The 42,543-nt window shown below is 73.8% G+C and carries 37 protein-coding genes and 1 pseudogene; 19 read left to right on the top strand and 19 right to left on the bottom strand.

The features are described 5' to 3' along the window. The first annotated feature begins 197 nt into the window (after positions 1-197). From ACFY15_RS13040 to ACFY15_RS13025, 4 genes are all read left to right on the top strand, one after another. Positions 198-1,076 carry a carbohydrate ABC transporter permease gene (locus ACFY15_RS13040; protein WP_390825491.1) on the top strand — a complete coding sequence of 293 codons (879 nt, stop codon included), beginning with the start codon at positions 198-200 and terminating at the stop codon, positions 1,074-1,076. Between the two features lie 26 nt (positions 1,077-1,102). Then, positions 1,103-1,999: a sugar ABC transporter permease gene (locus ACFY15_RS13035; RefSeq protein ID WP_390825529.1), complete on the top strand. Its 897-nt coding sequence runs from the start codon at positions 1,103-1,105 to the stop codon at positions 1,997-1,999. Positions 2,000-2,072: 73 nt separating this feature from the next. Further along, positions 2,073-3,677, top strand: a complete 1,605-nt coding sequence (locus tag ACFY15_RS13030; RefSeq protein ID WP_390825490.1) for a glycoside hydrolase family 13 protein — start codon at positions 2,073-2,075, stop codon at positions 3,675-3,677. Further along, the gene (locus tag ACFY15_RS13025; RefSeq protein ID WP_390685601.1) at positions 3,665-4,678 is read left to right on the top strand and encodes a LacI family DNA-binding transcriptional regulator; all 1,014 of its coding nucleotides are present in this window, start codon (positions 3,665-3,667) and stop codon (positions 4,676-4,678) included. The genes ACFY15_RS13030 and ACFY15_RS13025 overlap by 13 nt, the downstream gene beginning before the upstream one ends. Before the next feature lie 162 nt (positions 4,679-4,840). Here the strand turns inward: ACFY15_RS13025 and ACFY15_RS13020 are convergent, their stop codons facing one another. The 3 genes from ACFY15_RS13020 to ACFY15_RS13010 all read right to left on the bottom strand — a co-directional run bounded on the left by ACFY15_RS13020 (position 4,841) and on the right by ACFY15_RS13010 (position 6,575). Next, a complete protein-coding gene (locus tag ACFY15_RS13020) occupies positions 4,841-5,098 on the bottom strand; it encodes a hypothetical protein (protein ID WP_390825489.1) in 258 nt (85 codons plus the stop codon). Then, on the bottom strand, positions 5,091-5,240 hold the full coding sequence (locus ACFY15_RS13015; protein ID WP_390825488.1) for a hypothetical protein: 150 nt from the start codon (positions 5,238-5,240) through the stop codon (positions 5,091-5,093). Before ACFY15_RS13015 ends, ACFY15_RS13020 begins: the two co-directional genes overlap by 8 nt. Before the next feature lie 90 nt (positions 5,241-5,330). Continuing rightward, complete coding sequence (locus ACFY15_RS13010; RefSeq protein WP_390825487.1) at positions 5,331-6,575, bottom strand: helix-turn-helix domain-containing protein; 1,245 nt, start codon at positions 6,573-6,575, stop codon at positions 5,331-5,333. Between the two features lie 236 nt (positions 6,576-6,811). Here ACFY15_RS13010 and ACFY15_RS13005 point away from each other — a divergent pair, with 236 nt between their 5' ends. The 3 genes from ACFY15_RS13005 to pulA all read left to right on the top strand — a co-directional run bounded on the left by ACFY15_RS13005 (position 6,812) and on the right by pulA (position 15,978). After that, a complete protein-coding gene (locus ACFY15_RS13005; RefSeq protein ID WP_390825486.1) occupies positions 6,812-8,380 on the top strand; it encodes a M4 family metallopeptidase in 1,569 nt (522 codons plus the stop codon). Between the two features lie 401 nt (positions 8,381-8,781). Next, a complete protein-coding gene (locus ACFY15_RS13000) occupies positions 8,782-10,485 on the top strand; it encodes a carbohydrate-binding module family 20 domain-containing protein (RefSeq protein WP_390825485.1) in 1,704 nt (567 codons plus the stop codon). 81 nt (positions 10,486-10,566) lie between these two features. Then, on the top strand, positions 10,567-15,978 hold the full coding sequence (gene pulA, locus ACFY15_RS12995) for a pullulanase-type alpha-1,6-glucosidase (RefSeq protein WP_390825484.1): 5,412 nt from the start codon (positions 10,567-10,569) through the stop codon (positions 15,976-15,978). Positions 15,979-16,130: 152 nt separating this feature from the next. On the opposite strand, the gene ACFY15_RS12990 is transcribed toward pulA, so the two are convergent. From ACFY15_RS12990 to ACFY15_RS12960, 7 genes are all read right to left on the bottom strand, one after another. Continuing rightward, positions 16,131-16,655 carry a GNAT family N-acetyltransferase gene (locus tag ACFY15_RS12990; protein WP_042817530.1) on the bottom strand — a complete coding sequence of 175 codons (525 nt, stop codon included), beginning with the start codon at positions 16,653-16,655 and terminating at the stop codon, positions 16,131-16,133. A gap of 63 nt (positions 16,656-16,718) precedes the next feature. After that, positions 16,719-17,426 carry a TetR/AcrR family transcriptional regulator gene (locus ACFY15_RS12985; RefSeq protein ID WP_390685608.1) on the bottom strand — a complete coding sequence of 236 codons (708 nt, stop codon included), beginning with the start codon at positions 17,424-17,426 and terminating at the stop codon, positions 16,719-16,721. 64 nt (positions 17,427-17,490) lie between these two features. Further along, on the bottom strand, positions 17,491-18,534 hold the full coding sequence (locus tag ACFY15_RS12980; RefSeq protein ID WP_390825483.1) for a PDR/VanB family oxidoreductase: 1,044 nt from the start codon (positions 18,532-18,534) through the stop codon (positions 17,491-17,493). Beyond that, complete coding sequence (locus ACFY15_RS12975; RefSeq protein ID WP_390685610.1) at positions 18,531-19,427, bottom strand: metal-dependent hydrolase; 897 nt, start codon at positions 19,425-19,427, stop codon at positions 18,531-18,533. Before ACFY15_RS12975 ends, ACFY15_RS12980 begins: the two co-directional genes overlap by 4 nt. A 162-nt stretch (positions 19,428-19,589) precedes the next feature. Further along, a complete protein-coding gene (locus ACFY15_RS12970) occupies positions 19,590-21,512 on the bottom strand; it encodes a hypothetical protein (protein ID WP_390825481.1) in 1,923 nt (640 codons plus the stop codon). 157 nt (positions 21,513-21,669) lie between these two features. Further along, a complete protein-coding gene (locus ACFY15_RS12965; protein ID WP_390685612.1) occupies positions 21,670-22,464 on the bottom strand; it encodes a tyrosine-protein phosphatase in 795 nt (264 codons plus the stop codon). Positions 22,465-22,592: 128 nt separating this feature from the next. After that, positions 22,593-23,216 carry a rhomboid-like protein gene (locus ACFY15_RS12960; protein WP_390685613.1) on the bottom strand — a complete coding sequence of 208 codons (624 nt, stop codon included), beginning with the start codon at positions 23,214-23,216 and terminating at the stop codon, positions 22,593-22,595. Between the two features lie 65 nt (positions 23,217-23,281). Between ACFY15_RS12960 and ACFY15_RS12955 the strand changes: the two genes are divergently transcribed. Further along, entirely contained in the window at positions 23,282-24,316 is a 1,035-nt protein-coding gene (locus ACFY15_RS12955; protein WP_390825480.1) for a hypothetical protein, read from the top strand. 76 nt (positions 24,317-24,392) lie between these two features. Next, the gene (locus tag ACFY15_RS12950; RefSeq protein ID WP_390685615.1) at positions 24,393-25,853 is read left to right on the top strand and encodes a PepSY-associated TM helix domain-containing protein; all 1,461 of its coding nucleotides are present in this window, start codon (positions 24,393-24,395) and stop codon (positions 25,851-25,853) included. 55 nt (positions 25,854-25,908) lie between these two features. Here the strand turns inward: ACFY15_RS12950 and ACFY15_RS12945 are convergent, their stop codons facing one another. The 3 genes and pseudogenes from ACFY15_RS12945 to ACFY15_RS12935 form a co-directional block, all read right to left on the bottom strand. Beyond that, on the bottom strand, positions 25,909-26,535 hold the full coding sequence (locus tag ACFY15_RS12945) for a winged helix-turn-helix domain-containing protein (RefSeq protein WP_390825479.1): 627 nt from the start codon (positions 26,533-26,535) through the stop codon (positions 25,909-25,911). Positions 26,536-26,908: 373 nt separating this feature from the next. After that, positions 26,909-27,859, bottom strand: coding sequence for a DUF6891 domain-containing protein (locus tag ACFY15_RS12940; RefSeq protein ID WP_390825478.1), 951 nt, complete (start codon positions 27,857-27,859; stop codon positions 26,909-26,911). A gap of 49 nt (positions 27,860-27,908) precedes the next feature. Beyond that, positions 27,909-28,303: pseudogene (locus ACFY15_RS12935) on the bottom strand (glutamine synthetase); the annotation flags it as partial. Between the two features lie 80 nt (positions 28,304-28,383). On the opposite strand from ACFY15_RS12935, the gene ACFY15_RS12930 reads away from it, so the two are divergent. Next, on the top strand, positions 28,384-29,355 hold the full coding sequence (locus ACFY15_RS12930; RefSeq protein WP_390825528.1) for a Gfo/Idh/MocA family protein: 972 nt from the start codon (positions 28,384-28,386) through the stop codon (positions 29,353-29,355). A gap of 36 nt (positions 29,356-29,391) precedes the next feature. On the opposite strand, the gene ACFY15_RS12925 is transcribed toward ACFY15_RS12930, so the two are convergent. Together ACFY15_RS12925 and ACFY15_RS12920 are read right to left on the bottom strand one after the other, a co-directional pair. Then, positions 29,392-29,937, bottom strand: coding sequence for a hypothetical protein (locus tag ACFY15_RS12925; RefSeq protein WP_390825477.1), 546 nt, complete (start codon positions 29,935-29,937; stop codon positions 29,392-29,394). A 142-nt stretch (positions 29,938-30,079) separates the two neighbouring features. Then, complete coding sequence (locus tag ACFY15_RS12920; protein WP_390825476.1) at positions 30,080-30,520, bottom strand: MarR family winged helix-turn-helix transcriptional regulator; 441 nt, start codon at positions 30,518-30,520, stop codon at positions 30,080-30,082. Positions 30,521-30,623: 103 nt separating this feature from the next. Between ACFY15_RS12920 and ACFY15_RS12915 the strand changes: the two genes are divergently transcribed. Next, a complete protein-coding gene (locus ACFY15_RS12915; RefSeq protein ID WP_390825475.1) occupies positions 30,624-31,460 on the top strand; it encodes an alpha/beta fold hydrolase in 837 nt (278 codons plus the stop codon). A gap of 13 nt (positions 31,461-31,473) precedes the next feature. Here the strand turns inward: ACFY15_RS12915 and ACFY15_RS12910 are convergent, their stop codons facing one another. Continuing rightward, a complete protein-coding gene (locus ACFY15_RS12910; RefSeq protein WP_390825474.1) occupies positions 31,474-31,845 on the bottom strand; it encodes an ArsC/Spx/MgsR family protein in 372 nt (123 codons plus the stop codon). Between the two features lie 107 nt (positions 31,846-31,952). On the opposite strand from ACFY15_RS12910, the gene ACFY15_RS12905 reads away from it, so the two are divergent. Beyond that, complete coding sequence (locus tag ACFY15_RS12905) at positions 31,953-32,210, top strand: hypothetical protein (protein ID WP_390685622.1); 258 nt, start codon at positions 31,953-31,955, stop codon at positions 32,208-32,210. 59 nt (positions 32,211-32,269) lie between these two features. Here ACFY15_RS12905 and ACFY15_RS12900 read toward each other — a convergent pair whose 3' ends face one another. Then, entirely contained in the window at positions 32,270-33,175 is a 906-nt protein-coding gene (locus ACFY15_RS12900; protein ID WP_390825473.1) for a nuclease, read from the bottom strand. 50 nt (positions 33,176-33,225) lie between these two features. Then, positions 33,226-34,341: a PP2C family protein-serine/threonine phosphatase gene (locus tag ACFY15_RS12895; RefSeq protein WP_390685623.1), complete on the bottom strand. Its 1,116-nt coding sequence runs from the start codon at positions 34,339-34,341 to the stop codon at positions 33,226-33,228. 90 nt (positions 34,342-34,431) lie between these two features. On the opposite strand from ACFY15_RS12895, the gene ACFY15_RS12890 reads away from it, so the two are divergent. From ACFY15_RS12890 to ACFY15_RS12880, 3 genes are all read left to right on the top strand, one after another. After that, a complete protein-coding gene (locus tag ACFY15_RS12890; RefSeq protein ID WP_390685624.1) occupies positions 34,432-35,121 on the top strand; it encodes a VIT family protein in 690 nt (229 codons plus the stop codon). Positions 35,122-35,210: 89 nt separating this feature from the next. Further along, positions 35,211-36,101 carry a TIGR01777 family oxidoreductase gene (locus tag ACFY15_RS12885; protein ID WP_390685625.1) on the top strand — a complete coding sequence of 297 codons (891 nt, stop codon included), beginning with the start codon at positions 35,211-35,213 and terminating at the stop codon, positions 36,099-36,101. 224 nt (positions 36,102-36,325) lie between these two features. Beyond that, the gene (locus tag ACFY15_RS12880; RefSeq protein WP_390825472.1) at positions 36,326-37,576 is read left to right on the top strand and encodes an FAD-dependent oxidoreductase; all 1,251 of its coding nucleotides are present in this window, start codon (positions 36,326-36,328) and stop codon (positions 37,574-37,576) included. A gap of 40 nt (positions 37,577-37,616) precedes the next feature. On the opposite strand, the gene ACFY15_RS12875 is transcribed toward ACFY15_RS12880, so the two are convergent. Continuing rightward, positions 37,617-39,056, bottom strand: coding sequence for a regulator (locus ACFY15_RS12875; protein WP_390685627.1), 1,440 nt, complete (start codon positions 39,054-39,056; stop codon positions 37,617-37,619). Between the two features lie 292 nt (positions 39,057-39,348). Between ACFY15_RS12875 and lipB the strand changes: the two genes are divergently transcribed. The 4 genes from lipB to ACFY15_RS12855 all read left to right on the top strand — a co-directional run bounded on the left by lipB (position 39,349) and on the right by ACFY15_RS12855 (position 42,368). Next, positions 39,349-40,158, top strand: a complete 810-nt coding sequence (gene lipB / locus ACFY15_RS12870; RefSeq protein WP_390685628.1) for a lipoyl(octanoyl) transferase LipB — start codon at positions 39,349-39,351, stop codon at positions 40,156-40,158. Between the two features lie 110 nt (positions 40,159-40,268). Further along, the gene (gene lipA / locus ACFY15_RS12865; protein ID WP_042815806.1) at positions 40,269-41,216 is read left to right on the top strand and encodes a lipoyl synthase; all 948 of its coding nucleotides are present in this window, start codon (positions 40,269-40,271) and stop codon (positions 41,214-41,216) included. Between the two features lie 251 nt (positions 41,217-41,467). Further along, positions 41,468-41,665, top strand: coding sequence for a hypothetical protein (locus ACFY15_RS12860; protein WP_390685629.1), 198 nt, complete (start codon positions 41,468-41,470; stop codon positions 41,663-41,665). 10 nt (positions 41,666-41,675) lie between these two features. Continuing rightward, a complete protein-coding gene (locus tag ACFY15_RS12855; RefSeq protein WP_390825471.1) occupies positions 41,676-42,368 on the top strand; it encodes a DUF4191 domain-containing protein in 693 nt (230 codons plus the stop codon). The last annotated feature ends 175 nt before the right edge of the window (positions 42,369-42,543 follow it).

Raw genomic sequence — 42,543 nt, 5'->3', positions numbered from 1 at the left:
TTTTTTACCCACACCACCACCCGGGGGTTATGTTCTCCCCCGTGTGGCCGGGCCCCCCCGGGGGGGGGGGGCAGGGGGGGGGGGGGGTAACCCCCCCCCCCCCCGCCCGCGGCCCCGGCCGCACGACTGCCAAGACCGCCGGAAGCCCGCGCGGCGGCATCGGCCGCGCCTTCGCCACGCACTGGTACGCCTGGGCCATGGTCGCCCCGGTCGTCCTCGTCCTCGGCGTCATCGTCGGCTGGCCGCTCGTCCGCGGCGTCTACCTGTCGCTGACCAACGCCAGCGAGCGCAACGTCGCCCGGACGATCGGCGTGCGCCACATCGAGGCCACGTACGAGTTCGTCGGCCTCGACAACTACACGGCGGTCCTCGGCGACCCCGTCTTCTGGCAGCGGCTGGTGTGGACGGTGACGTGGACCGTCGCCTGCGTCTCGATCACCTTCGCCCTCGGGCTCGCCCTGGCCACCGTCCTCAACCGGCAGTTCCGGGGCCGCGCCGCCTACCGGATGGCGCTCATCCTGCCCTGGGCCGTGCCCGGCTTCGTCTCCGTTTTCGCCTGGCGGTTCCTCTTCAACCGCGACAACGGCATCCTCAACAAGATCCTCGACGGCGGCGGCATCTCCGCGATCCCGTGGCTGGACGACCCGACCTGGGCCAAGCTCTCCGTCGTCGCCGTCAACGTCTGGCTCGGCGTGCCGTTCATGATGGTCGCCCTGCTCGGCGGGCTCCAGTCCATCCCCGCGGAGCTCTACGAGGCCGCCGAGATGGACGGCGCCGGACCCTGGCAGCGGTTCCGGCACATCACCCTGCCCGGGCTGCGCGCCGTCAGCATGACGGTGATCCTGCTCTCCACCATCTGGACCTTCAACATGTTCCCGGTGATCTTCCTGCTCACGCGGGGCGGTCCCGGCGACTCCACCGAGATCCTCGTGACCCAGGCCTTCCGCGAGGCCTTCGTCGCCAGCCCGCGCGACTTCGCCGGCTCCGCGACCTGGGGCGTGCTGATCCTCGGCCTGCTCATGATCTTCGCGCTGGTCTACCGGCGCTCGCTGCGCAAGCAGGGAGAGGTGTGGTGACCGTGTCCGAGACCGCTTCCGAGACCGTGTCCGGGGCCGCTTCCGCGACCGCTTCCGGGGCCGCTCCCGCGACCGCTTCCGGGCGGGCCGCCCGCCCCCGGGGCAGCCGCTCGCCGCTGGCGTCCTTCGGCCTGCACGCCACCCTCCTCGTCGCGTCCGTCATCGCCGTCTTCCCGGTGCTGTGGATCCTGCTGACCTCCCTCAAGCCCGCGAAGTACGCCATCAGCACGGACTTCGTGAAGGAACCGACCCTCGCGAACTACTCCTACCTGCTGGAGTCCAGCCACTTCCTCAGCTGGTTCTGGAACTCGGTCCTGGTGGCGGGGGTCACCACGGTGCTCGGCGTGTTCATCGCCGCCACCACCGGGTACGCCGTCAGCCGCTTCAGGTTCCCGGGCATGAAGCCGCTGATGTGGACCCTGCTCATCACCCAGATGTTCCCGATGGCCATCCTCATCGTCCCGCTCTACAACCTGATGGGGGAGCTCGGGCTGCTGAACCAGCCGCTCGGCCTGATCATCACGTACCTCACCATCGCCGTCCCGTTCTGCGCGTGGATGATGAAGGGCTTCTTCGACACGATCCCGATCGAGATCGACGAATCCGGCCGGGTCGACGGGCTCAACCCCTTCGGCACCTTCTGGCGCCTGATCCTCCCGCTCGCCAAGCCCGGCCTGGCCGTGACCGGCTTCTACGCCTTCATCACCGCCTGGGGCGAGGTCGCCTACGCCTCCGCCTTCATGGTCGGCGAGGAGAACCTCACCCTGGCCGGCGGGCTCCAGACCTTCGTCACGCAGTACACCTCCAACTGGGGTGCCATGAGCGCGGCCTCCGTCCTCATCGCCATCCCCGCGGCCGTCTTCTTCCTGTTCGCCCAGCGTCACCTCGTCGCCGGCATGACGGCGGGCGCCACCAAGGGCTGACCACCCGGCCCGCCCGGCCACTGGCGTTCGACTCCCGCTTTCTGTACGACCGGCCCGACTCTCCAAGGACACCATGACCCAGCACCTCGCCGACGCCCTCCCCACCCCGACCGGGACCCGGTCCGGCTGGTGGAGAGACGCGGTGATCTACCAGGTCTATCCGCGCAGCTTCGCCGACTCCAACGGGGACGGCATGGGGGACCTCGAGGGCATCCGCGGCAGACTGCCCTACCTCAAGGAGCTGGGCGTCGACGCCGTCTGGCTGAGCCCCTTCTACGCCTCCCCGCAGGCCGACGCCGGCTACGACGTCGCGGACTACCGGGCCATCGACCCCATGTTCGGCACCCTGCACGACGCCGACGCCGTCATCCGCGAAGCCCACGGGCTGGGCATGCGGATCATCGTGGACCTCGTCCCCAACCACTGCTCCGACCAGCACGAATGGTTCAAGCAGGCGCTCCGCGAGGGACCGGGCACCCCGCTGCGCGAGCGCTTCCACTTCCGGCCGGGGAAGGGGGAGTCGGGCGAGGAGCCGCCGAACGACTGGGAGTCCATCTTCGGCGGGCCCGCCTGGACCCGGGTGGCCGACGGCGAGTGGTACCTGCACCTGTTCGCGCCCGAGCAGCCCGACTTCAACTGGGAACACCCGGCCGTGCAGGACGAGTTCCGGTCCGTGCTCCGGTTCTGGCTGGACCTCGGCGTCGACGGCTTCCGCATCGACGTCGCGCACGGTCTCGTCAAGGCGCCCGGACTGCCCGACCTGGGCCGCGACGAGCAGCTCAAGCTCCTCGGCAACCAGGTGCTGCCCTTCTTCGACCAGGACGGGGTCCACGAGATCTACCGCTCGTGGCGCAAGGTCCTGGACGAGTACGCGGGTGACCGCATCGGCGTCGCCGAGGCCTGGACCCCGAGTGCCGACCGCACCGCGCTCTACCTGCGCCACGACGAGCTGCACCAGGCCTTCAACTTCCACTACCTGAGCACCGGCTGGGACGCGGCCGCGCTGCGCGCCACCATCGACGAGTCCCTCGACGCCATGCGGCCCGTGGGCGCGCCGACGACCTGGGTGCTGTCCAACCACGACGTGGTCCGGCACCGGACCCGCTTCGGCAGCCTGGAGCGGGCCCGGGCGGCCGCGCTGCTGATGCTCGCGCTGCCCGGATCGGCGTACGTCTACCAGGGCGAGGAGCTCGGGCTGCCGGAGGTGACCGACCTGCCGGACGAGGTGCGCCAGGACCCCTCGTTCTTCAAGGAGAACGGGCAGGAGGGCCTGCGCGACGGGTGCCGGGTCCCGATCCCGTGGTCGGGCGAGGAGGCCCCCTACGGCTTCGGTCCGGGCGGCAGCTGGCTGCCGCAGCCCGCGGAATGGGCGGGGCTGAGCGTGGCCGCGCAGACCGGCGACGCGGACTCCACGCTGGAGCTCTACCGTTCCGCGCTGCGGATCCGGCGCGCCCACGAGGACCTGGGGGCCGGGGACGCGGTGGAGTGGCTGGAGGCGCCCGAGGGCGTGCTGGCCTTCCGGCGCGGGTCGTTCGTCTGCACCGTCAACACGACGGGCGAGGACGTGCGGATACCGGCGGCGGGCCGTGTCCGGGGCGCGGTGCTGCTGGCGAGCGGTGAGCTGGGCGCCGACCTGGACGTCCTGCCGGCCGACACCGCGGTGTGGTGGCAGGGGTGAGTTCCCCGTTGCGGCTGACGGACATCGCCTCGCAGGCCCAGGTCAGCGAGGCGACCGTCAGCCGCGTGCTCAACGGCAAGGCGGGCGTGGCGGCCGGCACCCGGCACCGGGTGCTGGCCGCCATGGACCTGCTGGGCTACGAGAGGCCGGTGCGGCTGAAGCGGCGGAGCAACGGGCTGGTGGGGCTGCTGATCCCCGAGCTGACCAACCCGATCTTCCCGGCGTTCGCGCAGGTCATCGAGCAGGCACTGGCCGGGCACGGGTACACGCCGGTGCTGTGCACCCAGACGCCGGGCGGCGCGACCGAGGACGAGCTGGTCGAGCAGCTGGAGGAGCGGGGGGTCACCGGGATCGTGTTCCTGTCCGGCCTGCACGCCGATGCCACCGCCGACCCGGCGCGCTACCAGCGGCTGGCCTCGCGCGGGCTGCCGTTCGTCATGGTCAACGGCTTCAACGAGCACGTGCACGCGCCCTTCGTCTCCCCCGACGACCGGGCGGCGGCGGACATGGCCGTACGGCACCTGGAGGAGCTGGGCCACCGGCGCATCGGCCTGGCCATAGGGCCCACGCGCTACGTGCCCTCGGCGCGCAAGGAGCAGGGCTTCCTGGCCGCTCGGCCGGGCGCCGACGCCGAAGGCCTGGTCCAGCGCACCCTGTTCACCGTCGAGGGGGGCCACGCGGCGGGCATCGCCCTGCTGGAGCGGGGGTGCACGGGTGTGGTGTGCGCGAGCGACATGATGGCCCTCGGGGTCATCCGCGCGGCCCGGGAGCGGGGGCTGCGGGTCCCGGAGGACGTCTCGGTCGTCGGCTTCGACGACTCCCCGCTGATCGCCTTCACCGACCCGCCGCTGACGACGATCCGCCAGCCGGTCCGGGCCATGGCCACGGCGGCGGTGGGGGCACTGCTCGAAGCGGTGGCGGGGACCCCGGTCCAGCGGACGGAGTACGTCTTCCAGCCGGAGCTGGTGGTACGGGGGTCCACCGGGCCGGGGCCGGAGTAGGGCCCGCGCGGCGCGGGCCCGCCATCTGCCCCTCGAGGGGCGGGGACGGGCCGGTGCCCGCCCACCCGCTTCCCCGGGTGCGGGGCGGTGGGTGGGGGCCGCCTCGCCGCGCATCCGGGCTCGATGGCTGTGCGACCGGGGCTGCTCTCACGCGTCAGATCGCTACGCGCTGCCCGGGTTTCGGCGGCTGCGGCCCTTCCGGGGCTGGTCATAGGCGGGCTGGACGTTTGCGACGGCCGTGGTGAATTCGCGGCCGGAGGCGTTGCGGATGTACGCCAGCTCCGTCCAGTGCTCGTAGGTGTCCGAGTCCGAGACGTTCTCGTTGATGACGGCCATCAGCTCCCCTTCGACGCCGGAGGCGATGTCGCGGACGCGGCGGCGGAGGAGCCGGTGGGGGACGTACTCGTACCGTTCACTCATCCGAGTCTCCCTCGAAGGTGTCGAGGAAGCGCTGCCACCCTGTGCGGGCTCGGTCGAGCAGGTCGGTGCCGGTGGTGTCTATGACCGTCACACGGGTCACAGGTGCGTCCGAGGTCGCGGGGGCGTGGGTGTGTGCGGCCATGGCGGTGCTCCCTACCGTCGTCAGTGGGTCGTGTGGTGACGGTAGGGGCGGCCCGGGGTGGGCAGGGGCACAGTCTGTGCCCCTTTCCGTTCAGGAGGTCAGGAGGCCCAGGCGGGTTGCCAGGTCGGAGGCTCGGCGGCGGCGGGAGGGGGATCTGGCCTCGGTTTCCTCCAGGACGATCCTTCGGGCGTAGCCGTTGTACCTGACGGTGTCGGGGGCGGTTTCGTGGGCTTGGGCGAGCGTGGCCAGGGCTACGTCGGGCTGGGCGTCCAGGTGGTAGGCGCGGGCCTGTTCGATGCGGTGGCGGGCCCGGCGGGGGCGGGAGGGGATCGTCTCGGCCTCGGCGCGGGCGGACTGGCGCACGGATTCGCCGCCCGTGTGGAGCTCCACCGCCACGGTGACCGCGTGGGCGCCGATGACCGCCCGGGAGAAGCTCGTGACCGGGTGGAAGTAGGCCGGGGGGAGGGTTTCCGCCAGGAGGCGGGCCTGGTCCCAGTGGTGCCATGCGGTGCCGGTTTCGCCGCGCCGGGCCGCCGTGAGGCCGGCCTCGGCGGTGAGGGCGCCCGCCACGGCCCGTACGTCCGCTGTGGCGGCGGGGAGGAGCGGGGTCAGGTAGCGGAGGGTTTCGAGGGTGACGGCGTCGGCCGCCTCGTAGTGGGCGCTGTCGCGGTGGGCCTGGGTGGTGAGCCAGGCCGCCAGGCCGATGGCGTGGGGGTCCTCCGAGTCCTGGGCGGCCGTCATGCCGCGTTCGGCCACCCGCCAGACCAAGGGGGCGTCGGGCTGGTAGGCGCAGAAGAACTGGGCGAGGAAGTAGGCCTCCGCCAGGCGGGCTTGGGCTGCTTTGCGGTCGGCGACCGTTTCCGCCTGGCGGACGGAGGCCTGTGCGTCCCGGATCAGGCCGGGCAGCAACGCGCCCACGACCTCGCGGTGGTCGGGGGACGAGTGGCGGGCGGACCAGGCGCGGGACAGGCGGGCGGTGAGGTGGGCGACCGGGGGCGCCTCGTGGCTGCTGCCGAGGTTCAGGGAGTTGAGGGCCTCGCGGACTTCGGCGAACCGGGGGTGTCCCGGGCCGGCGAAGAGGTCGGCGCGGAGGGAGGTGTCGCCCGTGAGCTCGGACAGGTTCCGGACGCGGAGCACCTCCGCGACCCGGAGGACGAGCGGGAGGTGCGGGGTGCGCAGGCGGCCGGTCTCGACCGCTTTGACCCATGAGCCGGATCTCCCCAGGAGGCCGCCGAGTTGGCCGCGGGTGAGCCCGCGCCGGGTGCGGAGGATCTGCATTCTCTGGCCGAACACCAGTGGATCGGAGTACGGGTCCGGGGTTGCGTCGTACGACATGCGGCCTTGCCCCTTCCTTGCAGCTCGACACCGACAGGGTAGGTGGTGCGCGCCGACGGTCCGGCAACTCGCCCGCGGGGCAAGCGGAATGAGGCGTTTTCGTTCGTTGAGCGGTGCTTGTGCGCCGCTCAACGGACAACGGCAGGTCAAATCCTTGTTGCGTACCTGTCACTTCGGCCAATCTCCTGGCACTCTCTCAGCCAGTCCCCCACGGCTACCAAGGAGTGACCTTCCCCATGTCCTCTTCCCCCACCCCCCGCACCCGGACCCTGCGCGCCGCCGCGATCGTCGCCTCCGCGGCCATGGTCGCCATCTCCGTCCAGGCCGGTTCCGCCAGCGCGGCCGCCGAGCGGGAGGCCGGTGCCACCGCCCTCACGCTGTCGGCCGGGGCGCGCGCCCAGGCGATCGGCGAGGCCCAGAACGCGGCCGCCGACACCGCGCGGGCCATCGGCCTGGCGGACGACGAGCGTCTCGTGGCCCGTGACGTGGTCAAGGACGCGGACGGTACCGTCCACACCCGCTACGAGCGCACCTACGCGGGTCTGCCCGTCCTCGGCGGCGACCTGGTCGTCCACCAGAAGAAGGACGGCAGCCGCAAGACCGACAAGGCGGTCGAGGCGAAGATAGCCCCGGCCGGTGCCCGTTCCGCCCTGCGGGCCGCCCCCGCCGGGAGCCGCCAGGTCGTGTGGGCCGCGACCGGCAAGCCGGTCTTCGCCTACGAGGCCGTCGTCACCGGTACCCAGCACGACGGCACCCCCAGCGAGCGGCACGTCATCACCGACGCCGCCACCGGCGCCGAGCTCTACTCCTACGAGGCCATCGACACCGGCGTCGGCACCAGCGAGTACTCCGGCTCCGTCACCCTCGGCACCGCGCCGAGCGGATCGGCCTTCAGCCTGACCGATACGGCGCGCGGCGGCCACAAGACCTACGACCTGAACGGCGGCACCTCCGGCACGGGCACCCTGTTCACCGACGCGGACGACCAGTGGGGCGACGGCACCCCGTCGAACCGCCAGACCGCCGCCGTCGACGCCCACTACGGCGCGGCCGTGACCTGGGACTTCTACAAGTCGGAGCTCGGCCGCAACGGCATCGCCGGCGACGGCAGGGCCGCCTACTCCCGCGTCCACTACGGCAACGCGTACGTCAACGCCTTCTGGGACGACAGCTGCTTCTGCATGACCTACGGCGACGGCCAGAACAACCAGAAGCCGCTGACCGCGCTGGACGTGGCGGGCCACGAGATGAGCCACGGCCTGACCGCCGCCACGGCCAAGCTGAACTACAGCCGCGAGTCCGGCGGCCTCAACGAGGCCACCAGCGACATCTTCGGCACCTCGGTGGAGTTCTTCGCCAACAACGCCTCCGACCCGGGCGACTACCTCATCGGTGAGAAGATCGACATCCGGGGCGACGGCAGCCCGCTGCGCTACATGGACAAGCCCAGCAAGGACGGCGCCTCCGCGGACTACTGGTCCAAGTCGGTGGGCCGGCTCGACGTCCACAACTCGTCGGGCGTCGCCAACCACTTCTTCTACCTGCTCTCCGAGGGGAGCGGCGCGAAGACGGTGAACGGCGTGGCGTACAACTCGCCCACGTACGACGGTTCCGCCGTCGCGGGCATCGGCCGGACCAAGGCGTACAAGATCTGGTACAAGGCCCTCTCGACCTACATGACCTCGACCACCGACTACGCGGGCGCCCGTACGGCGACCCTGAAGGCGACGGCCGACCTGTACGGCTCGACGGGTGTGGAGTACCAGCAGGTGGCGGCCGCGTGGACGGCCGTCAACGTCAAGTAGCGGGCCCTGAGTACGGGCGGGGGGTGCGGATCGTCGCACCCCCCGCCCTTTTGCGCGTCAGGGGTCCGGGTCGGTCGCGGGCGCCCGTGGAGCGGTTGGAGGCGGCGGAGACCGCGATCAGGGCCCGGCTGTAGCCGGCCGTCGCGTGCGGGGGCTCGGCGGTGAGCCGGTCCGGTTCGGCGCGGGCGGGCCGCCGACCAGGCCGGCCGGACCGTGGAGTTCACCTGCAAGAACGGCACTGCGCGACGGAGGATGCCGCGTCTTGTCCGGCTACGCCGGAAACCTGCGCGCTTGTGCCGGAAACAATTCTGCAATCTCTTGCGCAAGCTCTTGCAACACTCCTGGGTGCCCCCTACGGTCGCGTGCAACCCCCCACACCTTCCCGCCAGGAGGACCCCCACATGGCTCGATCCGTATCCGCGCGCGCCGGAAGAGCCGCGCTGGCGGCCGGTGTCGCGTTCGCCGCCACCCTCACCGCCCAGGCCGCGCCCGCCTCCGCGGCCCCGCCCGGTGAAAAGGACGTCACCGCCGTGCTCTTCGAGTGGCGGTTCGACTCCGTCGCCAAGGCCTGCACCGACTCCCTCGGTCCCGCCGGGTACGGGTACGTCCAGGTCTCGCCGCCGCAGGAGCACATCCAGGGGCCCCAGTGGTGGACCTCGTACCAGCCCGTCAGCTACAAGATCGCCGGACGGCTCGGGGACCGGGCCGCCTTCAAGCGGATGGTCGACACCTGCCACACCGCCGGGGTCAAGGTCGTCGCCGACTCCGTCATCAACCACATGGCGGCGGGCGACGGCGTCGGCACCGGCGGGTCCCCGTACACGAAGTACGACTACCCGGGCGTCTATTCGGGCGCCGACATGGACGACTGCCGGGCGACCGTCTCCAACTACCAGGACCGCGCCAACGTCCAGAACTGCGAGCTCGTCCAGCTCGCCGACCTCGACACCGGCGAGGAGTACGTGCGCGGCCGGATCGCCGGCTACCTCAACGACCTCCTCTCCCTCGGCGTCGACGGGTTCCGGATCGACGCCGCCAAGCACATGCCCGCCGCGGACCTCGCCGCCATCAAGTCCCGGCTGAGCAACCCCTCCGCCTACTGGAAGCAGGAGGCGATCTACGGGGCCGGCGAAGCCGTCTCGCCCTCCGAGTACCTCGGCAACGGCGACGTGCAGGAGTTCCGCTACGCCCGCGACCTGAAGCGGGTGTTCCAGGGGGAGAAGCTCGCCTACCTCAAGAACTTCGGCGAGGCCTGGGGGTACATGCCCGCCGCCACGTCCGGCGTCTTCGTCGACAACCACGACACCGAGCGCGTCGGCGACACCCTGAACTACAAGGACGGCGCCGACTACACCCTCGCCAGTGTCTTCATGCTGGCCTGGCCCTACGGCTCCCCGGACGTCCACTCCGGCTACGAGTGGACCGACAAGGACGCCGGGCCGCCCAACGGGGGTACGGTCAACGCCTGTTACACCGACGGGTGGAAGTGCCAGCACGCCTGGCCGGAGATCTCCTCCATGGTCGCCTTCCGCAACACCGCCCGCGGCCAGGGCGTCACCGACTGGTGGGACAACGGAGGCAACCAGATCGCCTTCGGACGCGGGGCCAGGGCGTACGTGGCACTCAACCACGAAGGCTCGCCGCTGACCCGCACCTTCCAGACCTCCCTGCCCGCCGGGACCTACTGCGACGTCCAGAGCGGCCGCGCCGTGAGCGTCGACTCCGGCGGCCGGTTCACCGCCACGCTCGCACCCCAGACCGCCCTGGCCCTGCACACCGGCGCCCCCACCTGCACCGGTACTCCGGCCGCCGCCACCGGCGCCTCCTTCGCCGTCAACGCCACCACGGTCCCCGGCCAGGACATCTACGTCACCGGCGACCGCCCCGAGCTCGGCAACTGGAACACCGGCGCCGCCCTCAAGCTCGACCCGGCCTCCTACCCGGTCTGGAAGCTCGACGTCACCCTCCCCGCCGGGACGGCCTTCTCCTACAAGTACGTCCGCAAGGACGGCTCCGGGAACGTCACCTGGGAGAGCGGCGCCAACCGCTCCGCCACCGTCCCGGCCAACGGCAGCATCACCCTGACCGACACCTGGCGCAACTGACCCTCGCCCCCCGACCAGGGCCGCCCGGCACCCCTGACCCTGCCGCGCCGGGCGGCCCTCACCTCCCCGAGGAGAGACCCCTTGACACGCCCCGCAGCGGGACTCGCCGCCGCCGCCCTGGCCGCGGCGCTCCTGCCGGCCCTGCCCGCGGCCGCGGCCACGCCACCGGCCCCGCCCTCCGACGCGAAGCTCGCCGCCGTCCCCGCCCGGCACGACCTGACCCGCGAGCAGTTCTACTTCGTGCTCCCGGACCGCTTCGCGAACGGCGACCCGCGCAACGACACCGGCGGACTCACCGGAACCCGGCTGCAGACCGGCCTGGACCCGACGGACAAGGGCTTCTACCAGGGCGGTGACCTCAAGGGCATCACCGACCGGCTCGACTACATCAAGGGGCTCGGCACCACCGCCATCTGGCTGGCGCCGATCTTCAAGAACCAGCCCGTGCAGGGGGAGGGGGCGAACACCTCCGCCGGCTACCACGGCTACTGGATCACCGACTTCACCCAGGTCGACCCGCACTTCGGCACCAACGCCGACCTGGCCCGCCTCATCGACAAGGCGCACGGCAAGGGGATGAAGGTCTTCTTCGACGTCATCACCAACCACACCGCCGACGTCGTCGACTACAAGGAGGGGTCCCACGACTACCTCTCCAAGGGAGCCTTCCCCTACCTCACCAAGGACGGCGTCCCCTTCGACGACACGGACTACGCCGACGGGAAGAAGAAGTTCCCCGCCGTCGACGCCGTCCGCACCTTCCCCCGCACCCCCTTCGTCCCCGCCGCGAAGAAGGACCTCAAGTCCCCGGCCTGGCTCAACGACCCCTCGATGTACCACAACCGGGGCGACTCCACCTTCGCCGGGGAGTCGGCGGAGCAGGGCGACTTCTCCGGGCTCGACGACCTCTGGACCGAGCGCCCCGAGGTCGTCAGCGGCATGGAGAAGATCTACGAGAAGTGGGTCCGGGACTTCGGCGTCGACGGCTTCCGCATCGACACCGTCAAGCACGTGAACATGGACTTCTGGACCCAGTGGGCCACCGCCCTCGACCAGTACGCGGCCCGCCACGGCCGCAAGGACTTCTTCATGTTCGGCGAGGTCTACTCCGCGGACACCGCCGTCACCTCCCCGTACGTGACCCGCGGCCGGCTCGACGCCACCCTCGACTTCCCGCTCCAGGACGCGATCCGCGCGTACGCCTCCCAGGGCGCGCCCGCCGGGCGCCTCTCCGCCGTCCTCGGCGACGACTACCGCTACACCACCGACAAGGCCAATGCCTACGAGCAGGTGACCTTCCTCGGCAACCACGACATGGGCCGCTTCGGTTCCTTCCTGAAGCAGGACCGGCCCGGCGCCGGCGAGCCCGAGCTGCTGGACCGCTACCGGCTCGCCAACGAGCTGATGTTCCTCTCCCGCGGCAACCCGGTCGTGTACTCCGGCGACGAGCAGGGCTTCACCGGCTCCGGCGGCGACAAGGACGCCCGCCAGCCCCTCTTCGCGACCCGGATCGCCGACTACCTCGACGACGACGAGCTGGGCACCACCCGCACCGCGGCGAGCGACGCCTACGACACGCAGCACCCGCTCTACCGGCAGATCAGCGCCCTCTCGAAGCTGGTGAAGGACCACCCGGCCCTGCGCGACGGCATCCAGAGCGAGCGCCTCTCCGACGGCGGCGTCTACGCCTTCGCCCGCACCGACCCCAAGGCCCGCACCGAATACCTGATCGCCGCCAACAACGGCACCGAGCCGAAGACCGTGCGGATCGACGCCCCCGCCGGCGCCCGGTACCGCACCCTCCACGGCGGCCCCGCCACCACCGGCGCCACCGCAGACCCGGGCGCCGTGTACGCCACCGGCCTGACCACCGCCTCCCCGGACGGCAAGCTCACCGTCACCGTCCCCGCCCTCGCCACCCTCGTCCTCCAGGGCACCGCCCCCCTCCCCGCCCCCGCCACCGGGCCCGCCCTCACCCTGGGGCCCCCGGCCCCCGGCGCCACCGGCACCGTCGAGCTCTCCGCCGACGTCCCCGCGGGCGGCCCCGGCGCACTGACCCGGGTCGTCTTCGCCGCACAGACCGGCACCGGTCCCTGGAAGGTCCTCGGCTCCGCCGACCACGCCCCCTACAAGGTCACCCAGACCATCGACCCCACCACCCCGGCCGGCACCGCCCTGCGCTACAAGGCCGTGGCCGTCGACTCCACCGGCCGCACCGCCTCCGCCCTCGCCGGGAGCACCGCCGGGCAGACCCCGCCGCCCGCACCCCCCACCGCCACCCAGCGGGACTACGCCGTCGTCCACTACAACCGCCCCGACGGCGACTACGCCGACTGGCGCCTCTACGCCTGGGGCGACCTCGCCGACGGAGAGGCCACCCCCTGGCCGCAGGGGCACCCCTTCACCGGCCGCGACGCCTACGGCGCCTTCGCGTACGTCCGTCTGAAGCCCGGCGCCACCACCCTCGGCTACCTCGTCATCGACAAGGACGGCACCAAGGACGTCGCCGCCGACCGCACCCTCGACCTCACCCGCACCGGCGAGGTCTGGCTGGAGCAGGGCAAGGAGCCCGCCCGCACCGACCGCCCCGCCTACCCGCCGCAGGACCAGGCCAAGGCCGTCCTCCACTACCAGCGCCCCGACGGCGCCTACGACGGCTGGGGCCTGCACGTGTGGACCGGGGCCGCCACCCCCACCGACTGGTCCAAGCCCCTGCTGCCCGTCCGCACCGACTCCTACGGCGCCGTCTACGAGGTCCCCCTCGCCCCCGGCGCGAGCACCCTGAGCTACATCCTCCACAAGGGCGACGAGAAGGACCTCCCCGCCGACCAGTCCCTCGACCTCAGGGCGACCGGCCACGAGGTGTGGATGCTCGGCGGCCGGGAGAAGTACCTCCTCCCGCAGCCCGCCGGATCCGGCGCCGCCCTCGACCTGGGCAAGGCCCAGGCCGTCTGGATCGACCGCGACACCCTCGCCTGGAACGCCCCGGCGACCGCCGCCTCCGTCCAGCTCCTCGCCTCCCGCGACGGCGCGATCACCGCCGACAACGGCGTCCTGCGCGAAGCCGGCGCCCCGTGGCTGCGGCTGACCCGCTCCGAGCTCACCGCCGCCCAGAAGCAGAAGTTCCCGCACCTGGCCTCGTACTCGGCCTTCACCGTCGACCCCCGCGACCGCGACCGGGTCCGCGAAGCCCTGCGCGGCCAGCTCGTCGCGAGCGCCCGCGCGGCCAACGGGGCCGTCCTCGCCGCCACCGGAGTCCAGCTCGCCGGCGTCCTGGACGACCTCTACGCCGACCACGCGAAGAGCACCCCCCTCGGCCCCGTCTTCAAGGACGGCCGCCCCACCCTCTCCGTCTGGGCCCCCACCGCCCGCCAGGTCGAGCTCGAACTCGACGGCCGCACCGTCCCCATGCGCCGCGACGACACCACCGGCGTCTGGTCGGTGCGCGGCGAACGCTCCTGGACCGGCAAGCCCTACCGCTACGCCGTCACCGTCTGGGCGCCCAGCACCCGCCAGATCGTCCGCAACCTGGTCACCGACCCCTACTCCACCGCCCTGACGACCGACTCCACCCACAGCCTGGCCGTCGACCTGGCCGACCCGAAACTCGCCCCGCCCGGCTGGCGCGACCTGCGCAAGCCCGCCCCCGTCCCCTTCAACAGCGCCCAGATCCAGGAGCTGCACATCCGCGACTTCTCCATCGCGGACGCCACCAGCAGGCACCCCGGCCAGTACCTCGCCTTCACCGACACCGACTCCGCCGGCATGCGCCACCTGCGCGAGCTGGCCGCCGCCGGCACCTCGTACGTCCACCTGCTCCCGGCCTTCGACTTCGGGACCGTCCCGGAGGACCCGAAGGACCGCACCGCACCCGCCTGCGACCTGAAGGCCCACGCCCCCGACTCCGAGGCCCAGCAGGCCTGCGTGGCGGCCGCCGCCGCGAAGGACGGCTTCAACTGGGGCTACGACCCGCTGCACTACACCGTCCCCGAGGGCTCCTACGCCAGTGACCCGAACGGGACCGCCCGCACCGTCGAGTTCCGCAGGATGGTCCAGTCGCTGAACGGCGCCGGGCTGCGCACCGTGATGGACGTGGTCTACAACCACACCGTCGCCTCCGGGCAGGCGCAAGGGTCCGTCCTGGACCGCATCGTCCCCGGCTACTACCAGCGCCTCCTCGCCGACGGCAGCGTCGCCACCTCCACCTGCTGCTCCAACACCGCCCCCGAGAACGCGATGATGGGCCGCCTCGTCGTGGACTCCGTCGTCACCTGGGCCAGGCAGTACAAGGTCGACGGCTTCCGCTTCGACCTCATGGGCCACCACCCGAAGGACAACATCCTGGCCGTCCGCAAGGCCCTCGACGCGCTGACCCCCGCCAAGGACGGGGTCGACGGGAAGAAGATCGTTCTCTACGGGGAGGGCTGGAACTTCGGAGAGGTCGCCGACGACGCCCGCTTCGTCCAGGCCACGCAGAAGAACATGGCCGGCACCGGCATCGCCACCTTCTCCGACCGCGCCCGCGACGCCGTACGCGGCGGCGGCCCCTTCGACGAGGACCCGCGCGTCCAGGGCTTCGCCACCGGCCTGTTCACCGACCCCAACGGCTCTCCGGCCAACGGCACCCCGGCCGAGCAGCGCGCCCGTCTGCTGCACGACCAGGACCTGCTCAAGGTCGGCCTGACCGGCAGCCTGGCCCCGTACACCTTCACCGACTCCACCGGCCGCCGCACCAAGGGCTCCGAGCTCGACTACAACGGCGCCCCCGCCGGCTACGCGGCCGCCCCCGGCGACGCCCTCGCCTACGCGGACGCCCACGACAACGAGTCCCTGTACGACGCCCTGGCGTACAAGCTCCCCGCCGGCACCCCCACTGCCGACCGGGCCCGCATGCAGGTCCTCGCCATGGCCACGGCCGCCCTCTCCCAGGGCCCCGCCCTCTCCCAGGCGGGCAGCGACCTGCTCCGCTCGAAGTCCCTGGACCGCAACTCCTTCGACAGCGGCGACTGGTTCAACGCCCTGCACTGGGACTGCCGCGACGGCAACGGCTTCGGGCGGGGCCTGCCCCCGGCCGCCGACAACCGCGCCAAGTGGCCCTACGCCAAGCCCCTGCTGAACGGCCCCGTCCCCGGCTGCGCCGAGATCGAGGGCGCCTCGGCCGCCTACCGCGACCTCCTGCGGATCCGTACGACCGAACCCGCCTTCGCCCTCACCACCGCCCAGGCGGTCCAGGAACGCCTGTCCTTCCCGCTCTCGGGCCGGGACGAGACGCCCGGCGTCATCACCATGGCCCTCGGCGACCTGGTGGTGGTCTTCAACGCCACCCCCACCGCCCAGGCCCAGCGCGTCCCCGCCCTCGCCGGCACCGGCTACGCCCTGCACCCCGTCCAGGCGGGCGGCTCCGACGCGGCGGTCAGGACGTCGGCCTACGACCGGGCGACGGGCGAGTTCACCACCCCGGCGCGCACCGTCGCGGTGTTCAAACGGTCCTGACGCAGCCGTGTGAAGACGGGGTGGTGCCGGCCGCGGTCCGGCACCACCCCGTCACGTCGTTCCGGCTCGGGACCCGGACGCGGACGGCTTCCATCCGCCGGGATCCCCGCGGCCGTGCCGTGCCGCCCAGCACGGCCCGTGCCGCCCGCGCCTCAGACGTCGAGGCGCCGCTCCAGCAGGATCACGCCGTACACCCGGCCGTCCTGGCCCTGCTTCGACGGGAACTCGCCGACCACCCGGTAGCCCGCGCCCTGGTAGTACGCCAGCAGCCGCGGGTTCGTGGACACGCAGTCCAGCCGCGCCCGCTCCCGCCCGGTCCGGGCGATCCGCCGCTCGGCGTGTTCGAGGATCCGCAGCCCGGCGCCCGGAGCGGCCGTCTCACGGTCCACCATCAGCCGGTGCACATAGCCCGCGACCGGCGGCTGGACCCCCCAGGCCTCCTCGTCGGACCACCACAGCTCGTACGCCCCGACCACCTGTCCGTCGGGGTCCGCGGCGAGCCACACCTCCCCGTCGCGCATCTTCGCGCGGAAGTGCGCGGCGTCCTTCTCGCCCGGCTTCCACTGGTCGATGCCCTGCTTGCGCATCCACCGGGCGGCCTGGTCGTACAGCTTCACCAGGATTCCGGCGTCCTTCTCCTCGGCCGCCCGGAACACGATCCCGTCGTCAATGATCACGCGGGCATTATCGCCAGCCGCGCGGCCCGGTCCCACCCGCCCCCGGAAGCCGGCGGGGAGCACTCACCCGCCGTCGCGCGGCCCCGGCACCAGGGCCGCCAGCCGCCCGACCAGCTCACCGAACGGCCCGTCGGCCGGCTCGCCCGCCAGGATCCGTACGAGGATCCCCGCCATCTCCGCGTCGTACGCCGCGCTCACGGCGGCCAGCGCCGCGAAGTCGTGCACCAGCTGGAGCTCCAGCTCGGCCCGCGGGATCCGCCGCCCGTCCAGCCACAGCAGCGCCGTCGACTCGGCCAGCGACACCCAGGACCGCACCACGAGCTCCAGGCGGGCCGGGGGCTGCTGGACGCCGATGTGCAGCAGGATCTGCTCGTACGCCGCCTGCCGCACCTCGTCGATCATCGCGTTGGCCCGGCTGCTGCCCGCGGGCGGACCGCCGCGCAGCAACGCCGAGAAGCCGGGCCCGTGTTCGTCGACGAACGCGAAGTAGCGGCCCATCACCCGCAGCAGCCGCGCCCCGAGCGGACCGTCCTGCGGTTCGACGAACCGCTCGGCCAGCTCGTCGGCCGCCCGCCGCAGCGCGGCCTCGTACAGGCTCAGCTTGCCGGGGAAGTAGTGGTAGACCAGCGGCCGGGATATCCCGGCCGCCGCCGCGATCTCGTCGATCGACACGTCGTCGGGGGAGCGGTGGCTGAACAGCTCCAGGGCAACCCCGATCAGCTGCTGCCGCCGCTCCTCGACACCCATCCTGCGCCGCACCCCGGTCGTCATGCCGACACCCTACTTCGACGGCCCGTCCCGGCCGAACGGAGCGACGGGCCGGGGCGGTCGGCGGCTACAGGTCCAGCGTGATCCGGTCCGAGGCGGCGCGGGAGACGCACAGCAGCATCGAGTCCGCGCGCTCCTCGTCCGTCAGGAGGCCGTCGCGGTGGTCGACCCCGCCCGCCAGGACCCGGTGCCGGCAGGTCCCGCAGAAACCCTGCTCACAGGAGTAGGGGGTGTCGGGCAGGACCCTGCGCACCGCGCTCAGGGCCGACTCGTCGGCCGCGACCTCCACCGCGCGGCCCGAGCGCGCGAGTTCGACGGTGAAGGCCCGCGCGGGGCCGGTGGCCGCCGCGCCGAACCGCTCCAGGCGCACCGCCGACGGATCGGGGGCCGCCTCCCGCACCGCCCGCATCAGCGGGTCCGGGCCGCAGCAGTAGACCAGGGTGCCCGCCCGGAGCCCGGCCAGCGGGGCCAGGTCGGGCAGGCCCGCCTCGTCCTGTGCGACGACCGTCACCCGGTCCCCGTAGGCGGCGAGTTCGGGCAGGAACGGCATCGAGGCGCGCGAGCGGCCCCCGTACAGGAGGGTCCAGTCGGCGCCCGCCGCCGTCGCGGCGCGGAGCATGGGCAGGACCGGGGTGATCCCGATGCCGCCGGCGACGAAGGCGTAGGCGGGGGCGGACTCCAGTGCGAACCGGTTGCGCGGCGCCCGCACGTCCGGTTCGGCGCCTTCCACCAGCTGGGCGTGCGCCTCGCGGGAGCCCCCGCGCCCGTCCTCGACCAGCCGGACCGCGATCGTGTAGTGGCCGGAGTCCGCCGGGTCCCCGCACAGCGAGTACTGGCGCACCAGCCCCGACGGCAGCCGTACGTCGACGTGGGCGCCCGGGGTCCAGGCGGGCAGCTCGTCGGACTCCAGCACCAGCCGGACCACCCCCTCGGCCGGCTCCGTGCGCGAGACGACCAGGGTGCGCAGCCAGCGGCGCGGGGAGTGGCCCGACACCGGTGTCTCCAGGGCGGGGAGCGGCCACAGGGGGGAGCGGCCGATGCGCCTGCGCAGCGCCCGCCGGGTCAGTACGGCGGCCCCCGCCACCGCCGTCACGGCCAGGGTCCGCCTCACGGCCGCACCCCGCCGTTGGCGCCGGGGGAGGAGGCCAGGTAGGCCACCGCCTGGGCGGTGGAACCCTCCTGGGAGGGGTGGTACGTGCGCGAGAGGTATGTGGGGATCGACCGGGCCATCGCCCCCGCCGAGGGCAGGACCCCCTTGCGGCCCGCCCGGACGAACTGGCCGAGGGAGGCCTTGGCGCCGGGCCTCAGGGGGTCGTTCTCCATGAAGAAGCGCACGCCCCGCTGCCAGAGGAAGACCAGGGCGGCGAAGGCGGTGGCCCAGGTCCGGGCCCGGCGGCGGTAGTTGCCGTCGACGTGCATGAAGAGGTCGAAGGCCACGGAGCGGTGTTCGACCTCCTCGGCGCCGTGCCAGCGCAGCAGGTCCAGCATCATCGGGTCGGCGCCGCGCCGGTCCAGTTCCTCCGCGTTGAGCACCCAGTCGCCGAGGAAGGCCGTGTAGTGCTCGATCGCCGCGATCATCGCGACGCGTTCCATCAGCCACCACCTGCGGGCACGGCCGGGCGGCAGGGTGCGGTCGCCGAGGAGCTTCTCGAAGAGCCAGTCGACCTGCGCGGTGTAGGGGGTCGGGTCCAGGCCGAGGCGCTTGAGGTGGGGGAGTACGTCGTCGTGGGCTGCGGCGTGCATGGCCTCCTGCCCGATGAACCCGAGGACGTCCGCCCGCAGCCGCTCGTCCGTGATGTACGGCAGCACCTGCTTGTAGACGTGCACGAACCAGCGCTCACCGGCGGGCAGCAGGAGGTGCAGCACGTTGATGGTGTGCCCGGCGAAGGGCTCGCCGGGCAGCCAGTGCAGCGGGGTGTCGTCCCAGGAGAAGGAGACGTTCCGCGCCTGGAGGTCCATGTGTTCCGACGCCACGGGGGCGGGCGTGAGCGGCGTATTAGACATGGCGTCAATGTACTGAGGGGTACGGTCGAGGAAAACCCCTCGTCGCGGCCGAATCCCCCAGGGGCGCACCGGGAGCCCCCCCCAGGGGCGCGGGGAACCGGGCGACCGGCCCCCGCCGGCCCGCAGCCGACGAACGAGCCCAGCCCCCCGGGTCCCCGGAACCTAGCGGAGCGCCCCGGCCCTGCTCCCGTCCGTCAGCTTCCCCGACAGGTCGACCTGGGCGCCCTCCGGCGCCTTCACGGCCAGCCGGTTGCCGTTCGCGCTGCCGTTCACCCCGCCGCCCGTCGCCGTCACGGAGGCGAACTGCGCGCTCCCCGCCGCCAGGACGTACCACTGCCCCGCCCGGGACTTCCACAGCACCCCGGCCAGCACCCGCGGCTCCCGCGGCCCGCACGCCGGGGAGCCCTCCGCCTTGGCAGCCTGCGCCGCCAGCGGCGCCCCGGGCGCCAGGAACTGGACCTGCACCCGGTCCGCCGTCCCCTGCCAGGTCTCCGCCCGGCTGCACAGCCAGGTCGCCGCCCCGTCGCCTTCCGGAAGCGGCTGCTTCGCGTACGTCCACGCGTTGACGGAACGCACCCCGTGCGAACGCACCGACGGCAGCAGGCACGCGGTCTTCGACCACTCGCCCAGCTCCGCCGCCTCCGTCACGTCCCGGGCGGCACCCGGCGCGCCCGAGGTCAGCCGGGCCGGGGTCAGCTCGCCCAGGTCGGTGACCAGCCGGGTGGCCCCGTCGCCGGTCAGGGCCAGGGCGTTCCAGCCGGTGCACTCGCCGTTCGCCGCGGGACCCAGGACCGGCGGGGTGAGCCCGTCAGGGGTGAGCTTCAGCGCGGACGGCTCGTCACCGGGCTTCAGCAGGTCGCGCACGGCGGCCGCGGTCACCCAGGGGGCCGTCAGATAGCGGACGTTGCCGTCGACCCGGCTGAGCACCAGCGCGGCCGCGGTGTCCGCCGTCGCCCCGTCGGTCCGCGCGAAGTCCAGGGCCGCGCCGGCCGTCCCGTTGCGCGGCTCGGCGTACCGCACCACGCGCAGCCCGTCGTACAGCAGCACCACCACCGCCTGGTCGACGGTGCCCGCGTACAGCAGCTGGGGCGGACCCATCGGCGGCCCCGACGGGGTGCCGGGGGTGGCCGAGACCACCACCGACGCGCCGGGGCGAGCCCACACGGCCAGCGCCCGCCGCAGCAGCTCGGTGTCCCCGGCCCGGTCGCCACGCGCCGGCCACGCGGAGTAGTCCGTACGGGAGGACGTGTGCCACACCCCCGGCGTGACCCGCACCAGCTGCCCGGGATCCAGGGCCTGCTCCGCCACCGCGTTGCGCGCGTACGGCGGGGCGGCGGGCCCGTCCGCCCCCCAGCCGCCGCCCGGGATCGCCAGCAGCGCCCCGCACACCGCGAGGGCGGCTGCCCCGGCCAGGGCCGCCCGCCCGAGGCGCCGGCGCCGCAGCAGGTCGGTGGGCCGGGCCTGGAGCACGCACGGGTCGAACTCGGGAGAGGCGAACAGGGCGTCGTGCGCCGGGTCCCCGGACTCCGCGACCGCCGCCGCCGGGTCGGCCACCCCGGCCTCGGCGAGCACGCGCAGCACGTCCGGCTCCGCCAGCCCCTCCAGTGCCCGCAGGACGCACGCCGCCCGGCCTGGGCCGTTCAGCGTGGCCAGCCACTGGTCCAGGGCCAGCTCCTCGGCCCCGCCCGCCCGCGGGAACAGCCGCAGCCCCCACACCTGCGGCAGCAGCGCCGGCAGCTGCCCGCGCAGCGGAAGCGCCCTGAAGCTCAGCGGCATTCCCGCCTCCAGGGCGGAGCGCAGCACGCGCAGCCGCACGTACGCGTACCCGGAGTCGGCCCCGCCCAGCCCGCCCCGCTGCGCCGGCACCCCGCCCTGCGTCGCCCCGGCGTCGGCGGCCCGCCGCCCGCGCGGCAGGGCGCGCTGGGTCAGCGAGTGGGCGGTGAGCACCCGCCGGTTGCGGCCGAGGGCGGGCGGCAGCACCAGGTAGGCGAGCCGCACCAGCCGCGGGTAGTGCTCGACGATGGCGGCCTCGGCCTGCTCGACGTCGGGGGGCAGGGGGCGGGTGGCGGTGTCCGGCGCAGTCACGTTCAGCAGAACGAGCGAATGGTGGGATGGTCACCCGCATCAGCGCACACGTTCGGATGAATCGGACGCTCCGGGCGTGACGTCGGGCCGGTCCGGCCGGTCAGGCGACGCGCCGGTTCCGCCGGTCAGGGGACGAGGCGGTCAGGGGACGAGGCGGTCAGGCGACGAGCCGGGCGCGCAGGGCCGCGACCGTCTCGTCCGGGACGCCCAGGCCCTCGCGGACGTACTTCTCCATCGACCCGTAGCGGACCCGGACCTCGTCCAGGCCGGCCTCCAGGTACGCGGGGAACACCCCGATCAGCGCCAGCGCGATGTCCGGGTCCCCGCCGGCGGCGGTGAAGCCCTCGACCAACGGGGCGAAGGCCGCCTTCACCGCCGGGTTCACCGCCAGGTACTCGGCCATCAGGGTGTCGTCGTCGGCCCCGAGCAGCGACAGGAGCACCGTCGCGCCCCAGCCCGTACGGTCCTTGCCGGCCGTGCAGTGGAACAGCAGCGGGCCCGCCTGTGCGTCGGCGGCCTCGGTCAGCAGCGTGCGGTACGCGGCGTGCGCGGAGCCGGTGGCGACGAAGGACCGGTAGACCGAGCCGAACAGGACCTGCGCCCTGCCCCCGCCCAGGTGCTCCTCGGCCACCGCCGGGTCGGCGAGGAGGTCCTTGAGCTGCGAGGCGGCGGGCATCCGGCCGTCGCTGATCTTGTCCGCCAGGACGTCGCGCACCAGCAGGCGGACGCCGTCCGGTATCAGGTCCGGGTGGTCGGTCCGCTCGGCGTCGCTGCGCAGGTCGATGACGGTGCGCAGGCCCAGCGCGGCCACCGCCGGGTCGGCGTCGAGGTCGAGCCGGTCGAGGGCGCCCGAGCGCAGGACGAGGCCCGGACGGACGGTGCGGCCGCCGGCGAGCGGGGCGCCACCGAGATCGCGGAGGTTGGCGACGGTGGTGGAGGACGTGGCGGTCATCGTGGCGGCTCCAGCGTTCTGCGCACGGGGCGGAAGGCCCGGCCCGGCGGGGTGAGGTGACTCGTGTCAGGCGGTCGTGCGGGTCGTACGTGGTCGCGGTGCGGTGGCGGCCGCAGTCGCACCCCTGCTCAGATATGAGCGATTTTCCGATGGTTTGATCCGGAAAGACAATCGACGGCGAACGCGACCCCGATCCCGAGACCCAGCGCCACGAGGTGCCCGGCGTCGGTGAAGGTCCGCTCCCGCCGCAGCACCGGCCGCACCGCGAGCGCCAGCAGCCCGGCCCGGGCCGTCGTGCGCACGGCCCCGCGCGGCAGGGCCGAGGTCAGCGCGCCGAGGACGGCGTTGAACCCGTAGCTCGTGCCGACGTCCAGGGCCCGGCGGGTCTCAGGGTCGGCCGTGCGGCGCAGCACCCCGTAGACGAGGAGCGTCGCCGAGGCGTGCCCGAAGAGGAAGACCGCGGCCGTCCACCAGGCCCCGTACGCGTACTCCGCGTAGCCGAGCACCGCGACCAGCAGCAGGGCGTACGGCAGCGGCATCGGCTCCTCGACGACGAGCGCGCTGCTGAGCAGGGTCTCCCAGCGGCCGCCGTCGAGGTTGTCGACGTTGGTCGAGCAGTCGCGCAGCATCCGCTCCCGGTCGGCCGGGGCCAGCCGCCCCAGGGCGTGGGCCCCGAGCTGGACCCCGCCGGTGTAGAGCGCGCCCAGCGGGCCCAGGGGGAGCGAGGACCATGACCGTCGCAGTGGATTCACCCGTCCATGATCGGATACGGCCCTGGGGCGCACGGCGCCGGGCCCCGTGAGAGCATGACCGGGACATGTCTGAACCCCGCCCCCGCGTGCCGATGCGGGCCCTGCGCGCCGCGATGTTCGCGGCGGTGTGCGTGGCGCTGGCCGCCGTGGGGCACGCGCACATGTCGGGCAGCGACATCCCCCCGGGCCCGCTCCTGGGGGCCTTCGCGGTGACGGCCGCCCTCGCCTGGACGGCCGCCGGCCGCCGCCGCGGCCCGCTGGGCATCATGACGGCCCTGCTGGCGGTGCAGGCGGGGCTGCACCTCGCGTTCTCCGCCGGCCAGGGCCACGGGCACGGTTCCGCCCCGATGGCGGGTCACCACCCGGTGCCGGGTATGGCCATGGGCGCCGGCCCGTCGGGGGCGAACCCCGGCGGAGCCGCCGCCGGGACGGCCGGGGCGGCGCACGCCGCAGGGTCGGGCGCCCTGCGTTCCGACCCCGCCGGGGCCATTCACGCCGCCGGCGGGACGGTCCACGCCTCCGGGCTGGCGGACGGCGCCCGGGCGGCCCGCGCCGCAGGGCTGCACGACCCGGCCGGAGCGGCGCACACCGCCGCGATGTCCGACCCGGCCACGGTGGCCGACGCCGCCGGCACGGGCATGACGCACGCCTCCGGCCTGGCCGACGGGCTGGGCTCGGCGACCGGGATGGCCGACTCCGGGACGGGATCGATGTCCGCGATGCCCGACGGCATGGGCGGAGTTCTCGCCGACCTGCTCGGCACGCCCGGGCACGGTGGCCTCGGGATGGTCGCCGCGCACCTGCTCGCCGGCCTGTTCTGCGCCGTCTGGCTCGCCTGGGGCGAGGCCGCCGTGTTCCGGCTGGCCGGGGCCCTCGGGGCCACCGCCCTGCTGGCCGCCCGGCCGCTGGCCCGCGTCCTCGCGCTGCTCCGCACCCGGACGGCCCCCGTACCGGGCCCGCCCGCGCAGCGCCCCTCGTACGAGCGGCCGCGCCGCCTGCGCGGAGCCGTGCACGCCCACACGGCCGTCCGCCGCGGCCCGCCCCACCGGTGGAGCACCCGCACCACGGCCCCCCGGCCGCTTCCCGCCCGCGCCGTCTGACCGGCGCACCCTCCTTCGGTGAGGGCGCGGCGGGACCGGGGGCCGATCCCCCTGTTCCGCCGAACCCAGGACCGACATGTCCCTTGACGACCTCACGGACGCCCCCACGCGGGACGCCGACTCCGGACCCGCGCCCCAGAACACCGGCGCCGGCCGCCCCGGCGGCTGGGCCGCCCTGCGGCCGCTGCTCCTGCGCCTGCACTTCTACGCCGGGCTGCTCATCGCCCCGGTCCTCTTCCTCGCCGCCGCCACCGGCCTGCTGTACGCCGGATCCTGGCAGGCCGAACGGATCCTCTACTCCCACGAACTGACCGTCGACCGCGTCGGCGAGGCCGCCGTCCCGCTCAGCACCCAGGTGAAGGCCGCGAAGTCCGCCGAGCCCCAGGGCAAGGTCGTCGGCGTGTGGCCCGCGCCCGAGGCCGACGCCACCACCCGGGTGATCATGGAGGACCCGGCCCTGGCGGAGGGCGAGACCCGCACCGTCTTCGTCGACCCCTACAGCGCCGAGGTCCGCGGGCAGCTCACCACCAGCGGTGACGCGCTGCCCCTGCGGGCCTGGCTGAGCGAGTTCCACGCCGGCCTTCAGCTCGGGGAGTTCGGCCGGAACTACAGCGAACTCGCCGCCAGCTGGCTCTGGGTGGTCGCCCTGGGCGGCCTCGCCCTGTGGATCGGCCGCCGCCGCACCCGCAGGGCCGCCCTCGTCGTACCCGACCGCGAGGCCACCGGCCGCCGCAAGACCCTCTCCTGGCACGGCAGCATCGGCCTCTGGGCCGCCGTCGGCCTCGTCGGCCTCTCCGCGACCGGCCTGACCTGGTCGAGGTACGCCGGTGAGAACATCGGGCAGCTCCAGGACCGGCTCGGCGGGGCCACCCCCTCCGTCGTCGCCACGCTGAAGCCGGGCGCCGGGGCCGCCGACGGCGGTGACGAGCACGCCGGGCACGTCATGCCCGACGGCACGGAGATGTCCATGCCGATGCCCACCACCGACATAGGCATCGACCAGGCCGTCGCCGCCGCCCGGGCCGCCGGGGTCACCGAGAGCCTGCGCGTCACCCTGCCCGCCCAGGGCAAGGGCTACGTGGTCAAGGAGGCCGACAAGACCCTGCCGGTGCACCTGGACGCGGTCGCCGTCGACCCCGCCGACGGCCGGATCATGGACGAGCTCCGCTTCGCCGACTACCCGCTGCTCGCCAAGCTGACCCGGTTCGGGATCGACCTGCACATGGGCCTGACCTTCGGGATCGCCAACCAGATCGCGCTGGCCGCGCTCGCCGTCGCGGTGATGTTCCTGATCGTGTGGGGCTACCGGATGTGGTGGATGCGCCGGCCCACCAAGGAGCGCACCCTCTCGGTCGGCCGTGCCCAGCCGCGCGGGGCCTGGCGCAGGCTGCCGGTGACCGTGCTGCTGCCGTTCGCCTGCGCGACCGCTCTGGTCGGATGGTTCGTCCCGCTGCTGGGGCTCAGCCTGCTGGCGTTCCTCGTGGTGGACGCGGCCCTCGGTCTCGTCGCCCGCAGGCGGGCGGCCCGGGCCGCCTAGCGAGGACGGCGGGCCCGTGCGCACTCCGGTGCGCACGGGCCCGCCGCCGCCCCGGTCACGGCGTGTACTTGTACCCCACGCGGCGGACGGTCTGGATCGCGCCGCGGTGCGCCGCGCCCAGTTTGCGGCGCAGGCGGGCGATGTGGACGTCGACCGTCCGGCCGTCGCCGACGTGGCCGTAGCCCCACACCGTCGTCACCAGCTGGTCCCGGCTGTGCACCCGGTGCGGGTGGGCCACCAGATGGGCGAGGAGTTCGAACTCCAGGTAGGTGAGGTCCATCGGCTCGCCGTCGACCTCCGCGGTGCGCCGCGCGGTGTCGATCCGCACGAGGGCGTCTCCGGCCGTCGTCGAGGACGGGGCCGCAGGCTGGTCCGGCGCGGCGGACCCGGCTCCCGGTCCGGCTCCGTGCGCCGGTACGGGAACGGACTGCGGGACGAAGGTGATCGGCTGCTGGTCGGCCGGTACGAGGACCAGGTAGCCGACCATCGGCGGCCGGCCGGGCAGCGCGGGCACGGCGTGCTGCGGCGCGGGCAGCCAGGTGGCGCCCGGCGGGAGCAGGCCCACCACCCGGGCCACCTCGTCCCGCTCCACGGCCCGCAGCCGGTGGCGTACGGGCGGGAAGGGCGGGGGAGCGGTGGTCGAGGCGGAGGCGGCGGAAGCGAGGGAGCGGGTGTTCGCCATGAGTGGTCAGCTCTTTCACGCGGAGTGGTCGGCAGAAGACGTACGTGTGCATGGGCACGTGTGCGCATGCACGTAGTCGTTGCGTACCGCGCAGACCGAAGGCCCCGGGCAGGTCTGGTGAGAGGTCCCGGAAGGCTTTAGAGGGCCGACGCGTTCTCGGCGCGGCGACACACCCGGTCGAAATCGTGGTCCTGACGGGACGGCCAGAACGGCTCCAGGTCGATGCGACCTGTCGGGGTGTACGAGTGGCCGGCCATGGGCGCCATTGAAGCAGAAACAACGGGCCCGAGGCAGGCTTCGTCTCACTCCATGGATCGGCATCTCATATTCCGTCGCCAGGTCTTCGTCGGGCCGCAACAATCCCGACAAACCGTCAAGAGGAAAGCCGCTTCCGCCAGTCCAGTCCGGTCACCCGTATCGCATCGTGGGCGGATCCGTTCCACTCCCAGGCCAGTCCCGCGCCGTCCAGTGCCGCCACCACCTCACGCCCCACGGACGCGGTCAGCGCCTCGTCGGGCTCGAAGCCCCCGTACAGCAGGTGGAGGTCCCCGCCCCCGGCCACGCCCTCGGTGCCCTGCGAGTGGAAGAAGACGAACCCCCGCGCGTCCTCCGCGCCGGCGGCCCATATCTCCGCGAGGCCGCAGCTGCGGCAGCAGGTGAAGTTCTCCCGCGCGGTGATCCCGGCCGCGTCGAGCGCGCCGAAGGCCCGGGCCAGCCGCTCCGGGTCGGTCTCGTCCGTCCAGCCGGCCTGCTCGGCGACACGCTCCCGCCACAGCCGGTCGACCAACTGCGCGGCCTGGGCCCGGGACACCGGCCGCTCGTCGCCGTCGACCAGGTACTCCTCGGCGTTCTCGGCGAGCTCCGCCCGGCCTTCGTAGCCGCAGCGCAGCCACCCCCGCACGGCCCCGGCCAGCTCCTCCTCCACCTCCGGGTCGAGCGGTTCCACCTCCTCCACGGGGAACTCCATCCGCTCCCAGGCCGGCCCCCGCTCCCAGCCCTCCTCCCGGCCGGCCCAGCGGCACATCGCCTCCGCCACCTCCGCGGCCGTCGCCACCCGGGACTGGAAATGCCGGTCCGGGGCGCCCGCGCGGTACTCCAGCTCGTAGTCCCCGCCGGTCTCGTGCCAGACCTGGACGAAGACGTCGGGCTCGTCCGGGATCCGGTCCACGACGAGGAAGCGGTCCCCGGCCCCGCCGAGCCGCGCCACCAGCGCGGACAGCGCGGCGCGCGCCTCGGGGCCGTACAGGTCGCGGGACTCGCCGGGCTCGGTGCGGACGCGGATGGTCGGCCGGACGGGAGCCGGCCGCGTGGTGACGGGGTTCATGCCCACAGGGTGGCAGGCGGCACTGACATCGCCGCCGCGGCCCGGGTCGGACCAGGCCGTCCCGCTCCAGGCCGGTGCAGCAGGTGTCCACGATCAGGCGGGTCACCGCGTAAGGGTCCACGTTCGCGTTCGGGCGGCGGTCCTCGATGCAGCCCTTGCCGTCCTTCTCCACCTGCCACGGGATGCGGACCGATGCGCCCCGGTCCCACACCCCGTAGCCGAACTCGTTCCAGGGGGACGTCTCGTGCAGACCCGTCAGACGCCCGTCGATACCGGCGCGGTAGTCCTCGCACATCGCCTTCGCGGAGAAGCCGGTGTGCGCCCCTCGCCGATCCCGTCGCCCTTGACGGGCTTCGGGTTCAGCGTCGCCGACACGTTGAAGTCCTCGGCCGTGCGGTACGGCAGCCGGCGCGCGGTCCACAGCTGGTCGGAGACCTCCGGCGGGGTTTGCGCCGCAGGCCGGGCGGCTTGTGCGGGTCGACCGCCGCACACCCGTCCGGGTGGGGCAGACTGGGCAGGTGAGCATTTCGTACGATTTGAACTCTTCCGGTGAGGGCCCCGAGCGGGCCCCCGGCCACCGCCGTCCCCGCGTCGGCCTGCTGGGCACCGGCCCCTGGGCCCGCCGCACCCACGCCCCCGCCCTCGCCGCCCACGCCGGCTCCGACTTCACCGGCGTATGGGGCCGCCGGCCCGAAGCCGCGGCCGAGCTGGCGGGCGCGCACGGTGTGAAGGTGTACGAAGACCCCGACGCGCTCTTCGCGGACTGTGACGTGGTGGCCTTCGCCCTGCCGCCGGACATCCAGGCACCCCTCGCCGTACGCGCCGCCGCGGCCGGCTGCCACCTGCTGCTCGACAAGCCCGTCGCCACGACCGTCGCGGACGCCCGCGCCGTGGCCGACGCCGCCGCCGCGCACGGGGTCGCCTCCGTGGTCTTCCTGACGCTCCGCTTCGCCGAACCCACCGCCGGGTGGGTCCTCGAACAGGCCCGGCGCGGCGGCTGGTTCACCGCCTCCGCCCACTGGCTCGGCGCCGTCTTCCCGCCCGCCGGCGCCGGCGAGCCCAGCGCCTATGCCGACTCGCCCTGGCGCAAGGCCAAGGGCGGGCTGTGGGACGTCGGCCCGCACGCCCTGTCCGTCCTGATCCCGATCCTCGGCGAGGTCACCGCGGTCACCGCCAGCCGGGGCCCGTCCGACCTGGTGCAGCTCGCCCTGCGGCACACCTCCGGGGCGGCCAGCACGGCCGTCCTCAGCCTGGGCGCGCCGCGCGCGGCGGCCGGGGTGGGCCTGGAGCTGCGCGGGGCCGAGGGCGTCTTCAGGCTGCCCGACTGGAGCGACGTGCCCGGTGCGTACGGGCGCGCCCTGGACGCCGTCCTCACCGCCGCCCGCACGGGCGTACCGGATCCGCGCGGGGCGGAGTTCGGGGCCCGGCTGACGGAGATCCTGGCGGAGGCGGAGGCGCAGCTGAGCGGGGCCCCGGTCTCCGCACCCGTCGCCTGAGAGGGGCCGGCCGCCGCCGCCCGACGCGGCGGCCGGCTACTTGATGAGGGCGTTGGCGACGATGATGGCCAGGCCGATCGTGCCGTCGGCCAGACCGGTCAGCAGCGCCGTCGTGAGCCGGTAGCCGACCCGGACCGCCACCAGGGAACCCCAGGCGAAGAGCAGTGCGGTGTTCAGACCGAGCCCGACGGCCGTCACCCCGTACGGCTCCCAGTGCGCGACCCCGGCGAGGACCAGCAGGAGCACGGTGGGCAGGGTGGCCGCGATCATCGGCCACTCGTTCCACAGCGCCCGCACCAGCAGCCGCCACCGGTGCGCCGCCGAGCCGTCCCGGTGGCTGGCCATGTGGTGCGAGTACCCGTGCGCGAGCCCGGCCGCGGCGGCGGTGACGAGGACCCAGCTGGCGTCGTAGAGGGGGGTGTACTCCTCGCCCTGCTGATCGAGCGCGGCCAGCAGCCCACTGGCCAGCACGGTTCCGTACACCCCACCGAACATCCAGTCGGCCCCGCGGCGGGGCGGGGGGAGGGGTGTGGCGGAGGCGGGTGTGGCGTCGTGGGGCTGCTGGGGGTGGTGGTCGGTCACGGTGGGGATCCTCGCGCGGAAGTGTCTTTTGTTGCTTTTTGTCCCTTTGGTGTCGGGTCCACCCTACGGGGTGATGAGGTGGGGGCGATGTGAAGAGCGGACGGGGACCGCTCGGTCGGTCGCCCCCGTCGGCCCCGCCCCGTCACCCCCCGCCGAACACGGCCAGTGCCGTCGTCAGGAAGGTGCGCACCGCCTCGCGTTCCGCCGGTGTGAGGGCGTCCAGGGTCTCCAGCAGTGTCCCGATCGCCGGGCCGAAGAAGTCCCGGCCCAGGGCCACCGCTTCCGGGGTGACGGACAGCAGGACGCGGCGGCGGTCCTCGGGGTCGCGGGTCCGGGTGACGTGGCCGAGGCGTTCCAGGCGGTCGATCACCGCGGTCGTGCCCGCCGAGTTGAGGCCCAGGTGGGCGCCCAGGAGCCCCGCCGTGGCCGGTTCGGCGGCGCGGGAGGCGTCCAGGAGGCGGATCAGGGCCCGTACGTCCGTCGGGTGCATTCCGTTGGCGGCTGCGAACTCCGCCTGGCGCAGGCCGAATGCGACGGTCGCCGCCCGCAGCAGGTGCACCAGTTCCAGGTTGTTGTCGTCCACGCGGCCTCCTCCTAAGATCTCTCGCTGAGCGAGATTATCGCCCAGCGAGGTATTCGGTGATCCGGTGATCCGGTGATCCGGCGACCGAGGAACGGAGCGGGAAATGGTCCGGACGTCCTTCCGTGCCGCCTACGACGAGGTGCTCGGCCGCTGGCCCGTGCCCGTCGAGGCCGTCGAGGTCCCCACGCCCTACGGGGTGACCCGCGTGAACAGCTGCGGTCCCGTCGGGGCGCCGCCGCTGGTGCTGCTGCCGGGCGGCGGGGCCACCTCCACCGTGTGGGGTGCCTGCGTCGGGGCCGGGATCGCCCGGGAGCGGCGGGTGCACGCCGTGGACCTGGTGGGGGAGCCGGGGCTGAGCGTTCCGGAGGCCGGGCGGCCGGTGCGGACTCCGGACGACCTGGCGGGCTGGCTCGACGCGCTGCTGGAGGGGCTGCCCCCCGAGGGCCGTGTCACCCTCGTCGGCCACTCCTACGGGGCGTGGATCGCCGCCCACTGCGCGGCCCGCCCCTCTCCGCGCCGGCGGCTCGACCGCCTGGTGCTGCTCGACCCCACCCGGGTGTTCGCCGGGCTGCGCCCCGGCTACGTCCTGCGGGCGCTGCCGATGCTGGTGCGGCCCACCCCGGGGCGGATCCGGTCCTTCCTCGCCTGGGAGACCGGCGGGGCCGCCCTCGACCCGGCCTGGCTGCGCCTCCAGGAGGAGACTGCCGCCTTCCCGGCCGCCAAGCCCGTCACCGGCCCCCGTCCGGACCTGGCGGGGATCGCCGGGATCCCGCTCGACGTCCTCTTCGCCGAACGCGCCCGCTGCCACGACTCCGCCCGGACGGCGGCCGTCGCGCGCGCCGTGCTGCCCGGGGCGGGGATCCGCACGATGCGCGGGGTCTCGCACCACGCGCTGCCGTTGGCGGCGGCCGACGGGATCGCCCGCCTCCTCGCGACCTGACGGCAGCGGCCGGTCATCCCGTGCGGGACAGGGCCTCGCGGACCGCTTCCTCCGAGCGGGCCACGACCGCGGTGCCGTCCTCGGCGGTGATGATCGGGCGCTGGATCAGCTTCGGGTGCGCCGCCAGGTGGGCGATCCAGCGGGCGCGGGCCGCGTCCGTCGCCTCGCGCGGGAGGTCCCGTACGCCGGTCTCCTTCGCCAGGGCGTCGGAGGTGCGCGTGATGTCCCACGGCTCCAGGCCGAGGCGGCCCAGCACCTCGCGGATCTCGGCCTCGGAGGGGACGTCCTCCAGGTAGCGGCGCACGGTGTACTCGGCGCCCTCCGCGTCCAGCAGGGTCAGCGCGCTGCGGCACTTCGAACAGGCGGGGTTGATCCAGATCTCCATGCCCGCAACCCTAGCCAGATCCCTGTCCGGCCAGGGCTTTTGTCAGTGCCCCCCGGTAAAATCGAGGGAGAACGACAGGAAGCCAACTACCGTTTGGGAGGCTGTGGATGGCCGCTGCCGCGAGCTTGGTGACGCCGAAGAAGAAGCCGCTGCCCGCGGGGCTGCCCCGCGAGTGGTACGAGAACCACAACCGCCGTCTGAAGGCCATGCGGCTGGCGATCTCCCTGCTCGACACGGGGACGTACGACGCCAAGCGCGCCACCAACCGCAAGATACGGACGATGGCCGTCCGGGTGGGGATCCACCGGCCCTCCAACCTCACCTGCCGGATGGTCCGCGCCTTCATCGTCGCGAACGCCGGCTGAGGCACGGGAGCTCCGACGGCCGGCCGGCCGCAGCCGGCGGCGGCCGGCCGTTGTCCCGTTCACTTCTCCACGAAGACGATCTCCTGCGGCCCGTGGGTCATCCGCACGGTGTCGCCGTCGACCTCGACGACGTGGTGCATGCCGCTGAAGACCTCGGGCTTCCCCTGGAGGTAGAACTGGTCGTCCGCCGCCCCCGCCAGATAGGCGCGGAAGCAGGACAGGGAGGGGTTCGAGGGGTTGAGGTCCAGGTAGTCCTTCAGTCGGCGGAAGAGCTTCGGCAGGATCACCGCCCCGTCGTCGGCCGTGAGGGACTGCAGTCCGGTGACCTTCACGCCGGTGGTGGTCACGTCCTTTTCCCAGACGCTCCTGCCCGGCTCCGGCGCCGCTGCCGCGGCCGCGGCGGCGGCGGTGAGGGAGGCGCGCAGGAGCTCGGGGAACTCGCTGTAGCAGGTCGGGTAGACCAGGCCGGCCTTGAGCAGCAGGTAGTTGGCGGTGTTCTTCAGCATCCGCTCGTCGACCTCGACCGCGTAGCCGTTGGGGGCCGGCTGGAACCTGTGGCCGACCAGGGCGACGCACCGACCGTAGATGTCGGCGCCGCGGGTGAGGATGTAGCCGTCCACGGCCTCGGGGGTGGTGCTGCTGATCTTTTCCTGGTCCTGGTCGTCCCGGTCGAAGCCGGTGAAGCCGATCGCCTTCAGGAGCCCTTCCCCGGCCGCGTGTGCCAGGGGCAGGGGTTGGTGCTGCACGCCCGACGGCGAGCTCTCGTCCCCGTAGTGGGTCTCCAGGGCGTCGATGCCCTCCAGCCGGATCGAGGCGCTGCCGTCCCCTCTCGGTACGACGGGTCTGGCCCCGGGCACGAGCTTCCAGTCGGCCACGTTGTCGGGCGTGAAGTTGACGGTGTCGCCGTCGGGCTTGAGGCCTTTCGCCCGGAAGGTTCCCCTGATCACCAGCATCGGCATGGACATGGCGGCTCCTACGGGTCGGCGCGAGGACGCTCAGTGCATGGCCCCGGAACCTAGTGGTGCCCCGCATCGCCGGACAACCGCCGATCGGGCGACAGCAACAACAGGGCCACGTCGTCGCGCGGGCCGCCCCCGCTGAAGGCCGCGAGGTCCTGCCACAGCGCCGGAACCAGGCCCTCGGGATGGCCCGCCAGGACCGGGACCCGGGTGGCCAGCGGGTAGAAGCAGCCGGCCGCGTCGCGCGCCTCCGTCACCCCGTCCGTGTGCGCGAGCAGCCGGTCGCCGGGCAGCAGCGGCAGTTCGGCGACCTCGGGCAGGGCGGGCCCGGACAGGCCCAGGCCCAGCGGCGGGCCGGGCTCCGCGAGCACCTCCGAGACCGCGAGGTCCCTCAGCAGCAGGACCGGGGGGTGCCCGCACGACACGACCCGTACGAGGTCCAGCCCGGGCGGGAACTCCAGCAGCACGGCCGTCGCGAACAGTTCCGGGTGGGCCACCGGGTCCGCCGCCGCGTCGGCCGTCAGCCGCCGGTCCAGCCGGACCGCGACCGCCGCCAGCCCCGCGTCGTCCAGCACCGCCTCCCGGAAGGCGCCGAGCAGCGAGGCCACCGTGCCGACGGCCGCCAGCCCGTGTCCCTGGACGTCCCCGACCACCGCCCGGACCCCGTACGGCCCGGCCCGTACGTCGTACAGGTCGCCGCCGACCAGGGTGCCCCGCTGGGCCGCCCGGTACAGCCCCGAGCAGTTCACCCCGCCCACCCGGGCGGGGACCGGCGGCAGCACCGCGAGCTGGGCGGCCTCGGCGACGGTCCGGACGCTGACCAGCTGGGCGTCCCGGCGCCGCCGCACCAGGGCGATGATCACGCTGAGCAGGCCGACGGTGGCCACGGTGGCCAGGTCGGTGCCGCGCGCGTGCCCGACGCCGAGCTGGGGGACGCCGAGCAGGAACAGCACCACGACGGCGAAGGCGGCGGTACCGACGGCCCCGTAGGCGAAGGCGGCCACGGCGGGCAGGGCCGCCAGGAAGTAGCCGAGCTCGGCGGTGGCGGTGGTCCACTGGGCGGCGCAGAGCGCCGCCAGCGCGGCCACGGGCGCGATCCGGGCCCAGCGGGGCGGCGGTGCCCCGTGCAGCCCGCCGGGCTCGTCCTGTTCGCCTCTCGCCCGTCGTCTCACCCCTCCACCCTGGTACGGGGCACCGGGCGGCGCACGCCGGGTGGCCCCGGCGGGCTGGCCACAGCGGGCGGGGGCCGTGAGAGTGGTGCCGTGACGCAGACGCAGAGCGCGGCGATCAGCACCCGGCTGAACTGGCTGCGGGCCGGGGTGCTCGGCGCCAACGACGGGATCATCTCCACGGCCGGCCTGGTGGTCGGCGTGGCCGGCGCGACCACCTCGCGCACGGAGATCCTCACCGCCGGGGTGGCCGGGCTGCTGGCGGGCTCCCTGTCGATGGCGGTGGGGGAGTACGTGTCGGTCAGCTCGCAGCGGGACTCCGAGCGGGCGGCGCTCGACCTGGAACGGCAGGAGCTGGCGCAGGACCCGGAGGCGGAGCTGGCCGAGCTGACGGAGCTGCTGGCCGACCGGGGGCTGAGCCGGGAGGTGGCCCGGGAGGCCGCCGAGCAGCTGACCGAGCGGGACGCGCTGAGGGCGCACGCGCGGGTGGAGCTGGGGATCGAGCCGGACGAGCTGGCGAACCCGTGGCACGCGGCGTTCGCCAGCCTGGTCGCCTTCACGGTGGGGGCGATGCTTCCGCTGCTGGCCATCGTCCTGCCGGAGGCCTCGGCCCGGGTCCCGGTGACGGTGGTGGCGGTGCTGGGGGCGCTGACGCTGTGCGGGCTGGTGAGCGCGCGGCTGGGCGGGGCTCCGGTGCAGCGCGCGGTCCTGCGCAACGTGCTGGGCGGCGGCCTGGCGATGGCGGTCACCTACGCGGCGGGCACCTGGCTCGGCGGCGGCTGACCGGGTCCCCGGCGGCGGTGCGACGCCGGCGGGCCCGCCGGGGCCGCCGGTTCGCGTGGGCGACGCGTCGGGAGGGGCAGACTGCCCCCATGCGCATCGCCATCACCGGAGCCTCCGGACTCATCGGCAAGGCCCTCGTCCGCTCCCTCCAAGCCGACGGCCACGACACCGTCCGCTTCGTCCGGCGCGCGCCCGCCGCACCGGACGAGGCGCGGTGGGATCCCGGGAGCGGCTACGTCGACCCCGTCGGGCTGCGCGACTGTGACGCCGTCGTGCACCTCGCGGGGGCGGGGGTCGGGGACCACCGGTGGACGGACGCGTACAAGAGGGAGATCCGCGACAGCCGGGTGCTCGGGACCGCGGCCCTCTCCCGGGCGGTGGCCGCCATGGACACCCCGCCCGGCGTGCTCGTGTGCGGGTCGGCCGTCGGGTACTACGGCGACACGGGGGCGAGGGCCGTCGACGAGTCGGCTCCCGCCGGCACCGGGTTCCTGCCCTCCGTCTGCGTCGCCTGGGAGGCCGCCGCCGCCCCCGCGCGGGACGCCGGGATCCGGACCGTGTTCGCCCGGACCGGGCTGGTGGTCTCCGCCGAGGGCGGGGCCTGGGGGCGGCTGTTCCCCGTCTTCCGGGCCGGGCTCGGCGGCCGACTCGGCAACGGGCGGCAGTACTGGTCGTACATCTCGCTGCGGGACGAGGTCGCCGCCCTGCGCTTCCTGATCGAGACCCCCGGCCTGTCCGGGCCGTTCAACCTCACCGCCCCCGAGCCGCTGACCAACCGTGAGGTCACCGCCGCCATGGGCCGCGTACTGCACCGCCCGACCCTGTGCACGGTCCCGGCGCCCGTGCTCCGTGCCGCGCTCGGGGAGCTCTCCCAGGACGTGCTGGGCAGTCAGCGGGTCAGGCCGGCACGGCTGTTGGAGGCCGGATTCGCCTTCGCCGACCCCGGCATCGAGGAGGCACTCCGGGCCGCGCTGGTCTAGCCGTTGGTCCGGCCGTCGTCCCGTCCGGCCGCCGGACGGGACCGTGGGGCCGAGGCGCTGGTCCGGGCGCATCCGACGTCCATGTGCGACCGGTTGTGACCCGCATGCGACCGTCGTGCGACCGGAGTTGTGCGCAATACCGCGCCGGACTCGGGTTCTCCCGGAGTCCGTTGGGGGAAGAACGATCCCCACACAGCCGCCGCGCCGACCTCGGGGAGGGGCACGTGCTCAGCAGCGACGTCGTCATCGTAGGAGCCGGAGTCTCAGGACTCGCGGCAGCGCACCACCTGATCGCCGCCGGGGTCAGCGTCACCGTCCTGGAGACCGCCGACGACCCCGGCGGCCGCATGGCCACCGCCTCGGCCGACGGCTTCCGCCTCGACCGGGTCGGCCAGCTCCTCAACACCGCGTACACCGAACCCGCCCGCACCCCGGGCCTCGCGGGCCTGACCCTGCGCCCCTTCGCCCCCGGGGTCCTGGTGCACGGCGCCGACGGCCGGCGGCAGCGGGCCGGGGCCCTCACCCCCGCCCGCGCCCTGGCCAGCGGTTCCCTCGACCAGGCCCGGCTCAGCGCGGCCCTCGCCCGGCTCGCCGCGCTGCCTCCGGACCGGCTCCTCGCCCGGCCCGAACGCACCGCCCACGCCGCCCTCGGCTCCCGAGGCCTGCCGCCGCGCACCGTCAACGGGATCCTGCGGCCCCTGCTCTGCGCCCTGCTGCGCGACCCGGACCTCACCACCTCCAGCCGCGTCGCCGACCTCGCGCTGCGCACCTTCGCCCGCGGCCGGCTCGCCGTCCCCGAGGGAGGTGCGGCGGCCCTGCCCGACCTCCTCGCCGCGGCCCTGCCGCCCGGCACCGTACGGACCGGCATCCGGGTGCGGTCGGTGGCGACCAACCTGGTCACCACGGAGGAGCAGGGCGACTTCGGCTGTCGCTCCGTCCTGCTGGCCACCGGCGCCCGCGCCGCCGCCGAACTGCTCCCTGGACTGCGGGTACCCGCCTTCCACGAGGTCACCGTCATCCACCACGCGACCCCCGAAGCCCTGCCCTGGGACGGATCGCTGCTCCTGGACGCCGACCCCAAGTGGCCCGTCGCCCACACCACCGTGATGAGCGCGGTCGACCCCACCCGGGCCCCCATCGGACGCAGCCTGGTCACCACCACCGTGCACGGCCCCCCGCCGCCCGCCCGCACGGTCGCCGCCCGCCTCGCCCGGCTCTACGACACCCCGACCCGCGACTGGGAGCTCCTGGCCGTCCACCACACCCCCGAGGCCGTCCCGGCCATGCCCCCGCCGCACGACCGGCAGCGGCCCGTCCGCGTCCTGGCCGGGCTCTACGTCTGCGGCGACCACCGCGACTCCAACACCGTCCAGGGCGCCCTGCACTCCGCCCGCCGCGCCGCCACGGCCCTCCTCCGCGACTTCGGCATCCCCCTCCAGAGCCACCCGGAGCCGGTCCTGCCGGCAGCCGCCTGACCACCCCGGCCGGGGCCCGGACCCACGGGCCCCGGCCGGATCAGGACAGCGCCGCGACCCGGTCCCGGTACGTCCGGACCGCCGAGGCGTCCCGGTACGGCTCCAGCCGGCGCTCGAAGTCGCGCACGTACTCCACCGCCCGCACCGACCGCATCTCGCTCGCCTGCTGCGCCGCCTCCGCCCCCAGCGCGCACGCCTGGTCCAGCTCGCCCAGCCCCAGCCGGGCCGTCGCCAGCACCACCCGGCAGAACAGCCGCGAGCGCGCGTACCCCGGTGAGCGCAGCTGGAGCGAGCGCTCCGCGTGCTGGGCGGAGGCCCGGTACTGCTGGAGGTCGCGGTGGCAGTGCCCGAACTCGTCCGCCAGCTGCGCCTCGTCGAAGGCCCGCGCCCAGTGCGGTACGTCGTCCCCCGGCCGGGCCGCGCCCAGCGCCCGCTCGGCCCGCACCAGCGAGGCCGTCGCCGCCCGGACCTCGCCCAGCACCGCGTGCCCCCGCGCCTCGGCCGCGTGCAGCAGCGACTGCACCACCGGCGGCGGGCCCGAGCCCACGCCCTGCTGGGCGACCCGGGCCAGCTGCACCGCCTCCCGGCCGTGGCCGAGGTAGACCGCCTGGCGGCTCATCGTCACCAGCACGTACGACCCGTACGGCCGGTCCCCGGCGGCCTGTGCCAGCCGCAGGGCCTGGACGAAGTACCGCTGGGCCAGCCCGTGCGCGGCGATGTCGTACGAGGTCCAGCCCGCGAGCCGGGTCAGGTCGGCGGCGGCCGAGAACAGCCGGCGTCCGGTGGTCTCCCCGTAGGTGCCGCGGAGCATCGGCTCGGCCTCGTGCTCCAGGTAGCGCACCAGCGCCTGGCGGGCGTGCCCGCCGCCGTAGGTGTGGTCCAGGGTCCGGAACAGCTCGCTCACCGACCGCAGCGCCGCGATGTCCCCGCCGGTGACCCGCTGCCCGGGTCCGCGGTCGACCTGCCGCTGCCGGGGCACCGTGGTGCGGCCCTGCGCGGGGACCCGGTGCGCGGAGGGGTCCGCGCCGCGCCCGACCCGCTCGTCGGCCCGCCCGATCAGCCAGTCCCGGCTGGGCACCACCAGTCCGGCCGGGGTGAAGGCGATCTTGCGGAGCTCGGCGTGCGAGCCGGAGTCCTTGCGCCACAGCCCGCTCGCGATGTCCACGGCCTCCTCGGGGGTGGCGGCGAACTCCAGCCCCGCGTACACGGGCGCGCACGCGTCCAGGCCCAGGTCCTGCGCCGAGAGTCTGCGCCCGAGGCGCCGGGTGAAGACCTCCGCGATCAGCGCGGGGGTGGTGCCGCGGGGCTGCTGGCCGCGCAGCCACCGGGTCACGGAGGTCTTGTCGTACCGCAGATCCAGCCCGTGCTCCAGCCCCAGCTGGTCGACGCGGCGGGCGAGCCCGGCGTTGGAGAACCCGGCTTCCGCGATCAGCGCCGCGAGCTGCCGGTTGGGGACGCGCTGGGCAGGTCGTTCCGTCATCGGCTCCACGGTTCCCGTACGTGACGGACCGGGGTCCCGGCCCTGTGAACGGCGTGAATGTAGCGGCCAACTCCGGCTGTGCCGCCCTCTCTGCCCCACATTCATCCGATCGTGTGCAGAATGGGTAGGGCTCTTTACGGACCGTTCCCCTTCCTCTCCCCGGGCGGCGCCGCCGTGGTCCGCCGGCCCCCGGGGGCCCGGACCGGGGGCCTGAGGGGGCGCGCACGGGCCGCCGTACTCTTGGACCGGTGCGGATACGTGCACACAGCAGGTTCAACGAGGAGGCGCTGCGGTGACTGAGCTTCGGTTTGTCCATCTGGGCTTCGGGCCGGAATCCGTCGAGTACACCGAGGCCTGGGACGAGCAGCGGCGCGTCCACGCGGCCCGCTTCGCCGACGAGATCGACGACACCTGCCTGATGGTGGAGCACGAGCCGGTCTACACCGCCGGGCGGCGTACCGACCCCAGCGAGCGCCCGCTCGACGGCACCCCCGTCATCGACGTGGACCGAGGCGGCAAGATCACCTGGCACGGCCCGGGCCAGCTGGTCGGCTACCCGATCATGAAGCTGCCCCGGCCGGTCGACGTGGTCGCCCACGTGCGCCGTCTGGAGGAGGCCCTCATCCGCACCGCGGCCGAGTTCGGCGTCGAGACCACCCGGGTCGAGGGCCGCTCCGGCGTCTGGGTCCTCGGCGACCCCGTGGAGGAGCGCCCCAGGATCGGCGGCCTCTCCCTGGACTTCGACCCCCGGATCGGCGACGACGAGTTCGACGCCCGTCTCAACGGCCCCGAGTACGCCCCGTCCAACGCCGGCCAGCGCCGCGAGGACCGCAAGCTCGCCGCGATCGGCATCCGCGTCGCCAAGGGCGTCACGATGCACGGCTTCTCCTTCAACGTGAACCCGGACAGCACCTGGTTCGACCGGATCATCCCCTGCGGGATCCGGGACGCCGGTGTGACCTCGCTCTCGTACGAGCTGGGCCGTGAGATCACCATCGCGGAGGTGCTGCCGGTGGTCGAACGGCACCTGAAGGAGGTGCTGGAGCACGCCGAGCTGAAGCCGCGCGAGATCGAGCGGGAGCCGGAGCCGGCCGCGGGCTGACAACCGCGGGAATGAGTCCTGCGGCCCCCGGGTTGGCCGGACGTAAGAGCGTACGAATTACGGGCGTACCCTGGTGGGCGCCGAAGAATCGAAGTCACAGGGAGCCGGTCGTGTCCGCAGTCGCACCCGACGGACGCAAGATGCTGCGCCTGGAGGTCCGCAACAGCCAGACCCCCATCGAGCGCAAGCCCGAGTGGATCAAGACCCGGGCGAAGATGGGTCCCGAGTACACGAAGATGCAGAACCTCGTGAAGGGCGAGGGGCTGCACACGGTGTGCCAGGAAGCCGGCTGTCCGAACATCTACGAGTGCTGGGAAGACCGCGAGGCCACGTTCCTCATCGGCGGCGACCAGTGCACCCGGCGCTGTGACTTCTGCCAGATCGACACGGGCAAGCCCGAGGCCCTGGACCGGGACGAGCCCCGCCGCGTCGGCGAGTCCGTGGTCACGATGGACCTGAACTACGCCACCATCACCGGCGTCGCCCGCGACGACCTGGCCGACGGCGGTGCCTGGCTGTACGCGGAGACCGTGCGCCAGATCCACCAGCAGACGGCGGGCCGCGAGGGCGGCCACACCAAGGTCGAGCTGCTGGCCCCCGACTTCAACGCGGTCCCGGAGCTGCTGGAGGAGGTCTTCGCCTCCCGCCCCGAGGTCTTCGCGCACAACGTCGAGACCGTCCCCCGGATCTTCAAGCGGATCCGCCCGGGCTTCCGCTACGAGCGCTCGCTCGACGTGATCCGCCAGGCCCGCGCCTACGGCCTCGTCACCAAGTCCAACCTGATCCTGGGCATGGGCGAGGAGCGCGAGGAGGTCTCGGAGGCGCTCAAGGAGCTGCACGCGGCCGGCTGCGAGCTCATCACGATCACCCAGTACCTGCGGCCCTCGCCGCGCCACCACCCCGTCGAGCGCTGGGTGAAGCCGGCCGAGTTCGTCGAGCTGGCGAAGGAGGCCGAGGAGATCGGCTTCTCCGGCGTGATGTCCGGCCCGCTGGTCCGGTCCTCGTACCGGGCGGGCCGCCTCTACACCCAGGCGATGGAGAAGCGCGCGGGCGCCTGACGCGCGGCCGGTGACCACGGCCGGTGATCCATGGGGTCACACAGCGTGTGAAGTCGGGCACAAAAAATTACCAAGCAGTAGTGCGTGATGACGCGGCCCCTAGGCTCTTTCATTGGGAGAGCCCGGCGGGCCGCGTCAATATTTCATCACGTTTGACCCGCCGGCCATGCCCTGGTAACACCAGTCAGTGACGCTGGATCCACGCACCGCACACGCCACCGATGCGAGTACCGAGAGTAGGGACCGACATCATGCAGGCCGCGCCCGTCCGCGCCATCGCCATTCCGTCCTTCACCGAGGCCTTCCGCGGCATCGAATCGCTGCTCATGAGCGGTGCCCGGCGCAACGCCTGGACGGCCGTCCTGGAGGACCGCCGCAGGGCCAGGGACCGGGTGGAAACCGAGCACGTACTCGAGGCCGCGGCCACCCGTACCCCGCAGGCCACGTAAACTTCGCCTTATGGCGAGGAAGTCAAACGCAGAGACTGCTGCGAACCCCGGGCGACTGAAGCAGATCGCCCTGACGTACAAGATGACGCGCAAGGCCGACCCCAAGGTCGGTCTGATCGTCGCGGGCGTGGGAATCGTCACCTTCGGTGTCTTCCTTGCGGTCGGCTTCCTGATCGGCCACCCGGCCTACCTGGGCATCCTGGGCCTCCTGGTGGCGTTCCTCGCGATGGCGATCGTCTTCGGACGGCGGGCCGAGCGGGCTGCCTTCGGGCAGATGGAGGGGCAGCCGGGCGCTGCCGCGGCCGTACTGGACAACGTGGGACGGGGCTGGACGACCACCCCGGCCGTCGCGATGAACCGGAACCAGGACATCGTCCACCGGGCCGTCGGCAAGGCGGGCGTGGTCCTGATCGCCGAGGGCAACCCCAACCGGGTGAAGTCCCTGCTCGCGGCCGAGAAGAAGAAGCTGGCCCGGATCATGCCCGACATCCCGGTCCACGACTTCATCGTGGGCACCGGCGAGGGCGAGGTGCCGCTCAAGAAGGTCCGCACGACGCTGCTGAAGCTGCCGCGCGTCCTGTCGGGCCCGCAGATCACCCAGGTCAACGACAAGCTCCGGGCCATGGGCGATCTCATGAGCAACATGCCCATCCCGAAGGGCCCGGTCCCCGGCCGCGGCATGCGGGGCCAGCGGCCGCGCTGACCCGCACGTATACGGAACAGAAGAGGAGCGGGCCCCCCCCCCGGCCGCGCGGGGGGGGGGGGCGGGGGGGGGGGCCCCCCCCGCCCCCGGGGGGGGGGGCCCCCCCGGGGGGGGGGGGCCCCCCCTCCCCTTTCGCATGCGTGCCGGCGCCGCCCGGTCAGGCCGTCCGGGCCAG

It is taken from the genome of Streptomyces sp. NPDC001373 (genome assembly GCF_042895815.1).
Taxonomy (GTDB): Bacteria; Actinomycetota; Actinomycetes; order Streptomycetales; family Streptomycetaceae; genus Streptomyces.
Note: the sequence above shows the minus strand (reverse complement) of the source record. Positions and strands in the feature narration are given on the sequence as shown.

What these genes read in the sequence shown, in the direction of transcription:
- ACFY15_RS13040 (WP_390825491.1), top strand. Translation starts at nt 198, where the DNA reads ATGGTCGCCCCGGTCGTCCTCGTCCTCGGCGTCATCGTCGGCTGGCCG.
- ACFY15_RS13030 (WP_390825490.1), top strand. Translation starts at nt 2,073, where the DNA reads ATGACCCAGCACCTCGCCGACGCCCTCCCCACCCCGACCGGGACCCGG.
- ACFY15_RS13020 (WP_390825489.1), bottom strand. Translation starts at nt 5,098, where the DNA reads ATGAGTGAACGGTACGAGTACGTCCCCCACCGGCTCCTCCGCCGCCGC.
- ACFY15_RS13015 (WP_390825488.1), bottom strand. Translation starts at nt 5,240, where the DNA reads ATGGCCGCACACACCCACGCCCCCGCGACCTCGGACGCACCTGTGACC.
- ACFY15_RS13010 (WP_390825487.1), bottom strand. Translation starts at nt 6,575, where the DNA reads ATGTCGTACGACGCAACCCCGGACCCGTACTCCGATCCACTGGTGTTC.
- ACFY15_RS13005 (WP_390825486.1), top strand. Translation starts at nt 6,812, where the DNA reads ATGTCCTCTTCCCCCACCCCCCGCACCCGGACCCTGCGCGCCGCCGCG.
- ACFY15_RS13000 (WP_390825485.1), top strand. Translation starts at nt 8,782, where the DNA reads ATGGCTCGATCCGTATCCGCGCGCGCCGGAAGAGCCGCGCTGGCGGCC.
- ACFY15_RS12985 (WP_390685608.1), bottom strand. Translation starts at nt 17,426, where the DNA reads ATGACGACCGGGGTGCGGCGCAGGATGGGTGTCGAGGAGCGGCGGCAG.
- ACFY15_RS12975 (WP_390685610.1), bottom strand. Translation starts at nt 19,427, where the DNA reads ATGTCTAATACGCCGCTCACGCCCGCCCCCGTGGCGTCGGAACACATG.
- ACFY15_RS12965 (WP_390685612.1), bottom strand. Translation starts at nt 22,464, where the DNA reads ATGACCGCCACGTCCTCCACCACCGTCGCCAACCTCCGCGATCTCGGT.
- ACFY15_RS12955 (WP_390825480.1), top strand. Translation starts at nt 23,282, where the DNA reads ATGTCTGAACCCCGCCCCCGCGTGCCGATGCGGGCCCTGCGCGCCGCG.
- ACFY15_RS12950 (WP_390685615.1), top strand. Translation starts at nt 24,393, where the DNA reads ATGTCCCTTGACGACCTCACGGACGCCCCCACGCGGGACGCCGACTCC.
- ACFY15_RS12945 (WP_390825479.1), bottom strand. Translation starts at nt 26,535, where the DNA reads ATGGCGAACACCCGCTCCCTCGCTTCCGCCGCCTCCGCCTCGACCACC.
- ACFY15_RS12940 (WP_390825478.1), bottom strand. Translation starts at nt 27,859, where the DNA reads ATGAACCCCGTCACCACGCGGCCGGCTCCCGTCCGGCCGACCATCCGC.
- ACFY15_RS12915 (WP_390825475.1), top strand. Translation starts at nt 30,624, where the DNA reads ATGGTCCGGACGTCCTTCCGTGCCGCCTACGACGAGGTGCTCGGCCGC.
- ACFY15_RS12910 (WP_390825474.1), bottom strand. Translation starts at nt 31,845, where the DNA reads ATGGAGATCTGGATCAACCCCGCCTGTTCGAAGTGCCGCAGCGCGCTG.
- ACFY15_RS12905 (WP_390685622.1), top strand. Translation starts at nt 31,953, where the DNA reads ATGGCCGCTGCCGCGAGCTTGGTGACGCCGAAGAAGAAGCCGCTGCCC.
- ACFY15_RS12900 (WP_390825473.1), bottom strand. Translation starts at nt 33,175, where the DNA reads ATGTCCATGCCGATGCTGGTGATCAGGGGAACCTTCCGGGCGAAAGGC.
- ACFY15_RS12885 (WP_390685625.1), top strand. Translation starts at nt 35,211, where the DNA reads ATGCGCATCGCCATCACCGGAGCCTCCGGACTCATCGGCAAGGCCCTC.
- ACFY15_RS12875 (WP_390685627.1), bottom strand. Translation starts at nt 39,056, where the DNA reads ATGACGGAACGACCTGCCCAGCGCGTCCCCAACCGGCAGCTCGCGGCG.
- ACFY15_RS12860 (WP_390685629.1), top strand. Translation starts at nt 41,468, where the DNA reads ATGCAGGCCGCGCCCGTCCGCGCCATCGCCATTCCGTCCTTCACCGAG.
- ACFY15_RS12855 (WP_390825471.1), top strand. Translation starts at nt 41,676, where the DNA reads ATGGCGAGGAAGTCAAACGCAGAGACTGCTGCGAACCCCGGGCGACTG.